This is a genomic window from Tautonia sociabilis (assembly GCF_003977685.1).
Classification (GTDB): domain Bacteria; phylum Planctomycetota; class Planctomycetia; order Isosphaerales; family Isosphaeraceae; genus Tautonia; species Tautonia sociabilis.
Map to the genome: position 1 here is coordinate 56,084 of NZ_RYZH01000002.1, position 57,671 is coordinate 113,754.

Below are 57,671 nucleotides of genomic sequence, written 5' to 3' on the forward strand. Positions count from 1 at the left end.
AATTAAACGGTAGATCATGATTATCGTTGTAGCAAATTCCAAGGGCGGCGTAGGTAAATCCACCCTGGCCGTCCACCTGGCGGCCTGGCTCCACAAGCAGGGCCACCGCGTCACGCTGGCCGACTGCGACACCCAGCAGTCCTCATCGGAATGGGTCCGCGAGGCCGTTCCCGAGGTGAGGGCGGTCCGGCTGGACAGCCCCGACATGATCCTGAACGACCTGCCTCAGCTGTGCCAGGAGACGGATTTCGTGGTCGCCGACGGGCCGGGGAGCCAGACGGAGACCAGCCGCGCCCTGCTGCTCCGCGCCGACCTCGCGATCGTGCCGTGCAAGGCCAGCATGCTGGAAGTGCGGGCGCTCGCCAAGGCGACCGACGTGCTCCGCCAGGCCCAGGACATCCGCGCCGGCAAGCCCGAGGCCGTGATCGTGCTGAGCATGATCGGCAAGAACTACCGGCTGACCAAGGACATGAAAGACGCCGCCGCGGCGCTCGACCTTCCCCTGGCCACACGGGCCCTCGTCTTGCGTCAGGTCTACGCCGACGCCCCGGGGCAAGGCTCCGTCGTCTGGAATCTGGGTTCGCGGGCCCAGGAGGCTGCCGGAGAGGTGGACCTGTTGTTCCGCGAGATCCTGCCGGGGGCCGTCAGGAACAGGGGCCGGAAGCCGTCCTCGATCAAGTCGAAGAAAGTAGCAGTCGCGTGAAGGAGGGACCCATGGGCGAACGACGCGCATTAGTTGAAGGACTCAAGAGCACCGGCCCCGCCGTAGATCCCCAGGCCGAGAAGGCCTTCGTCTTCAAGAGGGAAGTCTCGGAGGCCTCGCAGGCCGCTACGCCGATGGCTACCCCGACCGCGGCGACCGCGCTCTCCCGCGTCCCGTTGAGCACGCGCATCAGGTCCGACTTTTCGGCCGCGCTGAAGCGCGCCTCGCTCGAACGCCAGCTCGCCGGCGTCGAGCCCAACACGCTCCAGGACATCCTCGAACAGGCGGTCGAGCCCTGGCTCCGCTCGAACGGCTACCTGAAATAGCCGCGAGGCGAGGGGCCTCCGACGTGATGAGCCGAGGTGAGCGGCGAAAGCCGTCGCCCGGGCGCATTTCGATTGATACGACTGCGAGACTGGTCTATGGTTCGCGAGGCGATCGGCTGCTGACGCCGGGGGCCCCCTCCCATGCGAGTCGCAGCGCGGTCGCCGGATGCATTGATTCGACAGGACCATGACCAAACGCCTCCCGCCCAAGGGCGACCACCAGCCCGACCTTTTCGCCGCCAACTTCGCGGACATCCCGATCCGCGACCAGCGCGACACGATGGAGCGGCCCTTCTTCAGCCTGGCCAAGAAGCCGCGTTACACGCCCATCGAATACCACGTCGGCGACGTCTGGGTGGAGGTCTCGGCCAATCCGAAATTCGGGCTCGCGACCATCTGGGACGCCGACATCCTCATCTGGGCCTCGACGCAGATCACCGAGGCCCTCGACCGCGGCCAGACGCCCAGCCGCGTCGTCCGATTCCATCCGCACAACCTGCTGAAGTCCATTCGCCGGGCGACGGGCGGGGAGCATTACCTCCGCCTTCGCGCCGCCCTCGAGAGGCTGACCCACACCGCCGTGCGCACCAACATCCGGGGAGAGGGCAAGAAGAAGGCCGCCTCGTTCCACTGGCTGGAGAGCTGGACGGAGGTGACGGACGAGAAGACCGGCGAGACGATCGGGATGACGATGACGCTCCCCGACTGGCTCTACGAGGGGATCCTCATGAAGGGCGGGGTGCTCACCATCCACGAGGATTATTTCCTGCTCACCGGGGGCATCGAACGCTGGCTCTATCGCGTGGCCCGCAAGCACGCCGGGCAGCAGGAAGGCGGCTGGCAGTTCACCATGCGTCAGCTCTACGAGAAGTCCGGCTCAGCCTCGCGGTTCTCGGATTTCGCCATCGACGTCCGCAAGGTGGTCGAAGCCGACTCCCTGCCGGAATACACGACCATGCTGCACAAGAACGAGGAGGGGGAGGAGATCGTCCATTTCCTGAAGCGAGACCAGCTGGCCCTCGACGACCCCCGCTATGAGTCCGCCAGGCACCCGCGGCGGCGGGTCGCTCGCGGCATCGCATCTAAGGCCCTGAGTTTTAAGAAAGTCGCGGGATAGGCGTACGGCCTATTGGGCGCAAGGCGCCGCGGGTTGGCAGATTGGACACGGCCTATTAGCCGCAAGTCATCTCTGCTTGAGGGGTCTGGCACGGCCTATTAGCCGCAAAATTGCACCTGCGGAACGTTTTGGGACGGCCTATTGGGCGCAAAAATGGCAGATTTGCGCCAATAAAATCTCTCTCGAGCCTGCCAGGCGACCACGCTCCTGTCCCCATAGCCAGAAAACCGCGGTCACGGCCGATTAGGCGCAAGTGCCCGGTTGTGTCGCTGGCGTGCCGGGAGGGAAGAACTACATCCGGCGGCTGTGGATTAGCACGGCCTATTAGCCGCAGGCGACTCGGCCTATTAGGCGCAAAACGACCGGCCTATTAGGCGCAAAGGCTCGGCCCATTAGGCGCACGGATCGCCCGATTGTGCCGAGGCGTCAATGGGATACCAGGGCCCTAACTGTTTAACATCAAGTATTATTGTAACTTACTTAACGTCCGGTGCCTGTGGACAACTTCGATAAGTGATTAAGCGCCTGGCCTCATAGTCCGGGGGGCAGGAGGGAGAAGGGGCATTCAGGAATGCCATCGTTGCGGCTATGGAGCGAAGCCGCCATGGGAAGGGGTTCCGAGGCATCGAAGGCCATAAGGGCTGGCCCTCGTCACCTCCCCGAAATCCGTTGAATTTGTGTACAAAAACGCCCCAGCCGATTGACAAGTCTAACACCTGCGGTTAGAGATAGACTGGGGGAGCTACGAGAATGAGGTATGAGAGGGCGCTCGCGGTCACGAACCGCTTGGAGAACCTCCTGGATCTGATCCGGGAGGGCAGCTATTCGACGCCTGCCATCGCGGCCAAGCTCCAGGTATGCGACCAGACGATCTACCGCGACGTCCTATTCCTGAAGCGGCGCGGCTACAAGATCCGCTCCCGAAGGCTTTCAAGCCGTTGGGCTTACGAGCTCCTCGGCGAGCCCGAAGCCGGGCGGTTGGGGAAGGGGGAAGACGGCCCATGACCGCCCGACCCTCGCCCGACTGGATGTTCGATTTCGGCCTCGACGGGACGCGGCCGCCGCACTTCTTCGCCACGGTCGCCGATCTCGACGCCGAGGGCGGGGCGATCCCCCAGGCGCATGTGCTGCGCCGGGCCTTCGAGGAATTGGATCTGAGCGGCATCCTCTGCCAGGATGGGAGCCCGATCGTCTATTTCCGGACGGTGGACCGCCTCGATGCGTCGGAGGTGATGGCCCTCCACCGTACCTTCTGGAACCAGGGGGTCGCCCCGATCCTCGCGCTGGTCGGGCCCGACGAGGTCCACATCTACTCCGGCCTGTCGCAGCCCGCCGTTAGCCAAAGGCCCGGCGCCGACCCGGACGGCCTGGTTGAGCGGCTGGACCGCGTGGCCGAGCAGCTGCGGGCATTCCTCTTGGCCGTGGAGACCGGCGAGTATTATCACCGCCACCGGCGGGCCTTCGACCCGAGGCAGCGGGTGGACCGCAACCTGTTGCGGCATCTCGAGGCTGCCCGCGAATTGCTCGCGGATGTGCCGGCGACCCGGCTCGATCCCGCCTCCCTCGACGCCTTGCTCTGCCGCGTCGTCTTCACCTGCTACCTGTTCGATCGGAAGGTGATCGACCGGGTATACCTGGAGGAAGCGGGCATCCACGGGGCCGAGGGCCTGGCGGATATCCTCGGCCGCAAGTCACGCTCGCAGGCGAGGGTCGACCTCTACGCGCTGTTCTCGCAGCTGGGCGAGGATTTCAACGGCGACCTGTTCAGTGAGGACCTGGAGGCCGAGGCCAGGCAGATCAGGGGCGAACATCTCGACATCCTGGGCGACTTCATCCAAGGGACAGACCCGCGGAGCCGCCAGCGGAGCTTCTGGCCCTACGAATTCGGGATCATCCCGATCGAGACCATCAGCGCGATCTACGAGCACTTCCTGAAGGCGGCGGGCGCGCGAGCGAAGAGGGAGGCCGGGGCATTCTACACCCCGCGATTCCTGGCCGAGTTGGTCATCGACTCCGCCCTCGACGGGGGAGAGCCCCTGCTCGGCAAGCGGTTCCTCGACCCCGCCTGCGGTTCGGGTATCTTCCTCGTCGGCCTGTTCAACCGCCTGGCCGAAGAATGGGCGCGGGCCAACCCGAAGGCCGGCTACGACGCTAAGATCAGGGGCCTGACGGCGATCCTGAAGACGAATCTGTTCGGGGTGGACAAGAACCGCACCGCATGCCTGATCGCGGCCTTCAGCCTTTACCTAGCCTTCCTCGACCAGCTGTCGCCCCCGGACATTCGCCGCGTGCTGAAGAAGGTCAAGGTGCTGCCGAGGCTGGTCGCGGGCGTGGGGGGCGAGGCGGCGACCATCCGCTGCGCCGATTTCTTCGCAGACCAGGCCGCCCCAGACCAGGTGGATTACGTGATCGGCAACCCGCCGTGGGCAGAGGTCAGGGATGCGAACGCGTCGGCCGCGACCTGGTGTGCCCACCGTAAACTTCCATTCCCTGCCAAGCAGCTCGCTGCGGCTTTCGTCTGGAAGGCCCCGGAACACCTCGCCGCCGGAGGATCCGTCTGCCTCGTCCTGCCGTACGGGCTGCTCTTCAATCACACGCAGAGTTCCGTCGAGTTCCAACGGCATTGGTTCAAGTCGCGCGCGGTCGATCGGATCATGAACCTCGCCGATTTCCAGCGCTTCCTGTTCGAAGACGCGGAGGCGCCCGCCCTGGTCGTCCGCTACGGGAAGCAGCAGCCGGCGCATAGCGGGCACCGCATCCAGTACTGGTCGCCCAAGACCGACTGGGCCGTAACCCAGGCCGAGGTGATCTCGATCCTGCCGCAGGACCGGGCGTGCCTGAGCGTCCGGGAAGTGCTCGACGACCTCCGGGGAGACGATGCGCCGCTGATCTGGAAGGAACGCTACTGGGCGACCTCGCGAGACCGTCGCCTCCTGGACCGGCTGCGCCTTTACCCACGCCTGCGGGACGTCCTCGGCCAGCGCGGCAAGGGGACTCCCAAGCGGTGGATCGTCGCTGAAGGTTATGAGCCCTTCGGGGCCAACGACCCGGACGATAGCCTTCGGGAGTTGACCCTTCATCGCACCGGCCGCATCGAGAGGACCACACACCGGCTCTGTCTGCTGCTCCTCCCAGATGAGTGCGGGCTGCAGGAAACGCTCACGCTGGAGCTGAGGCGAGCCATCAGCAACACTGATATCTTCAAGGGGCCGCTCGTCCTGATAAAGCGAGGATATTCCAACGAGCCCGAGGTCGCGTTCGCGAATTTCAATGTGGCCTACCGCCACGGCATTCGCGGGATCCACGGGCCGGCCGGGGACGCCGACCTGCTGGCCTTCCTGACGTTCTACCTGCGGTCGAGCCTGGCCCGCTACTTCCTCTTCCACACCTCCGCGAGTTGGGGGGTGAGCCGCGCAACAATCGACATCGACGACCTCATGCGGCTGCCCTTCCCGCTGCCGGACCAGGCGGATCATCCGAATCGAGCGGCCGAGATCGTTGCGGAGGCCGGCCGGCTCATGGCGGCGGTGGCGAGGGAAGCGAGTGACGCAGTCCTCGGGAGGGACGATGTCGTGCGGCGCGCCCAGGCGCGTGCCGAGCCTCTGATCGAGGAGTATTTCGACGTAGATCCCATCGAGCAGAAACTTGTCGCTGACACCGTCGGCATCGTCATCCCCAGCGTGAGGCCCACCCGCGCCCGGATCGACGTGCCCGCGCTCCTGCCGGCCCGCTCCGATGATTATGCGGCCTACATCGATCTCCTCTGCTCGACGCTCAACGGATGGGCGAACGCCAAATACCGCGTCCATGGCAAGTCCATGGCCGACTGCAGCCTGGGCATCGGCATGGTGGTCCTGCGGAAGGCGAGGCGAGGGGAAGACCCGGGGCAGATCGATGGGGTGACCACGGACGTCCTCGCCGCGCTACAGCGGCTCCAGAAGGGGGCTGCCAGGGGGAGGGGCGCGTTCGAGCTGGCGCGGGGGCTGAAGGTGTTCGACGGGAACCTCCTCTACGTAATCAAGCCCGTCGGGCGGCGCTTCTGGTCCGCGACGGCCGCGCTCAACGACGCCGACGAAATCGCGGGCACGATCCTCATGCGATCCGAGGGGGATGCATGACGATCGGCGACAGCAGTGCCTGGGACGACTTCATCGCCCAGGGAGGGGTGGGGACCGTGATCGGCCTCGTGCTCGAATCCTGGGCCTTGATCGCGCCCCCGGCGCCGGACGAGCTGGAGGAGGACACGTCCATCCGGCTCTACGCGGCGATGGTCAGGAAGCGAGACCGCCAGGCCCACCGGTTCCTGATCCGCTACGAGGACGTGGAGATCGACGTTGACCTGGCGAAGGAGACGGGGAGGAAGGACATCGTCTTCTTCCCCGGCCACGACGGCGACCTGTATTTCTGCCTGGAGGCCAAGCGGCTCAACGCCAGGGTCAAGGGGGTGATGAAGTCGCTGGCCGATGAGTACGTGAAGGAGGGAATGCAGCGCTTCGTGGACGGCAAGTACGGCCGCCACGTCCACCACGGCGGCATGCTGGGCTACGTCCTGGACGGCGACGTGCCCAGGGCGATGCGCAACGTCCTGTCCAATATTCGCACGAATCATGCGGCCTTGGGAATGGACCCGCCAGGTGAGTGGGTAGAGTCGCGAAGCCACCCGGGTGACGACCGCGCAAAAGAATCGGAACACCGGCGTGCGCAGGGCGCGCAGCGATTCTTGCTGCATCACCAGTTCGTCTCGGCCCGGACCACAGCGACCCCAGCCACAACGGTGTCGGAAGTGGCGCCGAATCGGCCGTCCCCAGCCCGGCGTAAGCGAGATTCGGGAGAAGGGGGAATCCAATGATATTAGCGCAATTATTATCATATAGGACTCAATGAAGCATGACGACCGCCGCCGTTGAGCCGATCCTCCGATTCATCGAGTACGCCCGAACCCTGAAAGGGGACGAGAAGGGCGAGGCGCAGGTGTTTTGCGACCGCCTGTTCCAAGCGTTTGGCCATGGCGGCTACAAGGAAGCAGGGGCCACGCTCGAGTTCCGCGTGAAGGGGGCGAAGAGCACGAAGTTCGCCGACCTGCTTTGGCGGCCCCGGCTGCTCATGGAGATGAAGAAACGCGGCGAGAAGCTCCAGAAGCACTACACGCAGGCGTTTGAATACTGGCTCCAGCTCGTCCCTCAGCGCCCCAAGTATGTGGTGCTCTGCAACTTCGACGAATTCTGGATCTACGACTTCGACTCCCAGCTCAATGACCCGGTGGATGTGGTCGCCCTGGACGAGCTTCCCCAGCGGTACACGGCCTTCAACTTCCTCTTCCCCGTCGAGAAGAAGCCGCAGTTCGGCAACAACCGCGTGGATGTCACGCGGGCGGCGGCGGCGAACGTGGCGGGCGTGTTCAACGCGCTGGTGGCGCGGGGCGAGGACCGGGAACAGGCCCAGCGGTTCGCCCTGCAATGCGTGGTGGCGATGTTCTCCGAGGACGCGGAGTTGCTGCCGCGCGGGCTGTTCAGCGAATTGCTCGACGAATGCAAGCGCGGCGAGAGCACCTACGACCTGGTCGGCGGCCTGTTCCGGCAGATGAACTCGCAGTCCCCGGCCAAGGGCGGGCGGTTCAAGGGCGTGCGCTACTTCAACGGCGGCATCTTCCAGACGGTCAACCCGCTGGAGCTGGTGCCGGAGGAGGTCGACCTGCTGCTCAAGGCCGCCGAGGAGAACTGGAGCAAGGTCCAGCCGCCCATCTTCGGCACGCTCTTCCAGAGCAGCATGGGCAAGGAACGGCGGCACGCCTTCGGGGCGCATTTCACCTCGGAGGCGGATATCCAGAAGGTGGTGCTGCCGACTATCGTCAGGCCGTGGCGGGAGCGGATCGAGGCGGCGAAGACGCTGAAAGAGCTTCGCGCCCTGCTGGAAGAGCTGCGGAGCTTCCGAGTGCTCGATCCGGCCTGTGGCAGCGGGAACTTCCTCTATGTCGCCTTCCGGGAGCTGAAGCGGCTGGAATTGAGCCTCATGGCGAAGATTCACGCCGAGTTCGGCAGGAAGGCACAGCAGTCGGTCGGCACCCGCTCCCTGGTCAGCATCAAGCAGTTCTTCGGCATCGACAAGGAAGAGTTCGCCGTGGAGCTGGCGAAGGTCACGCTCATGATCGCCAAAGAGCTGGCGATCGACGAGAGCCAGGCGTGGATCGACAGCGAGCAGCTGGACCTGCCCATCGAATTCGACGCGGCTCTGCCGCTTGACAACCTGGACGACAACATCAAGGCCAATGACGCGCTGTTCTGCGAATGGCCCGAGGCCGACGCCATCGTGGGCAACCCGCCATTCCAGTCCAAGAACAAGATGCAAGGCGAGTATGGCCCCGCCTACCTGAACCGCCTGCGAGACGCCTACCCGTGCGTTCCGGGCCGCGCCGATTACTGCGTGTACTGGTTCCGCCGGGCCCACGACGAACTGCCCGCCGGAGGCCATGCCGGGTTGGTCGGCACGAACACCATCCGCCAGAACTATTCCCGCGAAGGGGGGCTGGATTACATCGTCGGCAACGGCGGGACGATCACCGAGGCGGTTTCTACGCAGGTGTGGTCGGGTGACGCGGTGGTTCACGTCTCCATCGCCAACTGGGTCAAGGGCGATGCGCCGGGCAAGAAAAAGCTGTTTACTCAGCTCGGCGACCTGCGGGAAAGCCCCTGGGAAGTGGTCGAGTTGGACGAGATCAGTCCCGCCTTGTCCGCCTCGTTCGACGTGACGCAGGCCCAGCGTCTGCGAGCGAACATCGACTCCGGGGCGTGCTACCAAGGGCAGACGCACGGGCATGAGGGGTTTTTGCTGAGTCCGGCGGAGGCCGCCGGTCTACTCCAAGCCTCGGCAGAGAACGCCGAAGTCCTGCTCCCGTACCTGACGGGGGATGACCTGCTCTCACACCAGCCGCCGGCCCCGCAACGCTATGTCATCGACCTCCAACCGCGCGACATCCTGACTGCGGGGCAGTACCCGAAGCTGATCGAGCGGCTGAAGGCGACGGTGCTACCCGCCCGCGAAGCGGCTGCCGAGGAAGAGGCGAAGAGGAACAAGCGGGCGCTGGATGCGAACCCGAAGGCGAAGGTGAACCAGCACCATCGAAACTTCCTGAATAAGTGGTGGCTGCTGTCCTATCCCCGCCCCGAGCTGATCTCGAAGATTGCAGCCATGCCACGCTATATCGCCTGCGCCAGGGTGACGAAGCGGCCCATCTTCGAGTTCGTGGACAAGGGCATCCGCCCTAGCGACGCCCTCCAACTTTTTCCGCTGCCCGATGACTACTCGTTCGGCATCCTGCAAAGCGGCATCCACTGGTCCTGGTTCATCGCCCGCTGCTCCACGCTCAAGGGGGATTTCCGCTACACTTCCGACACCGTGTTCGACACCTTCCCCTGGCCGCAGGAGCCCACGATCCCGCAGGTGAAGAAAGTGGCCGAGGCCGCCGTTGCCCTCCGGCAGTTGCGCCGGAATGTCATGGCCGAGAATCAGTGGAGCCTGCGCCAGCTGTACCGCACGCTGGACACGCCCGGCCAGAACCCGTTGCGGGCGGCCCAACAAGCGCTCGATGCGGCGGTGCGCTCCGCCTACGGCATGAAGGCGAAGGGTGACCCACTCGCGTTTCTATTGGCATTGAACGGGGAGCTCGCGGACAAGGAAGTGTCGATGAAACCGGTCGCCGGACCGGGACTGCCTACTTCGGTAAAGGACGTCGCACCGTTCATCACCGCGGATTGCATCAAGGGTGGCCGTGAATCGCGGTACGGCCGATGAAATCCGGTCAACCGATCCTCAGTGAGCAATTGCCTCGTTGTCCGCAAGACCGACACAGGTTCGGCTTCGGTCGGACGGGGAGGGGGCGGTGAAGCTGCATGCGGGCCTCCCGAATCTGGCCGGCAAGGTCCAGGACCCAGGCCCGGAGCTTCGCCTCGTTCTCGATCCGGTGCCGCTCGCCGGTCCCGAGCACCACGTAGCCGTAGGGCGGCCGGACGCCGTAGCGTTCTTCGATGAGCAGGAAGTAGGCCCCCATCTGGGCGATGTGCCCGGGCCAGAGCCGCTTGGCCGACTTCCACTCCTCCGGGACCACCGTCTTGCCTATACGCACGATCCGGTCCGGGCGGCCTGCAAGCCGGTAGCGAGTCGAGTAGAGGCTGACGTCGTCGAGGGCGAGCGTCTGTCCCGAAGCGAGGCCGCGGGCCTCCCGCATCCTCCAGGCGGCGATGACGAGGAGCACGCCGGCCAGGAGGACGCAAAGGGCGATCGGCCATAGCGGGAGTGATTGGTCGGGTATCATCGGCCGAGGATCCACAGGACGAAGAGGAGGATCAGGCCGGCGGCGATCACCTTCTGCCCGATCTGGAGCAGCCTGCCCGCGGTTCGCTCCGCTGTTTGCTTGCGTTCATGGTGTCGACTTCCGGACCTGAGGGCCGTCTGGTTCCCTGGTTCGAGGCCCAGGCCATACTCCAGCCGCCACTGCTCGGGGCAGAAGACGAAGGTCCCGATTTCGTGCGCCGACACCACGTCCAGCGAATCGTCATGCGGTTCAAAGATTTGCGTCGCCATCGGCCCCTCGCCCCTCCCTAAGTTAAGCACTTCTGATAGGACCATAATTGCCAGCAAAGTCGAGCGGAAGCTGAGGGGTGCTGCGGAGATTCGCGCGGCTATTCTCCGCAATGCCTGCGGAGAAAGCTTGCCCTTGCGGAGAATCCGGGCTAGTATCCTCCGCAAGAGATGCGGAGAATTGCGTGTACATCCACCTGAAGACCGACTGGCCAAAGTTCCATTGGGACGAGGAGAAAACCTCCGCCCCGCTCGCCGCGGTGCGCCATCGGCAGGGACGGCTCATCGGGCGGATGGAGGCCCTTGGCTTCCGGCTGCGCGAGGAGGCGGTCCTCGACACCCTGACCCAGGACGTCCTGAAGTCGAGCGAGATCGAGGGCGAGATCCTCGACCGGGACCAGGTGCGTTCGTCGATCGCCCGCCGTCTGGGGATGGATATCGGCGCGCTCACGCCCGCCGAGCGGGATGTCGAAGGCATGGTCGAGATGATGCTCGACGCCACCCAGCATTACGACCGGCCCCTGAACGAGGATCGCCTGTTCGGCTGGCACGCGGCCCTGTTCCCGGCCGGGCGCAGCGGGACGCACCGGATCAGGGTCGGCACCTGGCGGGACGACGGCTCCGGCCCGACGCACGTCGTGTCGGGCCCGGTCGGCAAGGAGCGGGTGCATTACGAGGCGCCGGAGGCCGCCCGGGTCGGCCGGGAGATGGCCGCGTTCCTCGCCTGGTATAATGGCCCGTCCGGCATCGACGCGGTGCTGAAGGCGGCCCTGGCCCATCTCTGGTTCGTGACCATCCACCCGTTCGACGACGGCAACGGCCGCATCGCCCGGGCCATCGCCGACATGGCCCTGGCCCGCTCGGAGGGGAGCCCCAGCCGCTTCTACAGCATGTCGGCGCAGATCCGGGCCGAGAGGAGCGACTACTACGCCATCCTGGAGCGCACCCAGAAGGGGACGCTCGACGCCACCGGCTGGATCGGATGGTTCCTCGGCTGCCTGGACAGGGCGATCGACGGGGCGGAGGCGACGCTCGGCCGGGTCCTGAAGAAGGCCAGGTTCTGGGAGGAACACGCGAGCGAGTCGCTGAACGACCGTCAACGCAAGGTCCTTAACCGGTTGCTCGACGGGTTCGAGGGGAAGCTGACCTCCTCGAAATGGGCGGCACTCGCCAAGTGTTCCCAGGATACAGCATATCGCGACATCCTCGACTTGGTGGGCAGGCGGATCCTGACGAAGGACCCCTTCGGGGGGAGGAGCACGAGTTACTCGCTCACGGACCCCGACAGTTGACACTTGCGGCCACGCGACTCGTCTGGCATTTTGTACACATTGCCGAGCGGTAGCACGCGGGGGACTCGGGCAGACCGGAATAAGAAGAGGTGGGGAAAATTCGTGGGCAAGCCGTATGAAGGTGAACTTGAAGTCCTCTCCCGAACCTACGAGTGGGCGCTGCAGGCGGAGGTGGGAGACCTGGAGGCGGCGGTGCGGCGTCTCTCGAAAGACCCGCTGATCGTCGTCGGCTCGGGCGGCTCGCTGACGGCCGCCCACTTCGCCTGCTACCTGCATTCGCTCTTCACCGGCCGGCTCGCCCGTGCGATGACCCCCTACGAACTGCTCAGCTCGCCGGTGCATCTCGGCGAGCTCGGCGTGCTCCTCCTCACGGCCGGGGGCAGCAACCCCGACATCCTCGGGTGCCTGGAATCCTGCGTCGCCCGCTCGCCCAAGCACCTGTCGGCCGTATGCACGCGGCTGGACACTCCGCTCGCGGCCCTTGCAAGCGATGCTGGCTGGGTCTCGTTCCACGAATTCGGCCTCCCGTCCGTCAAGGATGGCTTCCTCGCGACGAACTCGCTGCTCGCCACCTGCGTCCTGCTCGCCCGGGCCTATCGCCGACAGCCTGACGGGCACATGCCGTTGCCGCCCCGTCTCGAAGACCTCGCACACCCGGGCCGGGACGCATCCGCCTTCCGGGCGGCCCTCTCGGAGGCCTGTCGGCCGCTCTGGGACCGATCGACCCTGGTGGTGCTCCACGGCCAGGTGGCGCATGCCGGCGCCGTCGACCTCGAATCCAAGTTCACCGAGGCGGCGCTGGGCCAGGTACAGCCGGCGGATTATCGGAATTTCGCGCATGGGAGGCATCACTGGCTCGCCAAGCACGGCGCCACGAGCGGGGTGATCTCGCTGGCCTCGCACCGGGACATGCCGCTCGCCAAGAAGACCATCTCGCTCATCCCCGAGGACGTCCCGGTCGTTCAGCTGGACGTAGGGGACGGGATCCACGGGAGTCTCCGCGCGATCGTCTTATCGCTCTACATCGCCGGCGAGGCGGGCCTTGCCCGCCGGATCGACCCGGGGAGGCCGAGCGTCCCCACGTTCGGGCGTCGACTCTATCACCTGAACGCGGGCTACGCGGGGCGTGCCCGATCGCTCCCGGCGGCCGAAGCGGCCGCGATTTCCCGCAAGGCGGGCGCGTCCACCGCGACGCTGCAGGCCCGGGGAGAGCTGCCCCCCTGGAGGGAGGCTTACGCCACGTTCCGGGGAGAGCTGGAGGGGAAGGAATTCCGCGCCGTCGTGTTCGATTACGACGGTACGCTCTGCGATGCGGCCGAGCGCTACGACGGGCCGGGGCCGGCCGTCACGCAGATGATGACCGAGCTCCTCCGGGCGGGCGTCCAGGTGGGGATCGCCACCGGCCGGGGGAAGTCGGTGCGGAAGGATCTCCTGGCCCGGATCGAGAGCCCCGCCCTGAGGGCCAGGGTACTCATCGGGTACCACAACGGTGCCGAGATCGGCACGCTGGCCGACGATTCGCAGCCTCCCCCCGGCCGAAGACTCGACGAATCGCTCGAGGAGATCAACGCCCTGCTCGCTTCCGACGCCCGCCTCGTGGCGTTGGCCAAGATCGAGGCGGGCTCCAAGCAGCTGACACTCGAGTTTCGGGATTGTACGGCCGCGGAGGAGGTCTGGGAATCCGTGCAGCAAGGCCTGTCCCGGTGCCAGGCCGCCGGGGTCACCGCGCTGCGGTCGAGCCATTCGGTGGACATCCTGGCGCCCGGGACCACGAAGCGCCGGGTCGTCGATGCGATCCGGCGATCGTTCGGATCAGGGACGTCGCCCGTCCCCGTGCTCACCATCGGCGATCGGGGCCGCTGGCCGGGCAACGACTTCGCCCTGCTGCAGGAGCCGTTCTCCTTGAGCGTCGACGACGTTTCCGCCGACCCTTCGACCTGCTGGAACCTGGCGAGCCCGGGGAATCGTTGCGCCGCCGCCCTCCGGGAGTATTTCCGATCCATGCGCCTCGGCGACGGCTTCGTCGCCCTGAATCTGGGCTCGGGAGGTGGCCGGTGAAGGACGCCCTGGCGGAGAAGCTGCTGGCACACGTCCTGGCGTGGGAGCCGGAGGACATGGCGCGCGAGCGCCCGCTCCTGCAGGCCATGGCCGCCTACAAATACGACGGCTACCAGCAATTCTTCCCGGGCATGCGGTTCATCGAGAGCCTGGCCCGCTGGCTCGCGCGTTTCGAGACGCCCGATGAGCGGCACGCCGCCTACGAGTTCGTCAAGACGCGGCTGATCTTCTGCTCGGCCGACGAGGTGACCCACCTGGTCGAGATGGCCTATCCCGACCACGTACGCCCGTTCCTGATCCGCCGCGCGGCCGATGAGCTGGGCGTGAATCCCCATCACGTGACGAAGATCACCAACAGCCCCGAATTCCGCCTCCTGCAGCGAGAATGTCTCTTCCTCGGGCTGAGCGACGGCGCGAGGATCGCCGATTTCAGGCGGGCCAACCGCGAGCTCAACAACGAACAGATCTGGCAGACGCATGAGCTGTCGGAGGCGAGGGCGAAGGGCCTCCTGAAGAAGCTGGCCTCTCATGCCGCCCAGCTGGCCGGGGCCGGCGCGCCCCCGGCCTGCCCGAAATTCCGGACGGTCGTGCTGCTCGACGACTTCACGGCGAGCGGCACGAGCTACTACCGGCCGGATAAAGACGGGCCGGCCGGGAAGATCGCCAGCTTCCACCACGCGGTGACGGAAGGGGTCCTGTCGCAGATCGTGGACGGGCGGATCGACGTGATCGTCCTCCTCTACATGGCGACCGAGGCGGCCAAGTCGTATCTGGAAGGGCATCTCGACACGCTCGGTCGTCAGGGCCCGGTCGCGTACCATGTCGAGGCGGTCCAGAGGTTCTCGGACAGCATCCGCCTCCGCCAAGGGGGGGGCGGGCCGATCCACGGGCTGATCGATCGCTACTACGACCACTCCGTCTTCGACGAGCATTTCGAGAAGGGCGGGACCGATCACGCCAAGTACGGGTATGCCGCAGGGGGCCTGCCGGTCGTGCTCCACCACAACACGCCGAACAACTCGATCGCCCTGCTCTGGTCGTACGACGACCGGGACGTCGTCGGCCTGTTCCCGCGGGTCCAGCGGCACAAGGAGGCCCCATGAAGACCCCGAGGAACCCCTTCCGGCTGCGGCGCTCCGAGAGCATCGATTCCGAGGCCACGTTCCTGAGCCTGTTCGAGCCGGGCATCCTCGACATCCTCCCGGCGGATGCCTGGAAAGAGCGGGTGCAGGTCATCCGGAGTGCGGCCGGGGGCGGCAAGACCTCGCTGATGCGGCTCTTCGTGCCGGGGGCCCTCCAGACGCTCCACGCCATGCAGATGCACCGCACCGACGAGCAGATCGGCGAGCTCTTCCAGAAGCTCAAGGAGCTGGGGGCGATCGACGAGGGCGGCCCGAAGCTCCTCGGCGTCTCGCTCCTGTGCGGCCGCGGCTACTCCCGCCTCGACGACCTGCCCCTCGACGAGGCCAGGAAGGACCGGCTGTTCTTCGGCCTCCTCAACGCCCGGATCGTCCTGGCCGTCCTGCACAACGTGGCCGCGGCCAAGAAGCTCGATTTCCCCGCCGGGCTCCAGCGGGTGCAGGTCGCCGCCCCCGAGCCGCCGCTCACCATCCCGGCGCTGGGCCTTCCGTGCAACGGCCTGCAGCTCTTCGAGTGGGCGAGGGACCTGGAGCACAAGGTGTGCAGCAGCCTGGACAGCTTCGGCCCCCTGCGGGTCGATAGCCTACCCGGCCACGACGCCCTCCTGGGCCTGGCCCTGATCCGGGCCGACATGCTCCGGCTCGACGGGGCGCCCGTGGCGGACCATGTCCTGCTCATGATGGACGACATCCAGCAGCTCACCCCGACGCAGCGCGAGCGGCTGGTGGAGTCCGTGATCGAGGCGAGGAGCCCCGTCGGCGTCTGGATCGCGGAGCGGTTCGAAGCCCTGAACACGCGCGACATGCTGGCGTCCGGGACCAATGAGGGGAGGGACTACAACGAGCCGATCTCCATCGAGAAATACTGGAGGCCCAAGCACTCCCGATTCGAGAAGCTCGCGATCAAGATCGCGGACCGGCGCGTCCGCTACGCCGCGGACTCCGAGATCAACTCCTTCCGCGCCTGCGTCCAGGACTCGCTCGACATCCCCCGATACGAGCCGGTCTTCGCCAGGGCCTGCGAGGAGATCGAGTCCCGGATCCGGGCGAGGGTGGGGGCGAGCCGACGGTACGGGGGGTGGATCGATGCCAGGCAGCAGGCGCAGGGGACTCCCAGGGAGAGGGCGATCGGCTGGCGGTCGCTGGAGGTGCTCATCGAGCGAGAGCTCAGGAGGCCCCAGAAGTCGCTGTTCGACGACCTCTTGGAGGAGGGGGAGCTGGAGCAGAAGGACGACTCGTCCGTCCGGAATGCCGCCGAACTTTTCCTGGCGCGCGAATACGGCCTGCCCTATTATTTCGGCCCCGAGTGCATCGCGCGGCTGGCGTCCCTCAACATCAAGCAGTTCCTCGGCCTGGCGGGCGACATCTTCGAGGAGTCGGCGGCGTCGGAGCTCTTGAAGAAGGGGGCGGCGCTCTCCCCGGATCGCCAGCACAAGCTGATGAAGCGTGCGGCGCAGGCGGTCTGGGACGACATACCGAACGGGGTGGCGATGGGACGCGAGCTGAGGAACTTCCTCGACGCGGTTGGGAAGTTCAGCCGGTGGTACACCTACCGCCCGACCGCACCCAACGACCCCGGCGTGGGAGGCACGGCGCTGCGCATGTCCGAGCGTGCCATGCTGATGGACGAGGGGCATCTGCGCAGCCGCCCGGACCACAAGCGGTTCGCGGACATCCTGGCGTCCGCGCTCGCGCATAACCTCCTGGTCGCCGACCTCGATTACCGGTGCAAGGGCGAGAACTGGATCGTCCTCAACCTGAACCGGCTGCTATGCGTCCACTTCGACCTTCCCTTGAACTACGGTCTCTACAAGGAGCGCCCGCTCCAGCAGCTCGTCGGCTGGATCGACCGGCCCTTCGTCGAACCGAAGTCGGAGGGCAGCCTCCTATGACCATGGACGCCGGATCCATCCCGCCCATGCGCTGGCGCGATTACGTCCTCGAGGGCGGCGCGAAGCTCCCTGCGTTCTGGGCCGGGCACCTCGCCGATGGGGATCGGTCGGTGCTGATCGTCCTCGGCAAGGGCTTCGATCCCCGCTCGCATGCCGGCCTCGACATGATCCTCGCGGCGGGCGGGGGCGGTGGCCGGGACGTCCTCGGGCTCGATTACGAGGAGGGGGACGGTTCCGCCTCGCTCGCCTATGCCCCGCGCGTGCAGCAGAACTGGGAGCACATCGTCAAGGCGGTGGGTGATCGGGGCGAGCTCAGGGTGCATGCGCTACCCTTCTGGTCGGGCACCCGGCGCGTGGGACCCCTCAATGCCGCCAACGTCTTCACGGCGCCCGACGAGCTGACGCGCTACGACGACGTCGTGGTGGACATCAGCGCCATGCCGCGGGGGATCTATTTCCCCCTGCTCGCGCGGCTCCTCTTCCTGCTGGACGAGGCCGCCCCCGGCCAGCCCCGCCGGACGAACCTGCACGTCATCGTCGCGGACGACCCGCTCCTCGACTCCAGGATCGTGGATGAGGGCATCGACGAGACGGCGGAGTTCCTGCACTCCTTCGAGGGGAGCTTCAGCCGCGAGGCCACCGGGCAGCAGCCGAAGGTCTGGATCCCCCTGCTGGGGGAAGGGCGGACCACGCATTTCGACCGCATCTACGACCGGGTCAAGCCGGACGAGATTTGCCCCGTGCTCCCCTTTCCGTCGAAGAATCCCAGGAGGGGTGACGATATTGTGCAGGAGTACCGGGACCTCCTGTTCGACCAGCACCGCCTCGACCCCCGCAGCCTGATGTACGCGGCCGAGCAGAACCCGTTCGAGGTCTATCGGCGCGTGCGGAAGGCCGTGTTCCACTACCGGGAGACGCTCAGCCTGATCGGCGGCTGCAAGGTCGCGCTGTCGGCGCTCTCGAGCAAGCTGATGTCCCTGGGGGCCCTCATGGTTGCTTATGAGTTGAAACCTCTGCTTGACATCGGGCTCGCGCACGTCGACTGTAGGGGGTACAGAGTCGAGAACTTCGAAAGTTCGCCGGAGCTCTTCGGATTATGGTTAGCGGGCGAATGCTATGCGGAATGACCTCCCCTTCAACCTCCCCGGGCCCCGTCCCGTCATCGCCGGCACCGGCCTGATCGCCCTGGATGTCGTCATCCCGACGGGGCCGGATTCGTTGCCCCAACTCTGGGCGGGCGGGACCTGCGGGAACGTCCTGACGGCGCTCGCCTTCCTCGGGTGGGACGCCTACCCGATCGCACGGCTTCGCGACGACGCGGCTTCCAGGCAGATCGGCCGGGATCTCGGCCGGTGGGGCGTCAAGCCGGACTTCCTCGGCGTCGACCCGGCCGGCAGCACGCCCGTGATCGTCCAGCACATCCACTGCACGCCAGGGCGGACGACGCATTCCTTCTCCCGCAGGTGCCAGTCGTGCGGCACTCGGCTCCCCTGGTACAAGCCGGTCCGGGTGGCGGAAGCGGCCGCCGTCCTGGCCAGGCTGCCCGATCCGGCCGTCTTCTTCTTCGACCGCACGTCGGCGGGCGCCATCTACCTCGCCAGGCAGGCGAACGAGCGGGGGGCCCTCGTCGTCTTCGAGCCGTCCGCCTCCGCGGAGGAGAAGGAACTGAGGCGCGCCATCGAGGCCGCGCACGTCGTCAAGTATTCCGAGGACCGCATGGGCAGCCTCGAGGGGCTGGCCCAGGCGGCGGACGTCCCACTGCTCATCGAGACGCGCGGGGACGAAGGCCTCCGGTACCTCTCCCGCCTGGAGGCCGGCCGGCGGCGTTGGATTGCGTCCGAGTCCCTCCCGGCCCGAGCCGTGGCGGACACCGCCGGGTGCGGCGATTGGTGTACGGTGGGGATCATCGCCACGCTCGGGCGGGATGGCAGGGACGCGTTCCTCCGGGCGACGCCGACTCAGCTTCACGGAGCCATCCGGTTCGGACAGGCCTTGGCCGCCTGGAACTGCGAGTTCGAGGGGGCCCGGGGCGGCATGTACCAGTCGGACTCGGCCGGCTTCGAGGAATCGGTGAGGCGGCTCCTGGAGGGCGACCCCGGAGATGCGCCGCCGGCTCCCCGGGCCTTCCCGAGGAGCGGGCCGGACATGGGGTACGCCTGCGCGGAATGCGGGGAGAGCCCGGTTCACCCCCGCTGAGCCCCGCCAACTCACTTGGCCCATTCTCCCGGACGGCGCCTGCCCCCCGTCCGTGCGTCCAGGACACGGTCGTTTTCCGGTCGCTCGGTGGGGAGCACTCGGGGCTACTGATCTCTTGCCCTGCCTTTGGGCGATGTAAAATGGTCAAGGGGCGCCGCATTCGGCGGGCAGCACGAAACCAGTGGAGCTAACGACACATTTCACCTAATATGACAACATGTAGAAATTTTATGGACGAATTGCCATGAACGACGTGGTGACCATCGTATGCTTGGCAAACTCCCGGAAGCCGCCTTCGGGCCGTTGCATCGCCGGGAAGGAAGGCACCGGCGGATGCTCCGCCAAGTGGGTGCGTCCAATCAGCATTCGTCCCACGCATGAAATCTCCGAAGAGGAACGGCGCTTCGAGGACGGCACCACGCCACAGCTGCTGGACCTGATCACGATCCCGATCATCGCGCCGACGCCGGTGGGACACCAGACCGAGAATGTGCTGATCGACGCCCAGTATTACTGGGAGAAGGTCGGGGCATCGACCTGGGACGAGCTGGGATCGCTGCTCGACCACCCGCCGACGCTCTGGGCCAACGGCAACTCCACCTTCCACGGCTCCCACGACCGCGTGGGGGCGACGGCCGCCGCATCCCTGAGGAGCTCCCTCCTGCTCATCCAGCCGGATGACTTGCGCATCAGGGTGAGCGGGGAGAGCCAGTATGCCGGCCCTCCGCGGAGGAGGGTGCGGGCCATGTTCAATTACAACGGGGACTATTACAGCCTCATCGTCACCGACCCGGTCGCCGAACAGGCCCTCCTCGCCATGCCGGACGCCGACTACACCGTCCCGGACGCCTATCTGACCATCAGCCTGAGCGAGCCGCACAGCGACGGCGACTGCTACAAGCTCGTGGCGGCGGTGTTGGCAAGGCAGCCATTGTGATGGAGGGGGCGATGCCAAGGACCGTTTTCACCATCGGCCACTCCAACCACCGGGCGGAGCAGTTCATCGCCCTGCTGCAGATGCACGGCATCACGGCCCTGGGCGACGTGCGCTCGAAGCCCTACAGCCAGTTCCATCCGCAATTCAACCGGGAATCCCTGAAGAAGACGCTCCGGGAGCACGGCATCGCCTACGTGTTCCTCGGCCAGGAGCTGGGCGCGAGGAGCGAGGATCACTCCTGCTACGAGCATGGCAAGGTACAGTATGATCGCCTGGCCCGGACGGAACTCTTCCGCAAGGGCCTGGATCGCATCCTGAAGGGGACGGAGAACTATCGGATCGCGCTCATGTGTGCCGAGAAGGAGCCGCTGGAGTGCCACCGGACCATCCTCGTCGCGAGGAGCCTTGAATCGCTCGGGCTCGAGGTCCGCCACATCCACGCGGACGGCAGGACCGAGAGCCATGCGCAAGCCCTGTCGCGCCTGATCCGGATGCTCAAGCTCTCGGCCGAGGACATGTTCGGCACGCGGGAGCTCGCCGTCTCGGACGCCTACAGGATCCAGGCCGACCGCATCGCCTATCAATGGAACATGCCGGCGCGAGAGGACGGGAGAGGGGTCGCGGGATGAAGCTGTTCACGATCGGGTTCACCAAGAAATCGGCCGAGAGCTTCTTCACCCGGATCAAGGATTCCGGGGCACGGAAGCTGATCGACGTCAGGCTGAACAACGTCTCCCAGCTCGCGGGGTTCACGAAGAAGAACGACCTGAAATATTTCACGAACGAAATCTGCAAGATCGAATACCTCCACCTCCCCGTGCTGGCACCGACCCAGGACATCCTGACTGCCTACAAGACGCACAAGGGCGATTGGGGGCTCTACGAGCGCCAGTTCCTGAAGCTGATGGAGGAGAGGAGGATCGAGGAGACGCTCTCGCCCGAACTCCTCGACGGCGGGTGCCTCCTTTGCAGCGAGGAGAAGCCCCATCATTGCCATCGCCGCCTGGTCGCCGAATATCTGAAGGAGCGCTGGCGAGACGTCGAGATCGAGCATATCCCCTAGCGGCCCCGCCGGCGGGGGTGTGGGCGGGATCACGGTGCCACGCCGATCGCGTCCGCCTCCCCGCGGAGGCCCGGTTGCGTCACGGCCAGGACATGGACCGTCCTGGATTTGACGGTGAAGACGACGCGGAATCGGTCGGGCCGCCTGCCGAACACCAGCAGCCTGGCCTCGGAGCCGTAAGCGTCCGAATCGGGATCGATGGGGCAGCTCAGCGGGTGCGATTTCAGCGCGACCAGCTTCGCCCGGATGCCGCGCGCCACCCTCAGGGCGGCCGACGGTGATCTCGACCGAGCGAGCACATGGCGGGCGGCCTGCTGGATATCCCGCTCGGCCCCCGGCTGGATGACGACCCGATAGATCATGGGCTTGCCTTCGCTAGGATCTCCCCCTCGAGGGCCTCGAACGCGTCCTCCAGCGCCTTGCCCTCTCCCCGCTCCATCGAGGCTAGCCCTTCCTTGATCGCCTGGATCGTGTCCAGCCGTTCGGTCAGGTCGAGGAGCTTCCGATACGACGCGGCGTCCTGGATGACCAGTTCCGCCCCGCCGTTGATGGAGAGCACGTTGTGCCGGCCGGCCTGAGCCGGGCCAGGGACTCGGCGGTGTCCCGCCTGCGGTCCGGCAGCGGATGGATGTCGCGGCTCAGGTCCATATGCCCCTCCGGGTTCCGCATCGCTTGAGCATCGAGCTCGGTGCCGTCGCTTTTTCCGGTCACTGGAGCCCCGGCCAGAGCCAGCGAGCGTCGAAGTTCACGGGGCGTCCCGTGCTTTCCTCGCAAATCCGCTTCATGTCCTCGGCGTGCTGCAACCTGCCAGGCTCGGTCGGCCTGAGGCTGTTCGCGATCTCCTTGCCGCATTCCTGCGCCAGGATGCCGCGCCGTTCTTCGGGCGTCTTGCCCGCCAGCCTCTGCTCCAGCGTGTCGCCATACGTGGGATTGCAGCCGGCGAGGACAAGCGTAGCCGGGATCAAGACTCGTAGTCTCATCGAAGGCCTCCTATTTCTGGTTATCGATCGCGTTCTCGCCGTCCATCGCTCGGCAGATGGCCTTGAGGCGACGGGTCTGTACGGTGCTCTGGTCCGATTTGACGCCGTGAACCGTGCGGATTTCCTTCTTCTCGTCGCCGAGGTGTTCGGCCTCGTTCAGGCAGGCCACGCGGAGGACCTCCCGACGCTCCTCCGGCGTCTTGCCCGCCAGCCTCTCGTCCAGCGTCGGCGGCGGCTGGGGTGTGCAGGCGACCGTCGCCAGGGCGGCGGCGATAATCAGGGCGTGTCTCATGGTTCCTCCTTCGAAGTTACCTCGGTTGCGAGCGAGCAGCGGTGGTAGAGCGCGGGGATCACCAGCAGCGTCAGGATCGTGGCGGTGAACAGCCCGCCGATCACCACGGTGGCCAGCGGCTTCTGCACCTCCGCCCCCGCGCCGTGCGAGAGCGCCATGGGGACGAACCCCAGGCTGGCCACCAGGGCCGTCATCAGCACGGGACGCAGCCGCTGGAGCGCTCCCTCGAACACGGCCCGGTGCGGTTCGTCGCCCTCGCGCACGCGGCCGTTGATGCTCGAGATCATCACCAGCCCGTTCAGCACGGCGATGCCCGAGAGCGCGATGAAGCCCACCGCCGCTGAGATCGAGAACGGCATGCCGCGCATCCAGAGCGCCAGGATGCCGCCCGTCAGCGCCAGGGGCACGCCCGAGAACACCAGCAGTGCCTGCATGACCGAGCCGAGCGCGGTGAAGAGGAGCACGAAGATGGCGAAGAAGCAGGCCGGCACCACGACCAGCAGCCGCGCCGTGGCCTCCTCCAGGTTCTTGAACTGCCCGCCCCATTCCAGCCAGTACCCGGCGGGGAGCCGCACCTGGGCGTCGATCTTGGCCTGCACTTCCTCCACGAACGAGCCGATGTCGCGGCCGCGCACGTTGGCCTGGACGACCACGCGCCGCTTGCCGTTCTCGCGGCTGATCTGGTTGGGGCCGTCGGTGAGCTGCAGGGTCGCCACCTCCTTGAGCGGGATGTGGCGGGGGCGGCTGTGCGGCAAGGCCTGGCGCTCGGCCGCGGCCCCGCCCTCAGCGGGCAGGAGGATGGGGAGGTTCTCCAACGCCGGCAAGTCGCCGCGCAAGTCGTCCGGCAGGCGGACCAGGATGTCGAATCGACGGTCGCCCTGGAACACCAGCCCGGCCTCGCGCCCGCCGATCGCGATTGCCACCACGTCGAGCACGTCGCTGACGTTCAGGCCGTAGCGGGCGATGGCGGGGCGGTCGAGCTTGATCTCCAGGAAGGGAAGGCCGCTGGTCTGCTCGACCTTCACGTCGGCGGCGCCGGCCACGCCCTGCAGCGCCCGCATGATGGCGCCCGCGGTCCGGCCCATCGCCTCGAAATCATCCCCGTAGACCTTGACCGCCACGTCGCTCCGCACCCCGGCGATCAGCTCGTTGAAGCGCATCTGGATCGGTTGCGTGAACTCGTAATTGTTGCCGGGGACCTTCCGCACGGCCTCTTCGATGCGCTCGATCAGCTCGGATTTCGGCAGGCCGGGATCGGGCCACGACTTCGCGTCCTTCAGGATGATGACCGTGCTGTCGGGCTGGCCCTCGGCGTGCTCTTCGCCGTGCGCCTCGTCCTGCTCGCCCGCGGCGACTTCGGCCTCGGGGGCGCGCGGCCCCCAGGCCCAATAGCCCAGGGCGGCGAGCGCCAGGACGGTTGCGAGCAGGATCCGCTTATTTGTCATAATATTCCCCTTCGATGCTTGGAGTCCGCGCGTTGAAATGTCGTCCCATTGAAAACCTCCTGGATTAATCGGATCGCGCGAGCATGTTCGCCGCGTCGTCGGCGTGGCTGGCGGTGAGGCGCTCCACGACGGCCCGGGCCGTGTGATATTGCCGCAACGCCGCGATATGCTGCTGCTTCACGGCGAAGAGGCTGCGCTGGGCGTCCAGCACCTCCAGATACGGGAATCGCCCCAGCCCGTAGCCCTCCCGGGCCAGCGAGAACGCCTCCTGGGCGGAGGGGATGATCCTGGATTTCAGGGTGTTCGCCTGGACGTACGCGTTCTCCAATTGCTGCCCTGCCCGCGCCAGGTCGGCGTCGAGCGACAATGCGACGCGGCGATTCTCCTGCTCGGTCCTGGACAGCTCGCCGCGGGCCCTCTCGATGTTCCCCCGGTTGGCGTTGAATACGGGGAGCGGGAGCGAGACACCGACGACGAAGGCCTTGTCCCTCGCGCTCGGGATCTCGATCACGCCGGCGCTGAGCAGGGGGTCGGGGATCGCGTTCGCCCTCTCCAGCTCCAGCCTCGCCCGGGATTGCTCCAGCGCGGGATTCAGCTTGAGGACGTCGGGATTGCCCTTGAGCCCCTCCGGGTCTTCCGGTGCGTCGGGCTTCGACAGCGTGAAGAAGGCCTTATTGTCCAGCTTGAAGTCCGCCTCCACCTGGCCCATCAGCGTGGCGAGGGCCCTGCGGGCGATCTCGCGCTCGCGTTTGGCGCCGTCGAGCGCCACGGCCGCGGCGGACCGCTCTACTTCGGCCCGGCTCCTCTGGATCTGGGGCGAGGCCGCGGCCTCGACGCGCATGCTGACGGACTTGAGCACGTCGTCCGCCAGCTCCTTCTGCTCGGCCGAGAGCCGCACATTCTCCTCGGCCGCGACCGCCTCGGCGTAGGCGATGGTGATGTCCCGGATCAGGTCCAGGGCGGTGGCACGGGTCTCGAGGCTGGCGATCTGGACCCCTTCTTCCGCGATACGCTCCCGCGAGGCGATCTTGCCGCCCACCTCGACCCGCTGGGAGACGCCGTAGACGTTCTGGGCCGGGCTGATCACCTTGTACGCCTTGCCTGCGCGGAAATTCTCCTTGCTGAAACTCACCTCGGGGTTCAGCAGCGCACCCGCCTGCCGCCGCTCCCCCCGGCTGGCCGCCTCGGCCGCCTGGGAGGCTTTCAGTCGCGGGGAGCGTGCCAAGCCCCTCAGGATGGCCTCATCGAGCGTGACGGCCTCGGCCTTCGCCTTCGACCCGCGCGGCTTCGCCGTCGCCTTGGCATCCGCCGTCGACATCTGTCCCCCGGGGGGCGCATCGGAGGTCGCCTGGGCGAGGAGGGTCCTGTCGCGGGCGAACGCCTCGCCGGACAGGGCGGTCACGCATAAAAGGCATGCAAAGTAGCGTAGCATGGCAGTCTCATCACTGGGTTTTTGATCTACAGACGGAGGGCGAAAGGGCGCCGCTGCGTGCGGCGCAGGGCGACGGCCTCGGACGCCGCCGGGGGCGGCTTAGGAGCCGGCGGGAGGTTCGAGGAGGGGATTGGGCTCGAAGGCGGCCAAGAACCGGTCCGCGATCAGCGGCAGCCGCTCATTCCCCGTGGCGGGGGCGAAGGGATGCGCGTAAGCGCCTACAGGCTCGCCGTAATGCGCATGCGATGTGCAGCAGTGATGGTCCGTGGCGATCTTGTTCTCGCCGTCATTCGACCTTCCCTGGTCGACCTTCACCGCCGCCGCGCTCGAGTCGGAGGGGAGCGGCACGTCGCTACACTGCGCGAACACAGGCGACGCAAGCAGAGAGAAGACGACCAAGAGATGCGAGATGTACCTTAGCATGTGGCAGCATTATAAATATTAATCGTTAATTAACAATAAATTTCTTGAATGACTTGGGTTTGCGGCCCGTGCCGGGACGGGAGGAGGGGCGGGACCCCGATCCTAGCCTTTGCCCGCCCGGGCCTCCTCGGACGTGAGGAGTCCCAGCAGGTCGCATTCGATGGTCCGGCAGATCGCGTCCAGGGGCAGATGGTTCAGGTTCTTCGGCGAGAACGGGTCCTGGAGGTCGTCGCCGATCTTGTCGAGCGCCAGGATGGGGTAGGCGATGAGCATGGTGGCCAAGGGGGTCAGCAGCCCGATCTTCGGCAGCAGTGCGAACGGCAGGGTGGCGAGGAAGGGGACGATGAAGCGGCGGATCAGGATGGCGTAGGCGCGGGGCAGCGGCGTCTTCTGGATGCGCTCGCACCCCCCGAAATAGTCGAGCAGGGCCGTCAAGTCGCGGTCTGCTGCGAGGAAGGCGAAGCCGTCCAGGCCCCGTCGGCCGCGGGCTGATCGCAGATGCCGGCCGATGCCCTGCGCCACCGCGAGGGGGCGATTGTGGGCCGCTCGGATGCGCTCCTCCTGGGCGAGGCCGAGCAGGCCGACGGCTTCCGTGCCTCCGTCCTCGCCGCGGAGGGCCCGCCGCGCCGCCTGGGGGAAGGCCGAGATCCGGGCGATGGCTTCCCGCCGCCACTCGCGATCCTCCGGCCCGTAAGAGAGCGCCGCGACCGCCAGGTGCCGGCAGCGGTTGACGATGCCGCCCCAGAGCTTGCGGGCCTCCCACCACCTCTCGTAACCCGCGTTCGTACGCAGCACCAGCAGCAGGCCCAGGGCCGCCCCGGCAACCTCGTAGGGCGCGACCGCGACCTCGATCTCGGGGCGGTGGCCCGTCGCGGAGTCCACGAAGGCCACGGCGGCGGCGAACCCGCCGAAGATGAGGATGCGCTGGAAGACGTAGGGCGTGGCCGATCCGTCGAGCGTGCAGGCCTCTCGCCAGAAGATCTGGGGCCTGCTGAAGAGCTTCATGCTTATCCTTGGGTGAACTGCCCCGGCCCCGCGTCTCCGGCCGGTCCGCGCGAATATCCGAGGAGCCGGAGGGCGTTCGCCAGCACCACGAGCGTGCTCCCCTCGTGGAAGAAGACGGCCGCGCCGATCCCGAAATACCCCGTCGTCGTCGCGACGATCAGGAGGGCGATCACGCCCAGGGAGACGCAGAGATTCTGGCGGATGACCCTGCTTGCCATCCGGCTGAGGCCCACGGCGAAGGGCAGCTTCGCCAGGTCGTCTCCCATCAGGGCCATGTCCGCGGTCTCGAGCGCCACGGCCGTCCCGGCCCCTCCCATGGCGATGCCCACCGTCGCATTGGCCAGCGCCGGCGCGTCGTTGACGCCGTCCCCGACCATCGCCACCCGGCCGTGCGCCGCGAGCATCTCCTTGATCGCCGACACCTTATCCTCCGGCAGGAGGTCGGCCTTCACCTCGTCCACCCCCACTTCCCTGCCGATGGTCTCCCCGACGCCCCGATTGTCGCCGGTGAGCATCACGAGCGGCCGAACGCCCAGGTCGCGCAGCCGGCCCAATACTTCCTTCACGCCCTCGCGGGGACGGTCCGCGACCCCGATGACGCCGAGCCAGCGGTCGCCGTGCCGCACGGCCATGACGCTGCGGCCGGCGGCCTGGAGCCGGGCCATCGCCGCCCGGATCTCGCCGGGGATGTCCTCGCCTTCCCACAGGCGGAGCGTGCCGATCTCGACCTCCTGGCCCGCGATCGTCGAGCGGACCCCGCGTGCCGTCACGCTCTCCAGCTCCCCCGCCTCGCGGAATTCCAGCTGCGCCTCCTCGGCGCGCCGCACCACGGCCCGGGCGAGCGGGTGCTGGCTGCGCCGCTCGACCGCGCCGGCGACGCCGAGGAGCTGGTCCTCGTCGATCCCCGCCGCCGGGACCAGGTCCGTCACCTCGGGCTTGCCCACGGTGAGCGTCCCCGTCTTATCGAGGGCGATCGCCCTGAGCGTCCCGAGATTCTCCAGATGCGCTCCGCCCTTGATCAGCACGCCCTTGCGGGCGGCCTGGGCGATCGCGGCCAGGACCGCCGCGGGGGTGCCCAGCGCCAGCGCGCAGGGGGAGGCGGCCACGAGGAGCGCCATCCCGCGATAGAAGCTCGTCTGCCAGCCCCAGACGCCCAGCAGCGGGGGCAGGGTGATGAGGAGCAGGTCGGCCGCGAGGACCGCCGGCACGAAGATCGCCTCGAACCGATCGGTGAATTGCTGCGTGGGGGCCTTCTGCGTCTGGGCCTCCGAGACGAGTTGGACGACCCGGTCGAGCGTGCGGTCCCCGACGGCACGCGTGGTCTCGACCTCGAGCGCCCCCTCGCCGTTGATCGTCCCCGCGTAAACCTCCGCCCCCGGCTCCTTCTCCACCGGGACGGATTCGCCCGTGATCGGGGCTTGATCGACCGCCGAGCGGCCGGTGCGGATGGTGCCGTCGACGGGGATCCGCTCGGCCGGCCGGACGATCACCACCTCTCCCTTGGCCACCTGCTCGACCGCCACCTCGACCTCGCGACCTTCTCGCAGGACGCGGGCCACGGGCGGGGCGAGGTCGGCCAGCGCCCGGATGGCGCCCCTGGCGCGGTCGAGGGCGTAATGCTCCAGCGCATGGGCGAGGGAGAACAGGCACAGCAGGAATGCCCCCTCGGTCCATTGGCCGAGCACCGCGGCACCGATGGAGGCGACGATCATGAGAAGGTCGATGTCGAAGGTGAATCGCCCCTTGCTCCAGGATTTCAGGGCGTGGCGCACCAGGTCGAAGCCGCCGAAGGCGTACGAGCCGAGGTAGACGGCGATCGCCGCCCCCCGGGACAGGCCTCCCCACCGCTCGCCGCACCACGCCGCCGCGAGGAGCGCGATCGCGACAAGGCTCCAGATGAGCTCCTTGTGACGCGCATACCAGCCGTCTGGCGTCCCCTCGCGCCCGCCGGCCGCGGGGCCGCATGACGCGCAGGAGCGATCGCGGGAGGGCGGGTCGGTCAGCTCCCTCAGCCGTCGCTCGATCTCCTCCAGGGAGACGCCCCGCCGGTCGAATTCGACCCGGGCGGCCTGGGCCGGCAGGCTCACCGAGACGCCCAGCACCCCGTGGAGACGGGCGAGGCCCGCCTCGACCCGCCGCGCCGCGTCCTCGCCGCCCACCAGGCGAAACGGCAGGAGGGCGTGGCCGAATCGTTCGGTGATCTGCAGCCCGGCAGCCCTGGCCAGCCGCTCGACCTGGGCGAGCGTCACCACGTCCGGGTCGTAGTGCAGGCAGAGTGTGGCGGGGCCCCCGTCGTCGCGCAGGGTGTGCGCGCGGCTAATGCCGCGCCCCTCGCCGATCAGGGCCTCCAGGCGGGCGACGCAGGCGTCGTCGGCCCCGGGCAGCTCGGGCAGGAGGGAATTGAGGTCGATGAGAGTGTGGCGAGAATCCATGTTTCGAACCCGGCAGTGATTGTGGAAAATCAATAGAAATGATCATAAATTATCAATAATAAGTTAACTTAAATTTATTCATATATTTTCGTTGTGAATCGAATTCTTAGGCGAAACGCCCTACCGTCGCCCTTCGCCCATGCCGTTCGGGGCGATAACCCGTAACACAAATGGAGGATTTATGGACCACGATCGCCGTATTGAGGACTGCATCCGGCAGTGTCGGGACTGCCACGATGTTTGCGAGAACACGCTCTACCATCAATGCCTGGAGATGGGCGGAGATCACGTCGAAGCCCGGCTTGTGAGGCTCATGGCGGACTGTATCCAGGCCTGCCAGACGGCGGCCGACTTCATGCGCCGCGGCTCGGAATTCCAGGCATCGCAGTGCGCCAGCTGCGCCGAGATCTGCGAGGCATGCGCCGAGTCCTGCGAACGCGTCGGCGGCGCGGAGATGACGCGCTGCGCCGAGGCTTGCCGTCGCTGCGCGCAAAGCTGCCGCGAAATGGGCAGGACGAGGAAGGCGGCCTGATCGCGCAGGGCCTTTCTCCGCGGTATTATCCATCGCCGCACTGCTTCCACACGCCGCGCCCGCCCCGGGAGGGAGAATCGCAAGATGCGCCCCAGCGCCGGGCCGCGTGCGGCAGCCCGCGATGCCGCGGTGGTCGACGTCACGGCAAGGTCTCCGCGCATGCGTTACGGATGACAGTCCAAGAGGCGCGACCGGTGCTCGTGAGGCGATGCCGCGCGGCACGTCACAGGTGCAATTGCCCTTCCTCCCGGTAGTCAGCAGGCTCGACCTGGATCGTCGTGTGGGCGATCGGGAACCCCTCGACGATTCGCCTCCGGACGCCGGCCAGGATGATGCTTGGGGCGGCGTCGTCCTCCAGAACGACGTGGACGCTCAGCGCATTCGAGCCCGAGGTGAGCGACCAGGCGTGGAGGTCGTGCACTCCCGCGACCCCTGGGGTACCGGCGATAGCCTCGCGGACGGCCGCGAGGTTGACGTCCGACGGCGTGCCCTCGAGGAGCACGTGGACCGCGTCCATCAGCAGCTTCCACGTCCGGGGGAGGATGAACAGGCCGATCCCGGCTGAGAAGAGCGGGTCGGCATAGTACCAGCCGGTTACCCACATGATCAGGCCGGCGGCGATGACGCCGATCGAGGTCAGCATGTCGGAGAGGACCTCGAAATACGCCCCCCTCATGTTCAGGCTGTCGCCCGCGGCGGAGCGGAGGATGGCCATCCCGGCGAGATTGACGGCGAGGCCGATGGCGGCCACGAGGAGCATCCAACCGCTCGCCACCTCCGGCGGATCGAGGAATCGCCGGTATGCCTCGTAGAGGATGTAGAAGGAGATGGCGAAGAGCACGATCGCGTTCGCCAGCGCCGCCAGGATCTCGGCCCGGTAATAGCCGTAGGTCCGCTCGGGCGTCGCGGGCCGCTCGGCGAACCAGATCGCGAGCAACGCCAGGGCGAGCCCGCCCACGTCCGTCAGCATGTGGCCGGCGTCGGCGAGGAGCGCGAGGCTCCCCGTGAGCAGGCCGCCGACGACCTCCGCGACCAGGTAGACGGTCGTCAGGCCGAGCACGACGGCGAGTCGGCCTTTGTTCCTCCCGGCCGCCGTGCCTGCGATTTCCGAACTCATGTCCAATTCCTCCACCCTTGTATTTTCAGGATGTTAGGGATGTTCGTATAAGTAATCTATAGGAAATCCAATGGGCCGCGGGACTAGCCGCTCGCATCCGCGCCGGACGTTCGGCATCAGCTCGTCCGGGTCGCCCTCATCGGCTTCGGGGATCCGCGCCCCGGCGTGGAAGCCTAGCCGCGCGGGCCCGGGTGATCAATGAGCCGTGCCAGGCGGGGAGTCGTCCGCTCGCGGGCCGGGCGGCACGAACCAGTGATAGATCGCCGGCACGACCAGCAGGGTCAGGAGCGTCGAGGAGATGAGGCCTCCGATGACCACCGTGGCGAGCGGGCGCTGGACCTCCGCCCCGGCGCTGGTCGCCAGCGCCATGGGCAGGAAGCCCAGGCTCGCCACCAGGGCCGTCGTCAGCACCGGCCGCAGCCGGACCCGCCCGGCCTGGAAGGCCGCCTCGTTGGGCCCCGAGCCCTGCTCGCGGACGTGCTCGGCGTAGCTGACCAGCACCAGGCCGTTCAGGACGGCCACGCCGAACAGGGCGATGAACCCGACCCCGGCGGAGATCGAGAACGGCATGCCGCGCAGCGCCAGGGCGAAGATGCCGCCGATCGCGGCCATCGGCACGGCCAGGTAGATCAGCGCCGCCAGCCGCGCCGAGTTGAACGTCGAGTAGAGCAGGATGAAGATCAGCCCCAGGGCCAGCGGCACCACGACCGCCAGCCGCCGCGAGGCCGAGATCAGGTTCTCGAACTGGCCGCCCCAGTGCAGCGAGTAGCCGGGGGGCAGGTCCACCTCCTCCGCGATGCGACGCTGCGCCTCGGCGACGAAGGTGGCCACGTCGCGGCCGCGCACGTTGCACTCGATCAGCTGGCGGCGGCGGATCTTCTGGCGGAAGATCTGCAGCGGCCCCTGCTCGATGGTCAGCGAGGCCAGCTGCTCCAGGGGGATCTGCCGGCCCCGGGGGTCGGCCACCTTGATGCGGCGCAGGGCCTCCAGGTCCTGGCGCACGTCGGCGGGGAAGCGGACTTGCAGCGCGAAGCGCCGCTGGCCCTCGAAGACCTGGCCGACGACCTTGCCGCCGATGGCACCCACGGCGTCGAGCACGTCGGAGGCGTTGACCCCGTAGCGGGCGATGGCGTCGCGGTCGACGTCCACCCGCAGCACCGGGAGCCCGGCGATCTGCTGCGCCTTGGCCTCGGCGGCGCCGGGGATCGCCTGGAGCACGGCGACAATCTCGTCGCCCTTCCGCTTGAGCAGATCCAGGTCGTCGCCGTAGAGGCTGATGCCCAGGTCGGAGCGCACGCCCGCGACCAGCTCCTGCACCCGCAGCTCGATCGGCTGCGAGTAGCTGAAGACGTTCCCCGGCACGACGGCGTTCAGCAGCTCGTCGAAGGCCATGACCAGCCGGTCCTTCGGGTTGAAGAGGTTCCGCTCGCCGAACTCGGCGAAGATCTCCTCGGCCCGCCGTCCCAGCTCGTCCGGGTCCCGGCTCCCGAGCACCCCCTGCATGACCCGGGCCAGGCTCTCGGGGCTCTCCAGGGTCGTCCATGCCTCCTCCGGGCGGAGCATCACGATGATGTCGCTGATCTCCACGCCCATCGGGTCGGTGGCGATCTCCGCCCGGCCGGTCCGCGAGACGACGGTCTCGACCTCGGGGAAGGCCTTGAGCACCCGCTCGATCCGCGTGGTGTCGGCGATCGACTTCTCCAGCGACACGCTCGGCAGCCGCCACGCCTGCAGGGCGACGGCCCCCTCGTCGAGCTTGGGCATGAACTCCGCGCCCAGGTCCTTGGCGACCCAGAGGCTCGCGAGGAAGATCGCGACGGCCGTGGCGAAGGTCAGCACCGGGTGGAGGAGGACACGGCGCAGGACCGGCTGGTAGATCGCCCCGGCCCAGCGGACCAGGAAGACCTCCTTCTCCTGCACCGGACCGCCGAGGAAGACGGCCGTCAGGGCCAGGCCGAGCAGGGCGGCGGGCATGACCAGCAGGAGGATCAATTCCTCGGTCGGCAGATGCTTTCGCAACAGCGTCAAGACCTCGAGCGGGCGGCCGAGGCCCGAAATGGGGACCCCGAGGTTCCAGAGGACCAGGCCCAGCGGCAGGCCGACCGAGACCGCGGCGATCGCAAGCGACGTGAGCACGCGGTGCCGCCGGCACCAGCCGAGGGCCGGACTGATCGGGTCGTGCGGCCGCCGCAGGGCCAGCGACGCGAGCACGGGCATGAGCGTCAGCGACAGGACCATCGACCCGAACAGGGCGAAGATGACGGTGAGCGCCATCGGGCGGAACAGCTTGCCCTCCATGCCCTGCAGCGCCAGGATCGGCAGGTAGACGATGGCGATGATCAGCTCGCCGAACATCGTGGGCTTGCGCACCTCGATCGCCGCGTCCCGCACCACGTCGAGCAGCGGGCGATCCTCATCCTCCGGGGGGCCGTGGCCGGAGAGCCGCCGCACGCAGTTCTCGATCATGATCACCGAGCTGTCGACGACCAGGCCGAAGTCGATGGCGCCCAGGCTCATCAGGCTGCCGGCGATGCCCCAGTAGACCATGTTGTCGATGGCGAAGAACATCGCCAGCGGGATGGCGAAGGCCACCACCAGGCCGGCCCGCAGGTTGCCCAGCAGCAGGAACAGCACGACGATGACGAGCAGGCCGCCCTCCGAGAGGTTCTTCAGCACCGTCATGATTGTCCGGCGCACCAGGTCGGTGCGGTCGTAGAACACCTCGATCGTCACCCCCGGCGGCAGGCTCGGCCCGATCCGCTCGAGCTCCGCCTTGACCCGCTCGGCGACCACGCGGGCGTTCTCGCCCATGAGCATCATGCAGATGCCGGTGACGGCCTCGCCGCGGCCGTCGCGCGTGACGGCCCCCTGGCGGAGCATCGGGGCGAAGCGGACCTCGGCCACGTCGCGGACGTGGATCGGCGTGCCGTCCTCCCGGCTGGCCAGGACGACGTCGCCGAGCTCGTCGAGCGACTTGATCAGCCCCTGGCCGCGGACGATCCGCTGCTCGTCGTAGTGGACGATGTAGCCGCCGCCCTCGTTGGCGTTGTTGCGGCGCAGGGCCTCGAACACCCGGTCCATCGCGATGCCGTAGTTGAGCAGCCGCTCCGGGTCGACCTGGACCTCGTAGGTCTTCAGCTCGCCGCCGAAGCTGTTGACCTCCACCAGGCCCGGCACCGTCTTGAGCTGATAGCCGACGTACCAGTCGAGGACGGTGCGCAGCTCCATCAGCGAGTAGCCCTCGCCGCGGACCTCGAACTGGAAGATCTCGCCCAGGCCGCTGGAGATCGGGGCCATCTCGGGCTCGCCGTAGCCGGGCGGGATCGCGTCGCGTGCCTGCGACAGCCGCTCCAGGACGAGCGACCGGGCCCAGTAGATGTCGACCCCCTCCTCGAAGATGACCGTGACGGCCGACAGGCCGATGCGGGAGACCGAGCGGATCTCCTCGACCCGCGGCAGGCCGCTCATCGCGGTCTCGACCGGGAAGGTGATGTATTGCTCCACTTCCAGGGGGCCGAGCGCAGGGGCGTTGGTCAGGACCTGGACCTGGATGTTGGTCAGGTCGGGCACCGCGTCGATCGGCAGCCGCAGGACCGAATAGATCCCGGAGCCGATGAGGATGGCGGTGAAGACCAGGATCAGGAAGCGATTGTGCAGCGAGAACTCGATGATCTTGTTGAGCATGGATGGGCCTTTCGGGGGAGTGAAATCGGGCCGGACCGACGACCTCGCAGGGACGCCGTCAGTGGGAATGCCCCCCCTCGGCCAGCTCGCCGCGCATCATCTCGGCCTTCAGCGCGAAGGTGCCGCGGATGGCGATGGGCTCTCCGCCTTCGAGCCCCTCGGTGACCTCGACCACGTCCGCTCCCTCGCGCCCCACGGCCACGTCCCGCCGCACGAATTCCTCCTCCGCCTCCTGGACGAAGACGAAGGTCTCTCCCTCGTCGGCCTGGATGGCCGACTTCGGCACCTGCACGATGTCCGCGGCCGTGCCGGTCGGCAGCTCGACCTCCACGAACATGCCGGGCTTCAAGACCCGATCGGGGTTCTCGGCCGCGGCCATCATCCGCACGGTGCGGGTCTCCGCGTCCACGACGTCCCCCGCGTAGAAGACCGTCGCCTCGAAAAGCCGGTCGGGGTAGGAGCTGGACCGCAATCGAATCGTCCGGCCCTGCAGCCCCTCCAGGTACGGGAGGTCCTTCTCGTAGACGTCGGCCTGGACCCAGACGGTGGAGAGGTCGGTCAGGTCGAAGAGCTTCGTGTCGGGCCCCACCCGTTCGTCCCGGACGACGTCCTTGGCGATGATCGTGCCGTCGAACGGGGCGGCGATCGCGTAGTGGGCCACCTCCTCGCCCTGACCGATCGGATCCACCCCGTCCACCCCCTCCTTGTCGTAGCCGAGGATGTAGAGCGTCGAGCTGGCGGTCCCCTCGGCCACCTGCGCCGCCTCGAGGGCCTGCTTGGCCTGGATCAGCTCCTGCTCGATCGTGAACCTGGCCTGCTCCTTCAGCGCGCCGAACGTGGCCTGGGCGGCCTCGAAGTCGGCCTTGGTCTTGATGTACTGCTGCTCGCTGATGACCCGCTTCTGCTCGTAGAGGTTCCGGTCCCGCTCGAATTCGGCGCGGGCCTGGTGCAGCCTCGCGTAGGCCGAGACCAGCTGCTCGCGATACGCGCCCATCGGCCGGTCCTGGAATCGCTCGGCGATCTGCTGCGGGGCGATGCCCTGTTCCAGGGCCTCGATCAGCCCCCGGGTGTTCTCGGCGATCGTCTGCTTCCAGTCGAGGTTCACCTGGGCGATCCGGACGTCGAGCCGGGCCTGCACCAGCGCGAGCTTCGCCTCGCCGACCCTCATGCTGTCGATGACCGCCAGGACGTCGCCGGACTGCACGCGGTCCCCGTAGCGGACGCGCACCTCGTGGACGGTCCCCTCGACCAGCGAGTAGATGTGGGCCAGCCGGTCCTCGTTGGGAGTGACGTTGCCGGTGACCCACTTCGTCAGGGTGAGCGTGTCGCGGCGCGCCGGGGCGACCTCGATCCCGGCGCCCTCCCACTTCTCCCTGGGCATGTCGACCACGCCGGGTGCATGTTCCTCGCGCTCTTCTTCGCCCCCGGCATGCCCGTGCTCGTCGGGCGGGGCGGCGCCCCGGTTGCCCTCGGCCTCGGGCCGAGTCGAGGCGGCTGGCCGCAGGAGCCCTCCGGCCGCATACATCGCCCCGGCCCCGGCGATGGCCCCGGTCAGGAGCACGAGCGCGAGCTTCAGCGGCGGACGGGCGCGAGGTTTCGGGACCTGAGTTCCTGTCTCGGGAGTCGGGCGCATAATCGGGCCACCGTTCGGAAGGGAGGGCGATGCGGGAAGGGGACGCGGCGCGCAGCGTGTTCGAGCGGGGCGCACGGCTTGGCGTGGGCCCGCCCGAGGAGCGTGGGAGGGGAAGTGTCAGATCAGGAGGGACTGATTGGATATGCAGATCGCGCGGCCGGTGGCGGGGCCGCGCGAGAGGACGAGCGGTGAAGGGATTCGCCCGGTGGTCGCCAGCAGCCATGACGAGTTCGGCGTGGAGCACATGACCACGGCGTCAGCATACGCCGCGTGCGCCTGCTGCTTGGTCGCCCGATCGGAGGTGGCCCCCTGGCAGATGCAGCCGTGGGCCGATTCCGGGTCGGAGTGGGACGGTTCGGGGTGATCGGGACATGCGGCGAGCTGGGCGTGGCCATGTCCGGGACAGGGGGCCTCTGCCTGTGCCGTCCGGCACAAGATCGGATCGACCACGAGCAGGCCGACGACGGCGAGGATGATCCCTGTCCGGAACATGGCAGATCCACCGGGAGATGAACTCGGCATCTGTCCCATCCTAGTTTAACGCAGGCCCCCGCGACAACCCATGACCCCGCACGGCCTGCACGGCGGTGGTGCGTTCACGGTAGGAGCCTTCGGCCCACGGCCGTGTTGAGCTGGAGCATGACGCGGCGGTGCCGGACGAGCGTGTCGCGGTACTGCCGCGAGACCTCGTTGAAGTTCCGCTGGGCTTCCAGGAAGGCGATCTGGCCCTCCTCGCCGGCCTTGTAGAGGTCGAGGCTCGCCTCGAGGTTCTGGCGGGCCTTGGGGAGGACATCCTGTTCGAGGCGCCGTACGGAGGACAGAGAGACGGCGTAGGCCCGCTCGGCGCGCTGGACCTCGGTGATCACCCGGCGCTCCAGGTCGGCCAGCTGGATCTTCGTCTGCACGACCGTGTGGCGTGCCCGCTGGATGTTCCCCTGGTTGCGGTTGTAGACCGGCAGGGGGATCGTCGCGCCGATGGCCCAGGAGGTGTGCGTCCCCGTCCCCCCTCGCTGCTCCTGGAAGGTGTAGGGCTGATAGAACAGGAAGACGTCCTCGAAGCGGTTGGCCCGCTGCAGTCGCACGTTGGCGCCGGCGCGCTGGATGCCGATCCGGTACGCCGCCAGGTCCGGGCGGACGGCCAGGGCCATGCCGATCAACTCCTCGACCGGCGGGATGGGCGGATCCGGCGCGCGGAGCACGCCGGTAACCTCGAGCGTCGTCGCCGCGTCGGGCGGGAGGTACAGCACCGTGGCCAGCGTCCGCTTGGCGTCGAGCAGCGTCTCCTCGGTCTCGACCAGTGCGATGCTCGTGCTGTCGAGCAGGACCTCGACGCGGTTGACGTCGGCCGGGGTCGCTGCCCCCTGATCGAGCAGGGCCCGGGTCGCCTCGACGAGGCCCCCGAGCGCCTCGTTGCTGTAGCGCAAGTAGCGCAGGGTCTCGCGGGCGGCCAGGACGTCGACCCAGGCGGTGTAGAGGTTGTCGATCTGGAGCCGCACGGCATCCTGATACTGCGCCTCGACGACGTTCTTGGCCAGGACGGCGACCTCGCGCCGGCGCTTCCACTTGCCGTTCCAGTCGATCGGGTGGGTGATATTGACGTCGTACTGGGTGGGCCCCGCCTCTTCCGCGAAGGGGCCGCCGTAGGGGATCAGCTGCGAGTCGAAGAACAGCAGGGGGTTGGCCCAGAGCCCGGCGGTGATGACGTCGGCCTGGGCCTTGGGGATCTCCATCGCCTTGGCGCGGAGGTCGGTGTTGGCCTGCAAGAGCCGGGCGATCGCCTGATCCAGCGTCAGGCCCCCCGGGGGGCCTGCGGCCTCCGGCCCGGTCGGCACCTCGAGCCGGCCGTAGAGCGGCAGCTCCGGCACGGGGATGGAGGGGACCGGGCCGATCCCGAGCTCGGCCGGGGCCCCGAACGGCTGGCCCGGCCGGGTGATTCCCTGGGGCACGCGCGGGAAGCCCGGCCCGGGGCCGGTCCCGATGACGCCCCCTCCGGCCCCCGGCCCCTGGCCGGGCGTGCCCCCGTCGGAGCCGGGAGAGGCGCCGAGGGTCGACTCTCCCGAGCCCGGGCCGGACAGGTCCGGGACCTGGGCGTGCGCCTGCGGGGTGCCGATGCCGACGGCGATCGCGATACCAAGAAAGACGACGTGCCGGGTCATGGTTCGAGCCTCCCTCCTGGGGCCGGGGCCGGGATCCTTCCCGCCCGTGCGTCCACGCACTCCGTACGCGGAACCTACCAAGCCATGATCAGTTTTTCGGTTCGATGAACCGCGGGCATCAGGTTAATCGCATCCTGCGGGACCGGCGGCCTGAATGTGTCTGCGGCGCAAAATGTAGCGACGTTCGGGGGGGGGCGCTGGTTCGTCCTTGAGGTTGAAGCGGTCGCCCCCGGGGCCGTATAGTCGTGGCCGAGAGGGCGGGCCGGCGTGGCTCGCCGGTGTCGATGAGGTCGGCACCACGCGATGACGGCAAGGTCGATCGAAGGAGCGAGTCATGGGACGGTTCATCTCCATCACGACGATCGGGATGGTGGTCGTGTCGATGGCATTCCTCGGCGCGGGCTGCAGCCAGTCCTCCGCGCCGCCCACCCCGGCCGAGACGGCGTCGGTCGCAGGCGAGGACGCGGGGCTCTACTGCAAGGAGCACGGGGTGCCGGAGAAGTTCTGCACCCTCTGCCACGCGGAGCTCGCCAACACCCTTATGCTCTGCACAGAGCACGGCGGCATCCCGGAGGACATCTGCACCCTCTGCCACCCGGAGGCGGAAAAGAAGTACGACCTCGTGATGTGCCCGAAGGGGCACGGCCTGCCGCAGCACTTCTGCACCGAGTGTGCCCAGGAACCGGCGGCCTGAGGTCTTCGAACGGTTCCCCCTGAGTTGGCCGTCGTCGCCCGATCGAAATCCGTCGATCATCGCTCCCCCCTCCGGCAATGGGCCGCCACGCCAACCTCCGGGGCATGGCCCGCCCTCGGACTCGTGCCGCAGACGCAGGTACCAGACGGGACAGAGTGACGCTCAATCAGCCGTTCCAGGCTGTCTAGCCAACGCCCCAACGGCGACGCCGCGGGCTGCCCTGAAAGCCGCCGCATGCGGTCGATCCGTCGGGACAGCGCCGCCATCTCGCCCGGCGACGCGACCCCGCGCACGGCCACCCGGCGTGCATCGCGGGCCAACCCTCGCAGGGCCACGCTCATCGACTCCTGACCAAACCTCATCATCGTGCCCTCCTCAGCGGGTCGAGCCTTCATGCCCCCACGGGCTCCGGCTCGCGGGCCGACGCGATGCGGCGGTGCCCGTTGCCCTCCGGATCGGGCCCGGGCCCGTGTTCGCGGCGATCGTCGTCGCCCCCGGGCCCGGGTTCGGGCTGGGGGCCCTTGCCGAAGAGCAGGTAGAGCACCGGCAAGGCCAGCATCGTCAGGAACGTGTCGCAGGCCATGCCGAAGACGACGACGGTGGCCAGTGGCCGTTGCACCTCGGCCCCGATGCCGGTGGAGAGCATCATCGGGACGAATCCCAGCGCGGCGACCGTGCCGGTCATCAGCACGGGCCGCAACCGGGCCAGTCGTGCCTGCTCGATGGCCTCGCGCTTGGGCAGTCCCGACGCCATGCGGTCGCGGATGTAGCTGACCAGGATCAGGCCCTCGAGCATGGATGCCCCGGCCAGGGCGACGAAGCCGACCCCCGCCGAGATCGTGAACGGCAGGCCCATGGCCCACAGGCCGAGCACGCCGCCGACCCGCGCGAACAGCACGCCGCTGAAGATCATCAGGGCGTCCCGCACGGAGTGGAACGTCAGGTACAGCAGGCTCAGGATCAGCGCCAGCGCCAGCGGCACGACGATCAGCAGCCGCCGCTCGGCGCGGATCATGTTCTCGAATTGCCCGCCCCAGGCGATCGCGTAGCCGGGGGGAAGTTCCACCGTCCTGCCGATCTCCCGCTGGGCCTCCTCGACGAACGAGCCGATGTCCCGGCCCCGCACGTTGGTCTGGACGATGATCCGCCGCTCGCCCCACTCGCGCTGGATGGTCGAGGGCCCGGTCACCGTCTCCAGCCTCGCCAGGCGGGTCAGGGGGAGCCGCTGGCCGCCGGCCGTGGGGATGAGGATGCGCTCCAGGGACCGGGGGTCGTCGCGGTAGTCCATCGGCAGCCGGACCGCCAGCGGGAACCGCCGGTCGGGCTCCAGGACCTCGCCGACCTGGAGTCCCCCGGCGGCCCGGATGGCGTCGAGCACCTGTCGGGCCGAGACCCCGTGGCGCGCCAGGGCCGGCCGGTCGACCACCACCCGCAGCACCGGCAGGCCGGTGATCTGCTCGGTGCTGACGTCGGCGGCGCCGGGGATCTGGGTGACGATCCGCTCGATCTCGGCGGCCTTCTCCTTGAGTATCTCCAGGTCGGGCCCGAAGAGCTTGATGCCCAGGTCGGCGCGGATGCCGGCGACCATCTCGTTGATTCGCAGCTCGATCGGCTGGCTGTACACCGCCCGCATCCCGGGCAGCGTCTCGGTCAGCGCGGCCATCTCCGCGACGAGCTCCTCCTGGGTCCCGGTGCGCCTCCACCGCTCGCGGGGCGTGAGCATGATGTAGACGTCGCTGACCTCGAAGCCCATCGGGTCGGTCGCCACCTCGGCCGTGCCGGTCCGGCTCCAGATCGATTTGATCTCGTCGGGGAACTCCTCCTTGAGGATCCGTTCGATGTGGGTCCCGTACTCCAGCGACTCCTCCAGGCTGACGCTGGCCAGCCGGACGGTGTTGATGACCACCGACCCTTCGTTCAGGCGCGGGACGAACTCCGAGCCGAGCCCGAAGCCGAGAATCGTGGCCCCGATGGTGATCGCCCCGACCAGGACCAGCGTCGTCTTCGGGAACCGCAGGCCGAGCTTGAGGATGGGCTGGAAGACCCGGTGGGCGATCCGGTCGACGATCGTCTCCTTCTCCGAGAGCCTCCGCGGCAGGCCGAGCGAGGCCAGCACCGGCATCAGGGTCAGCGACAGGAGCATCGACGCGCCCAGGGCGAAGATGACCGTCAGGGCCATCGGCCGGAACAGCTTCCCCTCGATGCCCTGGAGCGTGAGGATCGGCAGGTAGACGATCATGATGATCAGCTCGCCGAACATCGTCGGCTTCCTCACCTCGACGGCCGCGTCGCGGATGATGGCGAGCTTCGACCGGCCCGATCGGTCGTGGGCGAGGCGCCGGACGCAGTTCTCGACCATGACGACCGAGCTGTCGACGACCAGGCCGAAGTCGATGGCCCCGAGGCTCATGAGGCTCCCGGCGATGCCGACTTTCTGCATCATCGTCACGGCGAAGAGCATCGACAGCGGGATCGCCGAGGCCACGATCAGTCCGGCGCGGAGGTTCCCGAGGAAGGCGAACAGGACGGCGATGACCAGGATTGCCCCCTCGAACAGGTTCTTCTCGACGGTGTGGAGCACCTGGTCGACCAGTTCGGTCCGCTTGTAGACGACGTCGATCTCGACGCCCGGGGGCATGGCTTGCTTGACGTCCTCCATGGCCGCGTCCAGCGCCAGGGTCACGTCGCGGGAGTTCTCGCCCATGCGCATGAAGGCCAGGCCGAGGACGGCCTCGCCGTTGCCGTTGGCGGTCGTGCCGCCGCGGCGGATCACGTGGCCGATGCCGACCTCCGCGACGTCCTTGACGCGGATCGGGACCCCGTCCTGGGCGGCGACGACCACGTCGGCGATCTCTTCGACCGAGGTGGTCCGCCCGACCCCCTGCACCAGGCTGGACTCGCCGGCCCGCACGACGTAGCCGCCGCCGGCGTTCTGGTTGTTCTCGCGCAAGGCGCGGGTCACGTCGTCGAGCGTCAGCCGGTACTTGGCCAGCTTCATCGGGTCGACCCGCGCCTCGAACTGCTTGGCCAGTCCGCCCCAGGGGTTGATCTCGGCCACCCCCGGCACCCGGAGCAGCCGCGGCCGGATCACCCAGTCCTGGATGGTCCGCAGCCCATCCAGCCCGATCTCGGGGTCGGAACTGGTCAGCAGGTAGTGGTAGACCTCGCCCAGCCCGGTGGCGACCGGGCCCATCGCGGGGCGCTCGACGCCCTCGGGTAGGTCGGCCTCGCCGAGCCGCTCGTTGATCTGCTGGCGGGCGAAGTAGATGTCGGTGTCGTCGCTGAAGATCAGCACGACCTGCGACAGCCCGTACTTGGAGACCGAGCGGACCTCCTCCAGCCCCTTCAGGCCGCCCATGGCGTACTCGACGGGGAAGGTGATCAGCCGCTCGACCTCCTCGGGCCCGAGCTCCGGGGCGGTCGTGTTGACCTGCACCTGCACTGGGGTCGTGTCCGGGAAGGCGTCCAGCGGCAGCCGCAGGGCCGCCTGCACCCCGACGGCGACCAGGATGGCCGCCGCCAGGAGGACGACGAACCGGTTCTTCAGGCTGAATTCGATGAGCGCGTTGAGCACGTGCGTGGCTCCTCCATGGCGACGGGGTTATTCGCAGCACCCGGCGCCGATGGCGCCCTTCATGATCTCGGTCTTGAGCAGGAAGGAGCCCTTGGTGACGACACGCTGGCCGGCATCCAGGCCCCAGGCGATCTCGACCACGTCGCGCCGGTCGACCGGCCGGGCCACGACTCTCTGCGGGCGATAGACGCCCTCGTCCTGCGGCAGGAAGACCACATCGACATCGTCCTTGCGCTGCACGGCCGCCTTGGGGACCACGACCGCCTGGCGCTCGTCGCCGACCTGGATCTCGGCCTGCCCGAACAGATTGGCCCGGAGGCGGCCGTCGGGGTTGGCCAGCTCGGCCCGGACGCGAGTGGTCCGGGTCGTGGGATCGACCTGCGCCCCCACCCAGGTCACCTCACCCTCGAACGCGGCCCCCTCGACCCCCGGGATGGTGAATCGCACCGCCTGCCCGAGGGCCACCGAGGCGATGTCGGACTCGTAGACGTCGACCCAGAGCCACATCCGCGAGGTGTCGGTGACGTCGAACAGCTGGGTGGTCGGCTGGACGGCCTCCCCGCGGACGGCGTGACGGGCCGTGATGGACCCGTCGATCGGCGCGACGACGTCCAGCAAGCTCGACGTATCTTTGGCATCGGCGATGTGGGCGAGCTCCTCGTCGGCGAAGCCGAAGTTGCGCAGCGCCTGCTCGGCGTCCATCACCTCGGCCTGGGCCTGATTCAGGGCGGTCAGGGCCTCCAGCTCGTTCTTCGCGGGCAGCGCCCCCCGCTCCGTGAGCTTGGCGGTCCGATCGTAGGCGACCCGGGCCAGCTCGACGGCGGCCCGGGCGGCGAGGAAGCGGCTCTTGGCGCCGCTGATCTCGGACGAATCGACGACGGCCAGCACCTCGCCCTGGCGGACGGGCTGACCGAGGTCGACGCGGACCTCGCGGAGGAAGCCGACCACGCGCGGGTAGACCTCGGAGCAGCGGTTGGCGTCGAAGGCCGTCTCGGCATTGGCCGCCAGGCGCGGGACGAGCTGCTCCTGCCGGGCCGGGGCCGTCTCGATGCCGACCCTCCGCCCCAGGTCTGCCGTGGCAAGCCGAACGATCGGGAGGGGCTGCCGACAGACCTTCGTCGCCGTGTCCGCGTCGTGTGACCCGGGATCCGCCAGGCACTCGACGCAGAGGGCCTCGGGCGTGTTGTGCGTGGCGCACCAGCCGTCGTCGGGCAGGGCGGCCGATGCGGAGGGGCCGTTGCCGCACTGGGCGCAGAAACTCTCCGGCAGTCCGTGCTCCGCGCACATCCGGATGTCGTACTTCGCCTCCACCTCCGCGTGGCAGAGCGTGCAGATGTCCTCCGGGATGCCGCCGTGCTCTGTGCAGAGCATAAGGGTGTTGGCGAGCTCCGCGTGGCAGAGGGTGCAGAACTTCTCCGGCACGCCGTGCTCCTTGCAGTACAGGCCATAGTCATCGGCCCCGGGGGAGGAGCTCACGAGGTGGGCCCATTTGGGGAGCCGATCGGGGTCGATGCCGGGAACGGAGTGCAGCCACTCGGGGCGGGCGACGGCCACGGCCGCGCCGATGAGGAGCGCCGTCGCGGCCACGGCCGCGCCGATGGCGATGAACCGCTTCATGGGTCGGACCCTCGGGCTTGGAATATGGGTGCGCAACGCCACACACCGGGGGTGCCCCTGGGCGGCGTCGGTGTTCGATCGGGGTGTTGAGGCCCGGAAACGGGCATAGGACCGGCCTAGGGCGCGCAAGGGCACCCCGGCGGTCCAGGCGGGAGGGGACGGCTTAGCAGCGGAAGTTCTGGAGGAGGGCGCGGATGGTCAGGGAATCGCCCCAACTCGCGAGCCCGGCGGACGGGCCTTCCCAGGTGAGATGCTTGAAGGGATGGGCTGGCAGGAGCGAGGGGACGGGGAAGAAGGACAGGGCGGACGCCTCGACATCGGGGGCGCTCGCACGCGCGTCGCTCGTCTGGACGGCCCCGCGACAGACGCAGTTGTCGCCACTCTCGGGGCAAGGAGCCGGTGCGTCACCCTTCCCGGCATGCTCATGCTGCACGCTATGGCCGACCTCGTCCGCCCCGCAGAGGTAGGGGCAGGCCAGAGTCAGGCAAGCCAGAAGCGTGTGGACGAGACTTCGCACCGGGAATATGCCTCGGAGAGACGGATCGCCACCATCCTCGAATAATAAGGATCCGCCGGTTCGGGTCAAGTCCGAGTGGTCCGAGTGATACCGACGGTCCTGCCGTGAGGAGCGCCCTCGACCATTAACTCCATCGGGTACGCGGGCTGGATACTGAAGGAGAAATCAAGGCCACGCCGGGTTTTGCGACGGGCGACCCAGGTCCAGGCTACGGAAGCGGATATAAGACGGAGGCTTTCTGCCTCCTCCCCCCACTTCAGCTACGGCCCTGCGCGAGCGAAGGCGATCCGACGGCGGTCCCGGGAGGCTTGTCGGGTCGGTCGCTATGGGCCACCCTCCCGGGCGGCTCGTGGCCCGGTCCCGTCTGCCTGGTTTGGGACGGCCTCCTCGAAGGGCTCCATGTGGATCGAGGCCCCGGACACGACCGGGACGGCCTCCCGAATGGCATGTTTCACCTTGCCGCTGATGGTGTGGGCGTCCCGGAGCGAGATCAGCGGGTCGGCCTGGACGTGGATGTCCACGTAATATTCCATCCCGAGCTTGCGCATCTTCAACTTCTCGACGGCCCGCACCCCGGGGACGGCCGCCGCCGCCGCGGCGACCTGAGCAACGACGGGCCCCTCGGGAGTCCGGTCCATCAGGTCGTGGATCGTCGGCCGGAGCACGAGCAGGCCGTTCGCGGCGATGAAGGCCGCGGCGACGAGGGCGGCGTAGTCGTCCGCGGATTCCCACCCGGGCCCGCCCCAGAGGGCGACGCCGATGCCGAGGAATGCCGCAGCCGACGTGATGGCGTCGCTGCGGTGGTGCCAGGCGTCGGCCTTGACCGCGGTGCTGCCGGTCTCCGCGCCGACGTTGAAAACCTTCCGGAAGAGGGCCTCCTTGACGAGGATGACGCCCCCGGCGACCGCGAGGGTGAATGGTGCGGGGACCTGATGGGGCGTGACGATCTCCCGCACCGCGACGATGGCGATGCCGCAGGCGGCCCCGAGGAGCATGAGCGAGACCGCCGCCTCGGCCAGCGCCTCGGCCCTGCCGTGCCCGAAAGGATGATGCTCGTCGGCGGGGCGAGAGGCGATGCTCAGGCCGCCCCAGACGATGAGCGACGAGAAGATGTCGACCGACGACTCGACCGCATCTGCGATCAGGGCGTAGGTATTCCCGACGATGCCGGCGATGAGCTTGACCAGAACAAGCCCGACGTTTGTCATCAGCCCGGCCTGGGCCGCCCGGATTCCGCGTGCCGCCGTGTTCAAATTCCGAACCCTTTCGACTTCGTCCAGGGTGACCCGACGCTCGTGCGACCGCAAGGGCTTGGCCAACTTCGATGGCGGATGGGCGTTCCACCAGCCGGGCCTCCTCCGGAGTGCCGACGCCTTCAGGATACGCGGCGACCGGTGTTGACTGGAAGGTCTGCCGGAGTCCGACTTTCAGAATGACCGACCGGTCACGCACGCCGTTTCCCGAAATATGTTTAATATATCTATTGGATATTCTGTTCTATTGTTCTATATATATAATAATCATTGGGGAGTAGTAATTCCGCATCCAGGCGGGAGCCTGCATCAACAGACTTGGCTGCTTCGGCACCATGGTGCAGGCGATAGAGAAGGGCCGACGCGGTTCCTCCCTATCCGGCGAGACCTTTGACGTCGATGCTCTTACCGGCCGGGTGGGCGGCATCGTTGCGTCATTGGCTTAACCGCTCGCCCGGCATATTCGTGCTCGATGATCGTCTCTATTGTCCTGTTACTCGCCTGTGCGGCCGTGATTTACGCGAGCTGCGAGCTGTTCGTCAACGGGGTGGAATGGCTCGGCCGCCGCCTGAACGTCGGAGAGACGGCGACCGGCACCCTGCTTGCCGCGTTCGGCACCGCCCTGCCCGAAAGTGCCGTCACCTTCGTGGCCGTGATCTTCGGGGCGACGGCGGCCCAGAAGGAAATGGGCGTGGGCGCCGCCATCGGCGGCCCCCTTGTCCTGGCGACGATCTCCTACGCCGTTGTCGGCCTCGTACTGCTGGTGTCCGCACGCAAGCTCAATCGGCGGGACGCCGTAATAATAACCGAGCAGCGGCGATTGAGCCGGGATCAGGGATGGTTCCTGAGCATTTTCATCTTCAAGATCGCCCTGGGGCTCGTCGCCTTCGAGGGGAAACGCTGGCTGGGATTGCTGTTCCTGGCGGCCTACGCCGCCTACGTCTGGAAAGAGATGACGCACCGCGGCGATAATAGCGAAGAAGAGTTGGAACCGCTTACCTTCAGTAGGCGCTCGAGCAACCCGCCCCTCGGCATCATCCTGCTCCAGACGCTCGGAGCACTCACCTTGATGGGGATCGCGTCCCATTACTTCGTGCATGAGATGGGGGCGATCGGCCCATGGCTCGGGCTCTCGCCGCAACTGGTCGCCCTGCTGATAAGCCCGATCGCGACCGAGCTGCCCGAGACGATGAACGCGGTGATCTGGGTGCGCCAGGGGAAGGAAAAGCTGGCCCTGGCCAATATCTCCGGTGCCATGATGATCCAGGCGACGGTGCCGAGTGCCCTGGGCCTCCTCTTCACCCCGTGGCTGCTCGACACACCACTGATCGTCGCGGCCGTCGCCACGGCGGCCGCCGTCGGCATGCTATATTTGGGATTCAGGCATAGCCACGTCAGCGCATGGGCGTTGATTCCTAATGCCTTGGTGTACGGCATCTTCGCGGCGGGCGCATGGGTGCTATCGTAAGAGGGCCTGCCAAAACCCTCGGTGTTGACGGAGAGTCCCGCGAAACACCGAAATTGCTACGGCTTTCGGAAAATTTTGCCAGGCCATCTAAGATAATATTAATTATATTCACATATTATAGATAATATGGACGCCACGATATTCCTGGAGCAGGCCCGGATGCCGATGATGTGGGCGGTCTTACTATTCTGCGGCTGGCTGGCGGCGAGCGTCTCGGGGGCGGCGGGCTTCGGCGGTGCCTCGCTGCTGCTGCCGGTGCTGACGATGACGGTCGGCGCCAAGGCGGCCGTGCCGGTCCTAACCATCGCCCAGCTCCTCGGCAACCTGTCGCGTGTAGGCTTCGGCCGGCGGGACATCCGCTGGCGTCCGGCCCTGCTCTTCAGTGCCGGGGCGATCCCGGCGAGCATGATCGGCTCCCGCCTGTTCGTCGATCTGCCCTCGTCCTTCATCCTCCGGCTGATCGGTTGCTTCCTGCTCGCCGTGGTCGCCATGCGTCACACGCGGTTTGGCAAGCGGAGGATTCCCGAAAGGCTGCTCGTTCCCGCTGGGGCCTGTGTCGGGTTCCTATCGGCCATCGCCGGGAGCGCGGGGCCCCTCGGGGCGGCGGTGTTCCTGGGCCTGCAACTGCCGGCGCAGGCGTATGTGGCGAGCGAGGCGGTGACGGCGGTGCTGATGCACCTGACGAAGAGCGTGGTCTACGGGCGGTACGCCGCGTTGGGCCTCGCAGACCTCCTGCAGGGCCTTGCCCTGGGCGGGGCGATGGTGCTCGGCTCGTGGACGGGACGGAAGCTCATCGACCGGATGCCGGAGAGGGGATTTGCCCTGCTCGTGGAAGCCTTGTTGCTCGGCTCGGCCGTCGCGTTGATCGCGGGGAGCGGACGATAGCTATGGTGTTAAAAGGGGATGATAGCACGGGCCCGAGACCGCCGGCCGGCATGGCCGAGCGCATCCGGCGGCTCAAACTGGAGGTGATCGCGTTGGGCCTCGCCTGCCGCGATCCTCGCGTCCCTTGGTACGCGAAGCTGATTGCGGGATGCGTGGTCGGATATGCCCTGAGCCCCATCGACCTGATCCCCGATTTCATCCCGGTCCTCGGGTATCTCGACGATCTCGTGGTCGTTCCGCTCGGCATCGTGCTTGCGTTGCGGATGATCCCGCCCGAGGTGATGGCCGACTGCCGGGCGCACTCCGGCTCGGCGGTGGCCGACCGGCGGCCGGGCCGGGTCGCCGCCGGCGTCATCGTCGCGGTGTGGCTGCTGCTCTTCGCGGCGGGCCTGAGCCTCGTCCTCTCCGCCGCGAGAAGCTGACACGACCCGGACATCCGAGCTTGACCGAGCTGACTCCCTCTCTGAGAATGAACGCCCGGAGGGGGATCTGGAATGCGGCGTCTGGCGATCCTACTCAGCCTGCTCGCGGCCGTCACCGGCACGCCGCTCCGGCAGTCGGAGGCCGCCGCGGACCTGTCGCGGTCGCTCGCCTGCCTGTTCCCATCCGACCATCTCGGGTCGCCGGATGGCGGGGTGGGGGACGATTCCGGCGAAGTCGCGCTCACCGAGATGCACGCCGACTTCGCAGGCGACGCCTTGCTCACAACGGACCCCTTCTTCCTGCCCCCCGCCCTCGGCATGCCTATCCCCTCGCCGGACGAGGCCGAAGGGATGGCGGAGCGAGTCTGGTGGCCGACCGCTCCGCCATAGATCCGACATGCCTGGCTGCAAATCTTCCTGTTTTGATTTCGCCTCCGGATTCGCGTCTCGCCGACCGCGTCCGCCCAGGGTTGCGTGTCGGTGACCATCGCCGCGTCCCGAGAGATCCGACTCACATAGGAGGATTCCCATGCATCCCGCTCCCGCCCCGCGACTTTCCCGCGGCTTCACGCTCATCGAATTGCTGAGGCCGCCCTGCGCCCCGGAGCTCAACCCGATCGAGAACCTGTGGCACTACCAGCGCAGTCACCACTGGACGTATGAACCCAGCATCACTGTGAACGGAAATACTGCAATTTAGTTATATCAATAAAGCCACATAAATAGCAAATGAGGTTACAGAATAGTAACGGGCAAGCCATCTGACAAAGCATATCATTATATTTGACAGCATTTATTCCTCCTTCGCCCTATTCCATCCCCGGTTCGGTGAAGATGTAGCGTGGCTGGACGGTATTATCGCCTTACGTCTTGCAAACATCCCATACAGCGCAGGCAGCACCAGAAGCGTCAGAGCCGTTGAAGACAGCACACCGCCAATTACAACCGTCGCTAGTGGGCGCTGTACTTCCGAGCCTGCACCCACATTGAAGGCCATTGGCAGGAAGCCAAGGCTTGCCACCAGCGCCGTCATCAGCACCGGGCGGAGGCGGCTAAGTGCCCCATCTAAGATAGCCTGCTCCAACAACATGCCTTCATCCATCAGCTTGCGGATGAACGAAACCATCACCACGCCGTTCAGTACCGCAACGCCGGAGAGGGCGATGAAGCCTACACCCGCAGAAATTGACAGCGGAATACCCCGCAGCCATAGCGCCAGTATGCCACCTGTCAGGGCCAGCGGCACGCCGGAGAACACGATGAGCGCATCCCGGGTGGAGTTGAACAGCGTGTAGAGCAGGAAGAAGATCAGCGCCAGCGCCAGCGGCACCACCAGCTGCAGACGCTTGCCTGCTGAGATCAGCTGCTCAAACGTGCCGCCATATTCCACCCAGTAGCCGGGAGGCAATTCTACCTGATCGCGCACGGCAGCCTGTACATCGCCGATGAAGGAACCCAGATCGCGCCCGCGCACGTTGGCAGTAACTACCACGCGCCGTTTCCCGTTCTCACGGTTGATCTGGTTAGGTCCGATGGCGATATCGAAATTTGCTACCTCTGCCAGCGGCACAAATCCCGCCTGCGTTTCACGGGCGCCTTCACGGTTGGGCAGGGCTACGGGCAATGCTTTGAGCGCGTCTATCTGGTTACGCAGAGTCTCCGGCAGGCGCACCACAATATCAAAGCGCCGGTCACCCTCGAACAGCTGTCCGGCAACCTTGCCACCCAGCGCAATGGTAATAACCTCCTGAACATCGGCGATGCTCAGGCCATAGCGTTGCATTGCTTCCCTGTCAGGCACGATGGAGAGCAGGGGCAGACCGGTGGCCTGCTCAATTTTGGTATCGGCCGCGCCTGGTACGGTTTTCAGCACAGCTTCGATCTGCTTGCCCGAAGCCAGCAACTGGTCAAGGTCGTCACCATAGATTTTCACCGCCACATCCGAGCGCACGCCGGAAATCAGCTCATTCATACGCATCTGGATAGGCTGGGTGAACTCATAGTTGTTCCCCGGAACTTTGCGCACGGCTTCTTCCATTTCAGCCACAAGCTGCGCTTTGGGTTTCTTGGGATTGGGCCAGTCCTTGCGGTCTTTGAGGATAACAAAATTATCAGCAACGCTCGGAGGCATGGGGTCGGTAGCAACTTCCGCCGTGCCTAACTTAGCCATGATGCGATCCACCTCCGGAAGGTTTTTTACCACCTCCTCCAACTGCGCCTGCATGCCGACAGCCTGCGTCAGGCTGGTGCCGGGAATACGCAGCGCATGCAGCGCAATATCGCCCTCATCCAGATTGGGGATAAATTCGGTGCCCATGCGCGTGGCCAGCAACCCGCTGGCCGCTACCAGCGCCAATGCCCAGATGGCCATCGTCTTGCTATTGCGGAGGGCGTATTCCAGCAGCGGGCGGTATTTATCGTATGCCCAGCGCATCAGGCGGTTTTCCTTCTCTTCCACCTTGCCGGTCACAAACAACGCCACGCAGGCCGGTACGAACGTAAAGGATAGCATCAAAGCCCCCATCAGCGCCGCCACTACTGTGAATGCCATGGGATGGAACATTTTACCTTCCACGCCCGTCAGCGCGAAGATGGGGAAATACACCACGGTAATGATGATCACACCGAACAGGCTGGGCTTCACCACTTCTGCAGTGGCTTCCGCCGCCAGAGCAAAACGCTCATCCCGCGTCAGCATGCGCCCGAGCTGGTGCTGCGCCATACCGAAGCGCCGCAAACAGTTTTCGATAATGATCACCGCCCCGTCCACGATCAGGCCGAAATCCAGCGCGCCGAGGCTCATCAGATTACCAGATACGTGGTTTTCCACCATGCCGGTAATGGTCAGCAGCATGGAGAGCGGAATCACCGCCGCCGTAATCAGCGCTGCCCGCAGGTTGCCCAGAAGCAGGAACAGCGTTGCTACCACCAGCAATGCCCCTTCGATCAGGTTCTTCTCCACCGTCTGAATGGTGCGATCCACCAGCGCCGTGCGGTCATACAGCACATTGGCGCTCACGCCCTTGGGCAGGCTCCGGTTCACGTCCTCCAGCTTCTCTGCCACCCGCGCCGCCACGTCGCGGCTGTTCTCGCCGATCAGCATGATCACGGTGCCCAGCACCACTTCCTTGCCGTTCTGCGTGGCCGCGCCGTTGCGCAACTCCTGGCCCATCAGCACATCGGCCACATCGCCAATGCGGATGGTGATGCCCTCGCGCCGATCCACGATAACGCGCCGTATATCCTCCAGCGACTGCACCTGTCCCGGTACACGGATAAGGTACTGCTCGCCGTTGCGTTCGATGTAGCCTGCACCGGTATTACTGTTATTGCGTGCCAGCGCGGCGGTAATATCGTCCAGCGTCAGATTGTAAGCCAGCAAACGGACGGGATAGGGGGTGATATGGAATTGCTTGCTATAGCCGCCGATAGTATTGATTTCTGTCACCCCTTTAAGGTTGCGCAGCTGCGGGCGCACGACCCAGTCCTGTAATTCGCGCAAGTCCGTGGCTGTCCACGTGCTGCCGTCCGGTCTGCGTGCATCCGGGTCAGCATCCACCGTGTACATGAAGATTTCGCCCAGCCCCGTGGCGATAGGCCCCATGCTCGGCTCCAGCCCGTTCGGCAACTGGCTCTTAGCGGCCTGCAGCCGCTCATTGATAAGCTGGCGGGCAAAGTAGATATCGGTACCGTCCTTGAACACCACCGTAACCTGACTTAAGCCATAGCGTGACAGCGAGCGCGTGTAACTCAGCCCCGGTAAACCCGCTATAGCGGTTTCAATGGGATAGGTGACCCGCTGTTCGGACTCCATGGGGGAGTAACCCGGTGCTTCGGTGTTGATCTGCACCTGCACGTTGGTGATATCCGGCACTGCATCGATAGGCAGGTACTGGAAGTTGTAAGCACCGAGCATGCCCAGCGCCAAAGTGAAAGCCAGCACCAGCCAGCGCTGGCGGATGGAAAAATAGATGATTTTCTCAAGCATGGCTAAATCCTCAGTGGTCGTGGCTGGCGCCGGATTTATCGATATCAGCTTTGATCAGGAAGCTGTTTTCAGTGACATAATCACTGCCAGGTTTAAGCCCCTCCAGTACCTCTGCGCGCTCTGCATCCTGTAAGCCCAGTTGCAGCATACGCACTTCATAGGCGTCGCCGACCTGTGCAAATACCACGGTAAAGTCGCGGAAACGCTGTAAGGCACTGGTTTTAACGGTAAGCGGGGCTTCCTTCTCAGCCAGTGTTACTTCCCCGCGCACAGTAAGGCCTGTACGCCATATTCCGTCCGCATTATCCAACGCCGCGCGTGCCAGAACAGACTGGCTGTCCGTATCGGCGACCGGCGGTACTGCGGTAATGACCGCTTCTGCCGTTGCATCATCCTGCATGCTGGTGATCTTCACCTTTTGTCCCGGTTTCACCTTGGCGGCATTACGCGGGAACACGTGGAACTCCACCCATACCGTGGATAAATCGGCTACTTCATACAGCGGCAACTCACCTGCCACATCGCCGATATTACCATTGCGTGCAATGATCACGCCGCCGATAGGGGATTTGACCGGATACGGCTGCAAGGTTTCATTGCTTTCCATCAGTGCCACCACTTCACCGGCTTCCACTGCATCCCCCAAATTCTTGCGCATTTCACGCACAACGCCGGGGAAGCGCGCCTTAAGCTGTGCCATGCGGTTGGGGTCGGGTACGATGTGTCCGCTTAACGGTAGGATTTCGCTTATCAAGCCCGGTCCGGCCTTTTCAGTCTGGATGCCTGCAGCTTTGGCAGCCTCCGGGGTGATGGTTACCCGGCCCTCATAAGAGGAGAATTCCCAGTGGTGCTTTTCATCCTTGCGGCTGGCATCCACGGTCACGTCGAAGGAGTGAGGCTCCGTCACAGTTGCGCCGCCGTCCAGATAGTCGCCCTTCGGTGTAAACTGGAAGTCGTTTACCTCACCGTCAAGGCGCTTAAGCGTTATTCTGGCATCGACTTCTTTCGGATCGAGGGGTTTATCGTCCTCATAGGCATAAAGGTGGAATTGGGGCGGGGTATTATCCTCAAAGATAGTAATTTCAACCGCGAAATCGCCATCCCGAAGCATCCGCCCGCGATGCGGCCCGCGCTCAAAGGCCTCTGCTTCCTCGCCATGCTCGCGGCTCGCGGTTTTATGTTCGCCGTTACCGGTAAATAGCAATGCAGCGCCGACAGCGACAGCCAGCCCGATCAGCCACGGAGATTTAAGGGAAATAGTCATTTGGATTCTCCTTTAGCGGCCAGCAGGCCCAGATTTTTTGCCATCAGAAGCTCAACGCCTGCTTTTGCAGCGTGGTAATCTCGCAGGGTCTCGATATATTGCTGCTTCGCGTCGAACAGGCCGCGCTGCGTGTCCAGTACGTCCAGATACAGGAAACGCCCCGCAACATATCCCTCACGTGCGAGCCCAAAGGATTTTTGTGCTGCTGGAATAACCCTTTTTTTCAGCGTATTGGCCTGATTGTAGGCGCTCTGCATACGCTGGCTGGCTTTCTCCAGTTCCATGCCATGCACATATCCTGCCTCCCGCATTTTTTCTTCCATCAGCTTCACGCCATGCCGTGCTGCCTCGATATTGCCGCGATTGGCGTTCAGCACAGGAATGGGTACTGCCAGGCCAACGGTAAGAGCGCGACCGTTCACGCCGCTGATCTCCGTTATCCCTACGTCTATGCGGGGGTCAGGCAGGGCGTTGGCCCGCTCCAGTGACAATTTCTGCCGCGATTGCGTTAGCTGCTGATCATGCCAGCGCATCTCTGGCGTATCTTCCGGCAGGTTCGTATCCTCGGGCTTGGGTGGCTTTGCAAGGCTGTAAAAACTCTTGGCAGACAGGCTGGTACTCAACTTCGTCTCCCCCATGAGCGCCGCCAGTGCCTTGCGCGACGATTCAAGGTCGCGCTTGGCGCGGTCATAAGCGATATCCGCCAGCGACAATTGCATATCGGCGCGATTCTGCTGGATCTGCGGTGCCGCCGCCGCCGCCACACGCTCGGAGATGGACGATAACACTTCCTTAGCCAGTTTTCTTCGCTCTTCCGCCAGTGCGACATTCTCCTGCGCTGCGATGACATCCGCATAGGCGATGGTGATGTCATGGATAAGCTCCAGCGCCGCATTCTGGTATTCCAGATCGGCGATGAGGACCCCGCTGCTGGCGATGCGCTCCCGCTTATTCACCTTGCCGCCTGATTCCACCACTTGCGACAGGCCGTAGAAATTCTGGCGCGGGTTGACGACGCGGTATTGCTTATTGCCGCCGATGAACTGCGAGTTCACGGACAGTTCAGGATTTTTCAGCGCTCCCGCCTGCTGCAACTCGCCGCCTGCTATGCCGCGCGCACTCTGGAACATGGCCAGTCGCGGCGATTGGGCCAGTCCAATATTCAGGGCCTTTTCCAGCGTCAGGGTTTTGCTGTCCGCTTTCTTGGGGGCGGTCTGCGTCAGCTCACTGCTGTCCGCTATTTTTATGGCCTCGTCCTGTGCTATCGCCAGGGAGGGCAGGCAGGCAGCCGCAAGCAGCAGCGTGGCCCGGATTCGTAATGTCATCATGATTCGCTCAATTCCAAAAAGTACGCGTACAGCTACGCCCAGGGCGTAGGCCAGAAGGGCCGTAGGTCAGGAATTAAGCGTGTGAAGGGGGTTCGAGCAGGGGTTTGACGGAGTCAAACGTGGCAAAGTCATGCCATAGTTGGGGAGCCGGAGACTCTACCCAAGCGGTCGGGGAAGGAGTAATATAAAAGGCAACAGGGCTCACAGCATGGTAGTGCATATCGCCGATGTCGGCAGCCAGATCATTGCTGGAAGAATCTTGCCCATCAGCAAGCGCATCATGGTCGGCATCGCCATCATGATGCTGTCCCGCCTGTGCCAACACGCCATGTTCGGCGGCATGGCTATGATAGCCCGCTGCGTTAGTCAGCAGCAGTGCAATTGCCATGAAAATGCGGAATCCATTATTGAACATACAAATACATTATATCAAACCATGTAAATAAAACAATAATTTTGAAAGATTTCATTATTTCCTGAGTATAGCAAGGCCAAAGTCATTAGAAAAAGTTTTAGGAATTACGTACCGCGTCAGGCTTGCGTTTGTGAACGTCATCACCTTCGTGGGGGCGTAGTAACCCCTGTTGTTAGCGGTTTTAAGTGCGACCGCAAGGCACTCCCCGACTCGGTCGGGGAGGCACTGGCGTATGTCTAAGGCGAAACCCAAAGGCCAATGGGACCCTTCACACGACAGGTTTACTCACTGCTTGACACGATCGGGGAAACCATAATCGTTCGCATCCTTGGATTTAAGGATAGCAGCATACTGCGCATCAATTTGTCATCCTAACGGACAATTGGCGACTACGGGCACGAAGGCGGTCGGCAGTTTCTCTCTTCTCATCCCAAACCGGGCGAAGGTTTTTTAGCACCAATTCGCCATCTACCAGCCTGTACTTCCGGCTGCTGCCGGACGACGCCAACGCCCACGGCGAGGACACGACGGCCTTCCTGGCGCAGTTGCGGGGCGAGATCCGGGGGCCATGACGTTCGTTCCTGTGGGACCAGAGCAAGATCCACGAGCGATCGGCGGTCGTGAATGCGTACCTGGCCCGTCACCCGAGATCGTCGCCGAGGACTTCCCCGGCTACGCCCCGGTGGCCAACCCGGCCGCTGGCGGGTCTCGATCAAGTTATCCGCCCGGAAGACATTCGACAATCGCTGACGGCGACCGGCCGGGTGAACAAATCTGATTGCGTCCTGACCTTCGAGGTCATCCTCCGGGTGGTGCTCGCGATGGGGTTGTTGACCGACCTGCCGATCCGGCAGGTCTTCAAGCACGCCCGACGGCTCCTCCCGGGTGAGGAGTCGCCGGGCCGTTCGAACCTCTGCATGGCCCGACGGCGGCTGGGAGTGGCGCCGGTGCGGCACCTCTTCGGCCGGGTCGTCCGCCCGCTGGCGCCGCCCGAGACGCCGGGGGCGTTCTACCACGGGTTGCGGCTGATGGGCATCGACGGCGTCGTCCTCGACGTCCCCGACTCGGCCGCCAACGCCGCCGCCTTCGGCCGCCCCTCGGCGGGGCCGCGCGGCGATGGGGCCTTCCCCCAGGTCAAGAAGCTCAGCCTCGTCGAGTTGGGCACCCACGTCGAGGTCGCCTTCGTCGTGAAGCCCTGCCACAGCGACGAGCGCGCGACGGTCGCCGGACTGCTTCGCCACCTCGGACCGGGGATGCTCCTGCTCCTGGACCGGGCCTTCTTCAGCTACTACCGGTGGCGGCAGTTGGAGGCCCGGGGGGCGAAGCTTTTTGCTCGGGTCGTCAGGTCGATGATCCTGCGACCGGTCCGGGTGCTGGCCGACGGCTCGTACCTGGCCAAGGTCTACCGCCGCCCCTACGACCGGCTGAAGGACCGCGACGGCATCCTCGTCCGCGTGATCCGGTACACGCTCGACGACCCGCAGCGGGTCGGCCACGGCGAGGAGCACGTCCTGATCACCGACCTGCTGGATGAGGCGGCGCACCCGGCGATGGAGTTGATCATCCTTTACCATGAGCGTTGGGAGGAGGAGTTGGTCTTCGACGAGCAGAAGACCCACCAGGACCCGCGGCGGGCGACCAAGCCGGCGCAGCTGCGGAGCGAGACACCCGCCGGGGTGATCCAGGAGATCTACGCGCTGTCGCTGGGCCATTTCGTGATCCGGTCGCTGATGTTCGAGGCGGCCGCGACGGCGGGGCTCGACCCCGACGCGCTGTCGTTCACGGGGTGCTTTCAGATCCTGAAGTGCCGGCTGCCGG

45 protein-coding genes, 1 pseudogene and 1 riboswitch (1 of these 47 cut by a window edge) are annotated in these 57,671 nt (G+C 66.4%); of the genes and pseudogenes, 24 read left to right on the forward strand and 22 right to left on the reverse strand.

Features of this window, described 5'->3' with window-relative positions:
- Nucleotides 1-16: 16 nt before the first annotated feature.
- From TsocGM_RS01400 to TsocGM_RS01430, 7 genes are all read left to right on the forward strand, one after another.
- A complete protein-coding gene (locus TsocGM_RS01400; protein ID WP_126723532.1) occupies nt 17-703 on the forward strand; it encodes a ParA family protein in 687 nt (228 codons plus the stop codon).
- 11 nt (nt 704-714) lie between these two features.
- Nucleotides 715-1,029 carry a hypothetical protein gene (locus TsocGM_RS01405; RefSeq protein WP_126723533.1) on the forward strand — a complete coding sequence of 105 codons (315 nt, stop codon included), beginning with the start codon at nt 715-717 and terminating at the stop codon, nt 1,027-1,029.
- A 187-nt stretch (nt 1,030-1,216) separates the two neighbouring features.
- Nucleotides 1,217-2,146 (forward strand): replication initiator protein A, encoded by a 930-nt coding sequence (locus tag TsocGM_RS01410; protein WP_126723534.1) that lies wholly within the window; start codon nt 1,217-1,219, stop codon nt 2,144-2,146.
- 750 nt (nt 2,147-2,896) lie between these two features.
- Nucleotides 2,897-3,151 (forward strand): HTH domain-containing protein, encoded by a 255-nt coding sequence (locus tag TsocGM_RS01415; RefSeq protein ID WP_126723535.1) that lies wholly within the window; start codon nt 2,897-2,899, stop codon nt 3,149-3,151.
- Nucleotides 3,148-6,264, forward strand: a complete 3,117-nt coding sequence (locus TsocGM_RS01420; RefSeq protein WP_126723536.1) for an N-6 DNA methylase — start codon at nt 3,148-3,150, stop codon at nt 6,262-6,264. The genes TsocGM_RS01415 and TsocGM_RS01420 overlap by 4 nt, the downstream gene beginning before the upstream one ends.
- Nucleotides 6,261-6,995, forward strand: coding sequence for a hypothetical protein (locus TsocGM_RS01425; RefSeq protein WP_126723537.1), 735 nt, complete (start codon nt 6,261-6,263; stop codon nt 6,993-6,995). Before TsocGM_RS01420 ends, TsocGM_RS01425 begins: the two co-directional genes overlap by 4 nt.
- A 38-nt stretch (nt 6,996-7,033) precedes the next feature.
- Nucleotides 7,034-9,934, forward strand: a complete 2,901-nt coding sequence (locus TsocGM_RS01430; protein ID WP_126723538.1) for a class I SAM-dependent DNA methyltransferase — start codon at nt 7,034-7,036, stop codon at nt 9,932-9,934.
- Nucleotides 9,935-9,941: 7 nt separating this feature from the next.
- Here the strand turns inward: TsocGM_RS01430 and TsocGM_RS01435 are convergent, their stop codons facing one another.
- Both TsocGM_RS01435 and TsocGM_RS01440 read right to left on the reverse strand, forming a co-directional pair.
- Nucleotides 9,942-10,454: a Dna2/Cas4 domain-containing protein gene (locus tag TsocGM_RS01435; RefSeq protein ID WP_126723539.1), complete on the reverse strand. Its 513-nt coding sequence runs from the start codon at nt 10,452-10,454 to the stop codon at nt 9,942-9,944.
- Nucleotides 10,451-10,723 carry a hypothetical protein gene (locus tag TsocGM_RS01440; protein WP_126723540.1) on the reverse strand — a complete coding sequence of 91 codons (273 nt, stop codon included), beginning with the start codon at nt 10,721-10,723 and terminating at the stop codon, nt 10,451-10,453. Before TsocGM_RS01440 ends, TsocGM_RS01435 begins: the two co-directional genes overlap by 4 nt.
- A 182-nt stretch (nt 10,724-10,905) precedes the next feature.
- Here TsocGM_RS01440 and TsocGM_RS01445 point away from each other — a divergent pair, with 182 nt between their 5' ends.
- The 9 genes from TsocGM_RS01445 (at nt 10,906) to TsocGM_RS01485 (ending at nt 21,297) form a co-directional block, all read left to right on the forward strand.
- A complete protein-coding gene (locus TsocGM_RS01445) occupies nt 10,906-12,012 on the forward strand; it encodes a Fic family protein (protein WP_199756674.1) in 1,107 nt (368 codons plus the stop codon).
- A gap of 102 nt (nt 12,013-12,114) precedes the next feature.
- A complete protein-coding gene (locus tag TsocGM_RS01450) occupies nt 12,115-14,070 on the forward strand; it encodes a sucrose-6-phosphate hydrolase (RefSeq protein ID WP_126723542.1) in 1,956 nt (651 codons plus the stop codon).
- Nucleotides 14,067-15,173 carry a phosphoribosyltransferase-like protein gene (locus tag TsocGM_RS01455; protein ID WP_126723543.1) on the forward strand — a complete coding sequence of 369 codons (1,107 nt, stop codon included), beginning with the start codon at nt 14,067-14,069 and terminating at the stop codon, nt 15,171-15,173. Before TsocGM_RS01450 ends, TsocGM_RS01455 begins: the two co-directional genes overlap by 4 nt.
- Entirely contained in the window at nt 15,170-17,101 is a 1,932-nt protein-coding gene (locus tag TsocGM_RS01460) for an ORC-CDC6 family AAA ATPase (protein WP_126723544.1), read from the forward strand. The genes TsocGM_RS01455 and TsocGM_RS01460 overlap by 4 nt, the downstream gene beginning before the upstream one ends.
- Nucleotides 17,098-18,228 carry a hypothetical protein gene (locus TsocGM_RS01465; RefSeq protein ID WP_126723545.1) on the forward strand — a complete coding sequence of 377 codons (1,131 nt, stop codon included), beginning with the start codon at nt 17,098-17,100 and terminating at the stop codon, nt 18,226-18,228. Before TsocGM_RS01460 ends, TsocGM_RS01465 begins: the two co-directional genes overlap by 4 nt.
- On the forward strand, nt 18,218-19,297 hold the full coding sequence (locus tag TsocGM_RS01470; RefSeq protein ID WP_126723546.1) for a PfkB family carbohydrate kinase: 1,080 nt from the start codon (nt 18,218-18,220) through the stop codon (nt 19,295-19,297). The genes TsocGM_RS01465 and TsocGM_RS01470 overlap by 11 nt, the downstream gene beginning before the upstream one ends.
- Nucleotides 19,298-19,541: 244 nt before the next feature.
- A complete protein-coding gene (locus tag TsocGM_RS01475) occupies nt 19,542-20,234 on the forward strand; it encodes a dual OB domain-containing protein (RefSeq protein WP_126723547.1) in 693 nt (230 codons plus the stop codon).
- Nucleotides 20,235-20,245: 11 nt separating this feature from the next.
- The gene (locus tag TsocGM_RS01480; protein ID WP_126723548.1) at nt 20,246-20,863 is read left to right on the forward strand and encodes a DUF488 domain-containing protein; all 618 of its coding nucleotides are present in this window, start codon (nt 20,246-20,248) and stop codon (nt 20,861-20,863) included.
- On the forward strand, nt 20,860-21,297 hold the full coding sequence (locus TsocGM_RS01485) for a DUF488 domain-containing protein (protein WP_126723549.1): 438 nt from the start codon (nt 20,860-20,862) through the stop codon (nt 21,295-21,297). Before TsocGM_RS01480 ends, TsocGM_RS01485 begins: the two co-directional genes overlap by 4 nt.
- 29 nt (nt 21,298-21,326) lie before the next feature.
- On the opposite strand, the gene TsocGM_RS01490 is transcribed toward TsocGM_RS01485, so the two are convergent.
- From TsocGM_RS01490 to TsocGM_RS01530, 9 genes and pseudogenes are all read right to left on the reverse strand, one after another.
- Nucleotides 21,327-21,659, reverse strand: coding sequence for a type II toxin-antitoxin system RelE/ParE family toxin (locus tag TsocGM_RS01490; protein WP_126723550.1), 333 nt, complete (start codon nt 21,657-21,659; stop codon nt 21,327-21,329).
- Nucleotides 21,656-21,856 carry a hypothetical protein gene (locus TsocGM_RS01495; protein WP_233578159.1) on the reverse strand — a complete coding sequence of 67 codons (201 nt, stop codon included), beginning with the start codon at nt 21,854-21,856 and terminating at the stop codon, nt 21,656-21,658. Before TsocGM_RS01495 ends, TsocGM_RS01490 begins: the two co-directional genes overlap by 4 nt.
- Nucleotides 21,857-22,004: 148 nt before the next feature.
- Nucleotides 22,005-22,277 (reverse strand): hypothetical protein, encoded by a 273-nt coding sequence (locus TsocGM_RS01500; protein WP_126723551.1) that lies wholly within the window; start codon nt 22,275-22,277, stop codon nt 22,005-22,007.
- 10 nt (nt 22,278-22,287) lie between these two features.
- Nucleotides 22,288-22,569, reverse strand: a complete 282-nt coding sequence (locus TsocGM_RS01505; RefSeq protein ID WP_126723552.1) for a hypothetical protein — start codon at nt 22,567-22,569, stop codon at nt 22,288-22,290.
- Nucleotides 22,566-23,861, reverse strand: a pseudogene (locus TsocGM_RS01510) (efflux RND transporter permease subunit); the annotation flags it as partial. The pseudogene TsocGM_RS01510 and the gene TsocGM_RS01505, both read right to left, overlap by 4 nt.
- Before the next feature lie 217 nt (nt 23,862-24,078).
- Nucleotides 24,079-25,416, reverse strand: coding sequence for a TolC family protein (locus tag TsocGM_RS01515; RefSeq protein WP_158633328.1), 1,338 nt, complete (start codon nt 25,414-25,416; stop codon nt 24,079-24,081).
- Nucleotides 25,417-25,545: 129 nt separating this feature from the next.
- Nucleotides 25,546-25,869 carry a hypothetical protein gene (locus TsocGM_RS01520; protein ID WP_126723555.1) on the reverse strand — a complete coding sequence of 108 codons (324 nt, stop codon included), beginning with the start codon at nt 25,867-25,869 and terminating at the stop codon, nt 25,546-25,548.
- A 102-nt stretch (nt 25,870-25,971) separates the two neighbouring features.
- Nucleotides 25,972-26,874 carry a bestrophin family protein gene (locus tag TsocGM_RS01525; protein ID WP_126723556.1) on the reverse strand — a complete coding sequence of 301 codons (903 nt, stop codon included), beginning with the start codon at nt 26,872-26,874 and terminating at the stop codon, nt 25,972-25,974.
- A gap of 2 nt (nt 26,875-26,876) precedes the next feature.
- Nucleotides 26,877-29,306, reverse strand: a complete 2,430-nt coding sequence (locus TsocGM_RS01530) for a heavy metal translocating P-type ATPase (protein WP_126723557.1) — start codon at nt 29,304-29,306, stop codon at nt 26,877-26,879.
- A gap of 181 nt (nt 29,307-29,487) precedes the next feature.
- Here TsocGM_RS01530 and TsocGM_RS01535 point away from each other — a divergent pair, with 181 nt between their 5' ends.
- Complete coding sequence (locus tag TsocGM_RS01535; RefSeq protein ID WP_126723558.1) at nt 29,488-29,838, forward strand: four-helix bundle copper-binding protein; 351 nt, start codon at nt 29,488-29,490, stop codon at nt 29,836-29,838.
- A 223-nt stretch (nt 29,839-30,061) separates the two neighbouring features.
- Here TsocGM_RS01535 and TsocGM_RS01540 read toward each other — a convergent pair whose 3' ends face one another.
- The 5 genes from TsocGM_RS01540 to TsocGM_RS01565 all read right to left on the reverse strand — a co-directional run bounded on the left by TsocGM_RS01540 (nt 30,062) and on the right by TsocGM_RS01565 (nt 38,428).
- A complete protein-coding gene (locus TsocGM_RS01540; protein ID WP_126723559.1) occupies nt 30,062-30,955 on the reverse strand; it encodes a cation diffusion facilitator family transporter in 894 nt (297 codons plus the stop codon).
- A 195-nt stretch (nt 30,956-31,150) separates the two neighbouring features.
- On the reverse strand, nt 31,151-34,639 hold the full coding sequence (locus tag TsocGM_RS26700; RefSeq protein WP_233578164.1) for an efflux RND transporter permease subunit: 3,489 nt from the start codon (nt 34,637-34,639) through the stop codon (nt 31,151-31,153).
- A gap of 58 nt (nt 34,640-34,697) precedes the next feature.
- On the reverse strand, nt 34,698-36,200 hold the full coding sequence (locus TsocGM_RS01555; RefSeq protein ID WP_158633329.1) for an efflux RND transporter periplasmic adaptor subunit: 1,503 nt from the start codon (nt 36,198-36,200) through the stop codon (nt 34,698-34,700).
- A 189-nt stretch (nt 36,201-36,389) separates the two neighbouring features.
- Entirely contained in the window at nt 36,390-36,764 is a 375-nt protein-coding gene (locus TsocGM_RS01560) for a hypothetical protein (protein WP_126723561.1), read from the reverse strand.
- A gap of 104 nt (nt 36,765-36,868) precedes the next feature.
- On the reverse strand, nt 36,869-38,428 hold the full coding sequence (locus tag TsocGM_RS01565; protein WP_126723562.1) for a TolC family protein: 1,560 nt from the start codon (nt 38,426-38,428) through the stop codon (nt 36,869-36,871).
- 334 nt (nt 38,429-38,762) lie between these two features.
- On the opposite strand from TsocGM_RS01565, the gene TsocGM_RS26705 reads away from it, so the two are divergent.
- A complete protein-coding gene (locus tag TsocGM_RS26705) occupies nt 38,763-39,122 on the forward strand; it encodes a hypothetical protein (RefSeq protein ID WP_233578165.1) in 360 nt (119 codons plus the stop codon).
- 391 nt (nt 39,123-39,513) lie between these two features.
- Here the strand turns inward: TsocGM_RS26705 and TsocGM_RS01575 are convergent, their stop codons facing one another.
- From TsocGM_RS01575 to TsocGM_RS01585, 3 genes are all read right to left on the reverse strand, one after another.
- Nucleotides 39,514-42,696 (reverse strand): efflux RND transporter permease subunit, encoded by a 3,183-nt coding sequence (locus TsocGM_RS01575; RefSeq protein WP_126723563.1) that lies wholly within the window; start codon nt 42,694-42,696, stop codon nt 39,514-39,516.
- Nucleotides 42,697-42,723: 27 nt separating this feature from the next.
- Complete coding sequence (locus tag TsocGM_RS01580; RefSeq protein WP_126723564.1) at nt 42,724-44,313, reverse strand: efflux RND transporter periplasmic adaptor subunit; 1,590 nt, start codon at nt 44,311-44,313, stop codon at nt 42,724-42,726.
- Between the two features lie 840 nt (nt 44,314-45,153).
- Nucleotides 45,154-46,149: a cation diffusion facilitator family transporter gene (locus TsocGM_RS01585; protein WP_391731170.1), complete on the reverse strand. Its 996-nt coding sequence runs from the start codon at nt 46,147-46,149 to the stop codon at nt 45,154-45,156.
- Nucleotides 46,150-46,343: 194 nt separating this feature from the next.
- A riboswitch (yybP-ykoY riboswitch) is annotated at nt 46,344-46,463 on the forward strand.
- Between the two features lie 92 nt (nt 46,464-46,555).
- Between TsocGM_RS01585 and TsocGM_RS01590 the strand changes: the two genes are divergently transcribed.
- The 4 genes from TsocGM_RS01590 to TsocGM_RS01605 all read left to right on the forward strand — a co-directional run bounded on the left by TsocGM_RS01590 (nt 46,556) and on the right by TsocGM_RS01605 (nt 49,248).
- Complete coding sequence (locus tag TsocGM_RS01590) at nt 46,556-47,551, forward strand: sodium:calcium antiporter (protein ID WP_126723565.1); 996 nt, start codon at nt 46,556-46,558, stop codon at nt 47,549-47,551.
- 159 nt (nt 47,552-47,710) lie between these two features.
- Nucleotides 47,711-48,436: a sulfite exporter TauE/SafE family protein gene (locus tag TsocGM_RS01595; RefSeq protein WP_233578168.1), complete on the forward strand. Its 726-nt coding sequence runs from the start codon at nt 47,711-47,713 to the stop codon at nt 48,434-48,436.
- 50 nt (nt 48,437-48,486) lie between these two features.
- The gene (locus tag TsocGM_RS01600; RefSeq protein WP_126723567.1) at nt 48,487-48,858 is read left to right on the forward strand and encodes a YkvA family protein; all 372 of its coding nucleotides are present in this window, start codon (nt 48,487-48,489) and stop codon (nt 48,856-48,858) included.
- 72 nt (nt 48,859-48,930) lie between these two features.
- Nucleotides 48,931-49,248, forward strand: a complete 318-nt coding sequence (locus TsocGM_RS01605) for a hypothetical protein (RefSeq protein WP_126723568.1) — start codon at nt 48,931-48,933, stop codon at nt 49,246-49,248.
- Between the two features lie 403 nt (nt 49,249-49,651).
- Here TsocGM_RS01605 and TsocGM_RS01610 read toward each other — a convergent pair whose 3' ends face one another.
- The 3 genes from TsocGM_RS01610 to TsocGM_RS01620 are packed head-to-tail and all read right to left on the reverse strand — an operon-like array spanning nt 49,652 to nt 55,438.
- Complete coding sequence (locus tag TsocGM_RS01610; RefSeq protein WP_126723569.1) at nt 49,652-52,846, reverse strand: efflux RND transporter permease subunit; 3,195 nt, start codon at nt 52,844-52,846, stop codon at nt 49,652-49,654.
- A gap of 10 nt (nt 52,847-52,856) precedes the next feature.
- The gene (locus tag TsocGM_RS01615) at nt 52,857-54,110 is read right to left on the reverse strand and encodes an efflux RND transporter periplasmic adaptor subunit (protein ID WP_126723570.1); all 1,254 of its coding nucleotides are present in this window, start codon (nt 54,108-54,110) and stop codon (nt 52,857-52,859) included.
- Nucleotides 54,107-55,438, reverse strand: a complete 1,332-nt coding sequence (locus tag TsocGM_RS01620; protein WP_126723571.1) for a TolC family protein — start codon at nt 55,436-55,438, stop codon at nt 54,107-54,109. Before TsocGM_RS01620 ends, TsocGM_RS01615 begins: the two co-directional genes overlap by 4 nt.
- 208 nt (nt 55,439-55,646) lie before the next feature.
- On the opposite strand from TsocGM_RS01620, the gene TsocGM_RS01625 reads away from it, so the two are divergent.
- Both TsocGM_RS01625 and TsocGM_RS01630 read left to right on the forward strand, forming a co-directional pair.
- Nucleotides 55,647-55,880, forward strand: a complete 234-nt coding sequence (locus tag TsocGM_RS01625) for a hypothetical protein (RefSeq protein ID WP_126723572.1) — start codon at nt 55,647-55,649, stop codon at nt 55,878-55,880.
- 593 nt (nt 55,881-56,473) lie between these two features.
- Nucleotides 56,474-57,671, forward strand: the 5' portion of a protein-coding gene (locus tag TsocGM_RS01630) for an IS4 family transposase (RefSeq protein WP_158633331.1). The gene runs 212 nt beyond the window's last position; the window shows 1,198 of its 1,410 coding nt (coding positions 1-1,198); its start codon is at nt 56,474-56,476; its stop codon lies off the right edge, out of view.

Coding starts and splice junctions, on each gene's coding strand:
- TsocGM_RS01590 (WP_126723565.1), top strand. CDS start 46,556: ATGATCGTCTCTATTGTCCTGTTACTCGCCTGTGCGGCCGTGATTTAC.
- TsocGM_RS01500 (WP_126723551.1), bottom strand. CDS start 22,277: ATGAGACTACGAGTCTTGATCCCGGCTACGCTTGTCCTCGCCGGCTGC.
- TsocGM_RS01460 (WP_126723544.1), top strand. CDS start 15,170: ATGAAGACCCCGAGGAACCCCTTCCGGCTGCGGCGCTCCGAGAGCATC.
- TsocGM_RS01410 (WP_126723534.1), top strand. CDS start 1,217: ATGACCAAACGCCTCCCGCCCAAGGGCGACCACCAGCCCGACCTTTTC.
- TsocGM_RS01610 (WP_126723569.1), bottom strand. CDS start 52,846: ATGCTTGAGAAAATCATCTATTTTTCCATCCGCCAGCGCTGGCTGGTG.
- TsocGM_RS01565 (WP_126723562.1), bottom strand. CDS start 38,428: ATGACCCGGCACGTCGTCTTTCTTGGTATCGCGATCGCCGTCGGCATC.
- TsocGM_RS01605 (WP_126723568.1), top strand. CDS start 48,931: ATGCGGCGTCTGGCGATCCTACTCAGCCTGCTCGCGGCCGTCACCGGC.
- TsocGM_RS01475 (WP_126723547.1), top strand. CDS start 19,542: ATGAACGACGTGGTGACCATCGTATGCTTGGCAAACTCCCGGAAGCCG.
- TsocGM_RS01425 (WP_126723537.1), top strand. CDS start 6,261: ATGACGATCGGCGACAGCAGTGCCTGGGACGACTTCATCGCCCAGGGA.
- TsocGM_RS01435 (WP_126723539.1), bottom strand. CDS start 10,454: ATGATACCCGACCAATCACTCCCGCTATGGCCGATCGCCCTTTGCGTC.
- TsocGM_RS26700 (WP_233578164.1), bottom strand. CDS start 34,639: ATGCTCAACAAGATCATCGAGTTCTCGCTGCACAATCGCTTCCTGATC.
- TsocGM_RS01420 (WP_126723536.1), top strand. CDS start 3,148: ATGACCGCCCGACCCTCGCCCGACTGGATGTTCGATTTCGGCCTCGAC.
- TsocGM_RS01505 (WP_126723552.1), bottom strand. CDS start 22,569: ATGAGACACGCCCTGATTATCGCCGCCGCCCTGGCGACGGTCGCCTGC.
- TsocGM_RS01540 (WP_126723559.1), bottom strand. CDS start 30,955: ATGAGTTCGGAAATCGCAGGCACGGCGGCCGGGAGGAACAAAGGCCGA.
- TsocGM_RS01470 (WP_126723546.1), top strand. CDS start 18,218: ATGCGGAATGACCTCCCCTTCAACCTCCCCGGGCCCCGTCCCGTCATC.
- TsocGM_RS01400 (WP_126723532.1), top strand. CDS start 17: ATGATTATCGTTGTAGCAAATTCCAAGGGCGGCGTAGGTAAATCCACC.
- TsocGM_RS01535 (WP_126723558.1), top strand. CDS start 29,488: ATGGACCACGATCGCCGTATTGAGGACTGCATCCGGCAGTGTCGGGAC.
- TsocGM_RS01480 (WP_126723548.1), top strand. CDS start 20,246: ATGCCAAGGACCGTTTTCACCATCGGCCACTCCAACCACCGGGCGGAG.
- TsocGM_RS01620 (WP_126723571.1), bottom strand. CDS start 55,438: ATGATGACATTACGAATCCGGGCCACGCTGCTGCTTGCGGCTGCCTGC.
- TsocGM_RS01490 (WP_126723550.1), bottom strand. CDS start 21,659: ATGATCTATCGGGTCGTCATCCAGCCGGGGGCCGAGCGGGATATCCAG.
- TsocGM_RS01525 (WP_126723556.1), bottom strand. CDS start 26,874: ATGAAGCTCTTCAGCAGGCCCCAGATCTTCTGGCGAGAGGCCTGCACG.
- TsocGM_RS01600 (WP_126723567.1), top strand. CDS start 48,487: ATGGCCGAGCGCATCCGGCGGCTCAAACTGGAGGTGATCGCGTTGGGC.
- TsocGM_RS01560 (WP_126723561.1), bottom strand. CDS start 36,764: ATGTTCCGGACAGGGATCATCCTCGCCGTCGTCGGCCTGCTCGTGGTC.
- TsocGM_RS01615 (WP_126723570.1), bottom strand. CDS start 54,110: ATGACTATTTCCCTTAAATCTCCGTGGCTGATCGGGCTGGCTGTCGCT.
- TsocGM_RS01520 (WP_126723555.1), bottom strand. CDS start 25,869: ATGCTAAGGTACATCTCGCATCTCTTGGTCGTCTTCTCTCTGCTTGCG.
- TsocGM_RS01415 (WP_126723535.1), top strand. CDS start 2,897: ATGAGGTATGAGAGGGCGCTCGCGGTCACGAACCGCTTGGAGAACCTC.
- TsocGM_RS01595 (WP_233578168.1), top strand. CDS start 47,711: ATGCCGATGATGTGGGCGGTCTTACTATTCTGCGGCTGGCTGGCGGCG.
- TsocGM_RS01625 (WP_126723572.1), top strand. CDS start 55,647: ATGGTAGTGCATATCGCCGATGTCGGCAGCCAGATCATTGCTGGAAGA.
- TsocGM_RS01485 (WP_126723549.1), top strand. CDS start 20,860: ATGAAGCTGTTCACGATCGGGTTCACCAAGAAATCGGCCGAGAGCTTC.
- TsocGM_RS01580 (WP_126723564.1), bottom strand. CDS start 44,313: ATGAAGCGGTTCATCGCCATCGGCGCGGCCGTGGCCGCGACGGCGCTC.
- TsocGM_RS01465 (WP_126723545.1), top strand. CDS start 17,098: ATGACCATGGACGCCGGATCCATCCCGCCCATGCGCTGGCGCGATTAC.
- TsocGM_RS01530 (WP_126723557.1), bottom strand. CDS start 29,306: ATGGATTCTCGCCACACTCTCATCGACCTCAATTCCCTCCTGCCCGAG.
- TsocGM_RS01440 (WP_126723540.1), bottom strand. CDS start 10,723: ATGGCGACGCAAATCTTTGAACCGCATGACGATTCGCTGGACGTGGTG.
- TsocGM_RS26705 (WP_233578165.1), top strand. CDS start 38,763: ATGGGACGGTTCATCTCCATCACGACGATCGGGATGGTGGTCGTGTCG.
- TsocGM_RS01430 (WP_126723538.1), top strand. CDS start 7,034: ATGACGACCGCCGCCGTTGAGCCGATCCTCCGATTCATCGAGTACGCC.
- TsocGM_RS01405 (WP_126723533.1), top strand. CDS start 715: ATGGGCGAACGACGCGCATTAGTTGAAGGACTCAAGAGCACCGGCCCC.